General features: G+C 64.8%; 53 protein-coding genes, 1 tRNA gene and 1 pseudogene (1 of these 55 running past the window's edge). 21 read left to right on the top strand and 34 right to left on the bottom strand.

The window, feature by feature from the left end; translation table 11 throughout:
• From K359_RS0116425 to K359_RS0116410, 4 genes are all read right to left on the bottom strand, one after another.
• Positions 1-213, bottom strand: partial view of a cytochrome c gene (locus K359_RS0116425; RefSeq protein ID WP_029080321.1) — the 5' portion only. Its footprint begins 99 nt before the window's first position; the window shows 213 of its 312 coding nt (coding positions 1-213); it begins with the start codon at positions 211-213; the stop codon falls past the left edge of the window.
• Between the two features lie 11 nt (positions 214-224).
• Positions 225-1,424, bottom strand: coding sequence for a molybdopterin-dependent oxidoreductase (locus tag K359_RS0116420; protein WP_029080320.1), 1,200 nt, complete (start codon positions 1,422-1,424; stop codon positions 225-227).
• 221 nt (positions 1,425-1,645) lie between these two features.
• On the bottom strand, positions 1,646-1,873 hold the full coding sequence (locus K359_RS0116415; RefSeq protein ID WP_029080319.1) for a hypothetical protein: 228 nt from the start codon (positions 1,871-1,873) through the stop codon (positions 1,646-1,648).
• A gap of 164 nt (positions 1,874-2,037) precedes the next feature.
• Complete coding sequence (locus K359_RS0116410) at positions 2,038-3,774, bottom strand: adenylate/guanylate cyclase domain-containing protein (RefSeq protein WP_029080318.1); 1,737 nt, start codon at positions 3,772-3,774, stop codon at positions 2,038-2,040.
• A gap of 229 nt (positions 3,775-4,003) precedes the next feature.
• Between K359_RS0116410 and K359_RS52165 the strand changes: the two genes are divergently transcribed.
• A complete protein-coding gene (locus K359_RS52165; RefSeq protein ID WP_051346163.1) occupies positions 4,004-5,539 on the top strand; it encodes a glycosyltransferase family 39 protein in 1,536 nt (511 codons plus the stop codon).
• A 140-nt stretch (positions 5,540-5,679) separates the two neighbouring features.
• Here the strand turns inward: K359_RS52165 and K359_RS0116400 are convergent, their stop codons facing one another.
• Both K359_RS0116400 and K359_RS0116395 read right to left on the bottom strand, forming a co-directional pair.
• Positions 5,680-6,711, bottom strand: a complete 1,032-nt coding sequence (locus tag K359_RS0116400) for a YcjF family protein (protein WP_029080317.1) — start codon at positions 6,709-6,711, stop codon at positions 5,680-5,682.
• Positions 6,708-8,171: a YcjX family protein gene (locus tag K359_RS0116395; RefSeq protein ID WP_029080316.1), complete on the bottom strand. Its 1,464-nt coding sequence runs from the start codon at positions 8,169-8,171 to the stop codon at positions 6,708-6,710. Before K359_RS0116395 ends, K359_RS0116400 begins: the two co-directional genes overlap by 4 nt.
• Positions 8,172-8,348: 177 nt before the next feature.
• On the opposite strand from K359_RS0116395, the gene K359_RS0116390 reads away from it, so the two are divergent.
• On the top strand, positions 8,349-9,044 hold the full coding sequence (locus K359_RS0116390; protein ID WP_029080315.1) for a hemolysin III family protein: 696 nt from the start codon (positions 8,349-8,351) through the stop codon (positions 9,042-9,044).
• A 139-nt stretch (positions 9,045-9,183) separates the two neighbouring features.
• On the top strand, positions 9,184-9,978 hold the full coding sequence (locus tag K359_RS0116385; protein WP_029080314.1) for an SDR family oxidoreductase: 795 nt from the start codon (positions 9,184-9,186) through the stop codon (positions 9,976-9,978).
• Between the two features lie 333 nt (positions 9,979-10,311).
• Here the strand turns inward: K359_RS0116385 and K359_RS0116380 are convergent, their stop codons facing one another.
• Positions 10,312-10,932 carry a TetR/AcrR family transcriptional regulator gene (locus K359_RS0116380; RefSeq protein WP_029080313.1) on the bottom strand — a complete coding sequence of 207 codons (621 nt, stop codon included), beginning with the start codon at positions 10,930-10,932 and terminating at the stop codon, positions 10,312-10,314.
• An 83-nt stretch (positions 10,933-11,015) separates the two neighbouring features.
• On the opposite strand from K359_RS0116380, the gene K359_RS0116375 reads away from it, so the two are divergent.
• Positions 11,016-12,557: a 4-hydroxyphenylacetate 3-hydroxylase family protein gene (locus K359_RS0116375; RefSeq protein ID WP_029080312.1), complete on the top strand. Its 1,542-nt coding sequence runs from the start codon at positions 11,016-11,018 to the stop codon at positions 12,555-12,557.
• A gap of 88 nt (positions 12,558-12,645) precedes the next feature.
• Here K359_RS0116375 and mdlC read toward each other — a convergent pair whose 3' ends face one another.
• The 4 genes from mdlC to K359_RS0116355 form a co-directional block, all read right to left on the bottom strand.
• Complete coding sequence (gene mdlC, locus K359_RS0116370) at positions 12,646-14,274, bottom strand: benzoylformate decarboxylase (protein ID WP_029080311.1); 1,629 nt, start codon at positions 14,272-14,274, stop codon at positions 12,646-12,648.
• Between the two features lie 144 nt (positions 14,275-14,418).
• Positions 14,419-15,306 carry a BJP family subclass B3 metallo-beta-lactamase gene (gene blaBJP / locus K359_RS0116365; RefSeq protein WP_029080310.1) on the bottom strand — a complete coding sequence of 296 codons (888 nt, stop codon included), beginning with the start codon at positions 15,304-15,306 and terminating at the stop codon, positions 14,419-14,421.
• Between the two features lie 140 nt (positions 15,307-15,446).
• On the bottom strand, positions 15,447-15,830 hold the full coding sequence (locus K359_RS0116360) for a tautomerase family protein (RefSeq protein WP_029080309.1): 384 nt from the start codon (positions 15,828-15,830) through the stop codon (positions 15,447-15,449).
• A gap of 113 nt (positions 15,831-15,943) precedes the next feature.
• Entirely contained in the window at positions 15,944-16,450 is a 507-nt protein-coding gene (locus K359_RS0116355; protein ID WP_029080308.1) for a helix-turn-helix domain-containing protein, read from the bottom strand.
• A gap of 114 nt (positions 16,451-16,564) precedes the next feature.
• Here K359_RS0116355 and K359_RS52160 point away from each other — a divergent pair, with 114 nt between their 5' ends.
• On the top strand, positions 16,565-17,170 hold the full coding sequence (locus tag K359_RS52160) for a VOC family protein (RefSeq protein ID WP_035976677.1): 606 nt from the start codon (positions 16,565-16,567) through the stop codon (positions 17,168-17,170).
• Positions 17,171-17,192: 22 nt separating this feature from the next.
• Entirely contained in the window at positions 17,193-17,486 is a 294-nt protein-coding gene (locus K359_RS0116340; protein ID WP_029080429.1) for a putative quinol monooxygenase, read from the top strand.
• 5 nt (positions 17,487-17,491) lie between these two features.
• Here the strand turns inward: K359_RS0116340 and K359_RS52155 are convergent, their stop codons facing one another.
• The 5 genes from K359_RS52155 to K359_RS0116315 form a co-directional block, all read right to left on the bottom strand.
• Positions 17,492-18,448, bottom strand: a complete 957-nt coding sequence (locus tag K359_RS52155; RefSeq protein WP_245284630.1) for an MBL fold metallo-hydrolase — start codon at positions 18,446-18,448, stop codon at positions 17,492-17,494.
• Between the two features lie 138 nt (positions 18,449-18,586).
• Complete coding sequence (hisC, locus tag K359_RS0116330) at positions 18,587-19,639, bottom strand: histidinol-phosphate transaminase (RefSeq protein WP_029080306.1); 1,053 nt, start codon at positions 19,637-19,639, stop codon at positions 18,587-18,589.
• 105 nt (positions 19,640-19,744) lie between these two features.
• Complete coding sequence (locus K359_RS0116325; protein ID WP_029080305.1) at positions 19,745-20,593, bottom strand: MaoC family dehydratase N-terminal domain-containing protein; 849 nt, start codon at positions 20,591-20,593, stop codon at positions 19,745-19,747.
• Positions 20,594-20,619: 26 nt separating this feature from the next.
• Positions 20,620-21,720 carry a CaiB/BaiF CoA-transferase family protein gene (locus tag K359_RS0116320; protein ID WP_029080304.1) on the bottom strand — a complete coding sequence of 367 codons (1,101 nt, stop codon included), beginning with the start codon at positions 21,718-21,720 and terminating at the stop codon, positions 20,620-20,622.
• Between the two features lie 10 nt (positions 21,721-21,730).
• Positions 21,731-22,900 (bottom strand): acyl-CoA dehydrogenase family protein, encoded by a 1,170-nt coding sequence (locus tag K359_RS0116315; protein ID WP_029080303.1) that lies wholly within the window; start codon positions 22,898-22,900, stop codon positions 21,731-21,733.
• A 122-nt stretch (positions 22,901-23,022) separates the two neighbouring features.
• On the opposite strand from K359_RS0116315, the gene K359_RS0116310 reads away from it, so the two are divergent.
• Entirely contained in the window at positions 23,023-23,946 is a 924-nt protein-coding gene (locus tag K359_RS0116310; RefSeq protein WP_029080302.1) for a LysR substrate-binding domain-containing protein, read from the top strand.
• Positions 23,947-23,960: 14 nt separating this feature from the next.
• Here the strand turns inward: K359_RS0116310 and K359_RS0116305 are convergent, their stop codons facing one another.
• Positions 23,961-24,554, bottom strand: a complete 594-nt coding sequence (locus tag K359_RS0116305) for a thiamine pyrophosphate-dependent enzyme (RefSeq protein ID WP_029080301.1) — start codon at positions 24,552-24,554, stop codon at positions 23,961-23,963.
• Positions 24,554-25,114, bottom strand: a complete 561-nt coding sequence (locus K359_RS0116300; protein WP_156928524.1) for a thiamine pyrophosphate-binding protein — start codon at positions 25,112-25,114, stop codon at positions 24,554-24,556. Before K359_RS0116300 ends, K359_RS0116305 begins: the two co-directional genes overlap by 1 nt.
• Positions 25,115-25,466: 352 nt before the next feature.
• Between K359_RS0116300 and K359_RS0116295 the strand changes: the two genes are divergently transcribed.
• Complete coding sequence (locus K359_RS0116295; RefSeq protein WP_029080299.1) at positions 25,467-27,194, top strand: adenylate/guanylate cyclase domain-containing protein; 1,728 nt, start codon at positions 25,467-25,469, stop codon at positions 27,192-27,194.
• Between the two features lie 166 nt (positions 27,195-27,360).
• Positions 27,361-28,314, top strand: a complete 954-nt coding sequence (locus K359_RS0116290) for an ABC transporter substrate-binding protein (RefSeq protein WP_029080298.1) — start codon at positions 27,361-27,363, stop codon at positions 28,312-28,314.
• Between the two features lie 73 nt (positions 28,315-28,387).
• On the opposite strand, the gene K359_RS0116285 is transcribed toward K359_RS0116290, so the two are convergent.
• The 4 genes from K359_RS0116285 to K359_RS0116270 all read right to left on the bottom strand — a co-directional run bounded on the left by K359_RS0116285 (position 28,388) and on the right by K359_RS0116270 (position 33,621).
• Positions 28,388-30,217: a bifunctional 2-polyprenyl-6-hydroxyphenol methylase/3-demethylubiquinol 3-O-methyltransferase UbiG gene (locus K359_RS0116285; protein WP_245284629.1), complete on the bottom strand. Its 1,830-nt coding sequence runs from the start codon at positions 30,215-30,217 to the stop codon at positions 28,388-28,390.
• A 224-nt stretch (positions 30,218-30,441) separates the two neighbouring features.
• Positions 30,442-31,716, bottom strand: coding sequence for a cytochrome P450 (locus K359_RS0116280; RefSeq protein WP_029080296.1), 1,275 nt, complete (start codon positions 31,714-31,716; stop codon positions 30,442-30,444).
• Between the two features lie 30 nt (positions 31,717-31,746).
• A complete protein-coding gene (locus K359_RS0116275) occupies positions 31,747-33,018 on the bottom strand; it encodes a cytochrome P450 (protein ID WP_029080295.1) in 1,272 nt (423 codons plus the stop codon).
• A gap of 243 nt (positions 33,019-33,261) precedes the next feature.
• Positions 33,262-33,621 (bottom strand): hypothetical protein, encoded by a 360-nt coding sequence (locus tag K359_RS0116270; protein ID WP_029080294.1) that lies wholly within the window; start codon positions 33,619-33,621, stop codon positions 33,262-33,264.
• Between the two features lie 326 nt (positions 33,622-33,947).
• Here K359_RS0116270 and K359_RS0116265 point away from each other — a divergent pair, with 326 nt between their 5' ends.
• Genes K359_RS0116265 through K359_RS0116255 form a run of 3 tightly spaced genes read left to right on the top strand, consistent with a single transcriptional unit; the run spans position 33,948 to position 36,493 of the window.
• The gene (locus tag K359_RS0116265) at positions 33,948-35,093 is read left to right on the top strand and encodes a DUF898 family protein (protein WP_156928527.1); all 1,146 of its coding nucleotides are present in this window, start codon (positions 33,948-33,950) and stop codon (positions 35,091-35,093) included.
• A gap of 4 nt (positions 35,094-35,097) precedes the next feature.
• Complete coding sequence (locus K359_RS0116260) at positions 35,098-36,216, top strand: M48 family metallopeptidase (protein WP_029080292.1); 1,119 nt, start codon at positions 35,098-35,100, stop codon at positions 36,214-36,216.
• 31 nt (positions 36,217-36,247) lie between these two features.
• Complete coding sequence (locus K359_RS0116255) at positions 36,248-36,493, top strand: hypothetical protein (RefSeq protein ID WP_029080291.1); 246 nt, start codon at positions 36,248-36,250, stop codon at positions 36,491-36,493.
• A gap of 14 nt (positions 36,494-36,507) precedes the next feature.
• On the opposite strand, the gene K359_RS0116250 is transcribed toward K359_RS0116255, so the two are convergent.
• Positions 36,508-37,656: an ABC transporter substrate-binding protein gene (locus tag K359_RS0116250; protein WP_029080290.1), complete on the bottom strand. Its 1,149-nt coding sequence runs from the start codon at positions 37,654-37,656 to the stop codon at positions 36,508-36,510.
• A 409-nt stretch (positions 37,657-38,065) separates the two neighbouring features.
• Between K359_RS0116250 and K359_RS0116245 the strand changes: the two genes are divergently transcribed.
• On the top strand, positions 38,066-38,278 hold the full coding sequence (locus K359_RS0116245; RefSeq protein WP_029080289.1) for a hypothetical protein: 213 nt from the start codon (positions 38,066-38,068) through the stop codon (positions 38,276-38,278).
• A gap of 86 nt (positions 38,279-38,364) precedes the next feature.
• Here the strand turns inward: K359_RS0116245 and K359_RS0116240 are convergent, their stop codons facing one another.
• Positions 38,365-39,489 carry a calcium-binding protein gene (locus tag K359_RS0116240; protein WP_029080288.1) on the bottom strand — a complete coding sequence of 375 codons (1,125 nt, stop codon included), beginning with the start codon at positions 39,487-39,489 and terminating at the stop codon, positions 38,365-38,367.
• Between the two features lie 401 nt (positions 39,490-39,890).
• Here K359_RS0116240 and K359_RS64415 point away from each other — a divergent pair, with 401 nt between their 5' ends.
• Positions 39,891-40,349, top strand: coding sequence for a hypothetical protein (locus K359_RS64415; protein ID WP_245284628.1), 459 nt, complete (start codon positions 39,891-39,893; stop codon positions 40,347-40,349).
• A 570-nt stretch (positions 40,350-40,919) separates the two neighbouring features.
• On the opposite strand, the gene K359_RS52150 is transcribed toward K359_RS64415, so the two are convergent.
• The 4 genes from K359_RS52150 to K359_RS0116210 all read right to left on the bottom strand — a co-directional run bounded on the left by K359_RS52150 (position 40,920) and on the right by K359_RS0116210 (position 45,494).
• Positions 40,920-41,915 (bottom strand): LysR family transcriptional regulator, encoded by a 996-nt coding sequence (locus K359_RS52150; protein WP_035976675.1) that lies wholly within the window; start codon positions 41,913-41,915, stop codon positions 40,920-40,922.
• Positions 41,916-42,001: 86 nt separating this feature from the next.
• Complete coding sequence (locus tag K359_RS0116225) at positions 42,002-43,030, bottom strand: MerR family transcriptional regulator (RefSeq protein WP_029080286.1); 1,029 nt, start codon at positions 43,028-43,030, stop codon at positions 42,002-42,004.
• A 986-nt stretch (positions 43,031-44,016) separates the two neighbouring features.
• A complete protein-coding gene (locus K359_RS0116215) occupies positions 44,017-44,817 on the bottom strand; it encodes a DUF2927 domain-containing protein (RefSeq protein ID WP_029080285.1) in 801 nt (266 codons plus the stop codon).
• A gap of 107 nt (positions 44,818-44,924) precedes the next feature.
• Positions 44,925-45,494: a L,D-transpeptidase gene (locus tag K359_RS0116210; RefSeq protein ID WP_029080284.1), complete on the bottom strand. Its 570-nt coding sequence runs from the start codon at positions 45,492-45,494 to the stop codon at positions 44,925-44,927.
• Between the two features lie 225 nt (positions 45,495-45,719).
• On the opposite strand from K359_RS0116210, the pseudogene K359_RS52145 reads away from it, so the two are divergent.
• Positions 45,720-47,268 (top strand): annotated as a pseudogene (locus K359_RS52145) (acetolactate synthase large subunit).
• A 73-nt stretch (positions 47,269-47,341) separates the two neighbouring features.
• On the top strand, positions 47,342-47,878 hold the full coding sequence (locus K359_RS0116200) for a hypothetical protein (protein WP_029080283.1): 537 nt from the start codon (positions 47,342-47,344) through the stop codon (positions 47,876-47,878).
• A 372-nt stretch (positions 47,879-48,250) separates the two neighbouring features.
• Here K359_RS0116200 and K359_RS0116195 read toward each other — a convergent pair whose 3' ends face one another.
• The gene (locus K359_RS0116195; protein ID WP_029080282.1) at positions 48,251-48,472 is read right to left on the bottom strand and encodes a hypothetical protein; all 222 of its coding nucleotides are present in this window, start codon (positions 48,470-48,472) and stop codon (positions 48,251-48,253) included.
• A gap of 185 nt (positions 48,473-48,657) precedes the next feature.
• On the opposite strand from K359_RS0116195, the gene K359_RS65790 reads away from it, so the two are divergent.
• Positions 48,658-48,783 carry a hypothetical protein gene (locus tag K359_RS65790; RefSeq protein ID WP_256375157.1) on the top strand — a complete coding sequence of 42 codons (126 nt, stop codon included), beginning with the start codon at positions 48,658-48,660 and terminating at the stop codon, positions 48,781-48,783.
• 80 nt (positions 48,784-48,863) lie between these two features.
• Here K359_RS65790 and K359_RS52135 read toward each other — a convergent pair whose 3' ends face one another.
• Positions 48,864-49,280, bottom strand: a complete 417-nt coding sequence (locus K359_RS52135; protein WP_245284627.1) for a DUF4118 domain-containing protein — start codon at positions 49,278-49,280, stop codon at positions 48,864-48,866.
• Positions 49,281-49,398: 118 nt separating this feature from the next.
• On the opposite strand from K359_RS52135, the gene K359_RS0116180 reads away from it, so the two are divergent.
• Positions 49,399-49,695, top strand: a complete 297-nt coding sequence (locus K359_RS0116180; protein WP_156928523.1) for a hypothetical protein — start codon at positions 49,399-49,401, stop codon at positions 49,693-49,695.
• 68 nt (positions 49,696-49,763) lie between these two features.
• Here K359_RS0116180 and K359_RS0116175 read toward each other — a convergent pair.
• The 3 genes from K359_RS0116175 to K359_RS0116165 all read right to left on the bottom strand — a co-directional run bounded on the left by K359_RS0116175 (position 49,764) and on the right by K359_RS0116165 (position 52,037).
• Positions 49,764-49,838: transfer RNA gene (locus tag K359_RS0116175), tRNA-Val, on the bottom strand.
• Positions 49,839-49,995: 157 nt separating this feature from the next.
• Complete coding sequence (locus tag K359_RS0116170) at positions 49,996-51,291, bottom strand: hypothetical protein (protein ID WP_029080280.1); 1,296 nt, start codon at positions 51,289-51,291, stop codon at positions 49,996-49,998.
• A gap of 140 nt (positions 51,292-51,431) precedes the next feature.
• Positions 51,432-52,037, bottom strand: a complete 606-nt coding sequence (locus K359_RS0116165; protein WP_029080279.1) for a DUF1134 domain-containing protein — start codon at positions 52,035-52,037, stop codon at positions 51,432-51,434.
• Between the two features lie 153 nt (positions 52,038-52,190).
• Here K359_RS0116165 and K359_RS0116160 point away from each other — a divergent pair, with 153 nt between their 5' ends.
• Positions 52,191-52,655 (top strand): YHS domain-containing (seleno)protein, encoded by a 465-nt coding sequence (locus tag K359_RS0116160; protein ID WP_029080278.1) that lies wholly within the window; start codon positions 52,191-52,193, stop codon positions 52,653-52,655.
• On the opposite strand, the gene cysQ is transcribed toward K359_RS0116160, so the two are convergent.
• Positions 52,656-53,483, bottom strand: a complete 828-nt coding sequence (gene cysQ, locus K359_RS0116155; RefSeq protein WP_029080277.1) for a 3'(2'),5'-bisphosphate nucleotidase CysQ — start codon at positions 53,481-53,483, stop codon at positions 52,656-52,658.
• 263 nt (positions 53,484-53,746) lie between these two features.
• On the opposite strand from cysQ, the gene chpT reads away from it, so the two are divergent.
• Together chpT and K359_RS52130 are read left to right on the top strand one after the other, a co-directional pair.
• Positions 53,747-54,394: a histidine phosphotransferase ChpT gene (gene chpT, locus K359_RS0116145; protein ID WP_029080276.1), complete on the top strand. Its 648-nt coding sequence runs from the start codon at positions 53,747-53,749 to the stop codon at positions 54,392-54,394.
• Positions 54,395-54,585: 191 nt separating this feature from the next.
• A partial coding sequence (locus K359_RS52130) for an Hpt domain-containing protein (protein ID WP_029084326.1) occupies positions 54,586-55,013 on the top strand: 428 nt, incomplete at its 3' end.

Raw genomic sequence — 55,013 nt, 5'->3', positions numbered from 1 at the left:
GAAGTCCTTCTTGAACTTCTCGCCCTGCGGCTGGGTCTTGATGTAGTCGGCCGAGTGGCAGGCGGTGCAGTTGTTCTGCGCCACGTCGAGGTTGGGACCCGGCTTGAACGCCGCGGTCTCCTCGGGAACCTTGTAGTTCACGGGCGCGGCGATCGCGGCGCCGATCGACAGCGCGGCGATCGCGGCGAGTGAGGCAAGCAGCTTGCTGGTCATGATGCTTCTCCTCACGCCGCCGTGACACGCACGGTTTCGACGACGTTGCGCAGATAGCCGGCCGGATTCCACAACGGATCCATCGGTTGGGTGTCGCCCGCATTGTTGGTGGCACGCACCTTCAGGTCTGAGGGGCCGGCCGCGAGTTTTACCGGCAGCTTCCATTCACGGAATGCGTATTTGCCGAGATCTTTGCCGAGCTTGGCCGGCATCCAGCTCTTGCCGCCGTCGGTCGAGACCGCGACCTCCTTGATGCCCTTGCCACCGTCGAAGGCGATGCCGCGCAGCATGGTGCGGCCTGCCTTGAGCTTGGCGCCGTCGGCGACGCTGGTGATGAACGAGCGCACCGTGAAGCGGTTGATCGGGATCGTCGCCTTCGGTGCGGTGCCGGGCTCGACCGCGTTGTTCGGCGTGTCCGGAATCCGGTAGGCGGACTTCATCCAGAAGCCCTCGAACACGCTGTCGATGACGTTGATCTCGTTGAGGTGCTTTACCCAATAGGTGCCGTAATAGCCAGGCACCACGAGGCGGAGCGGGAAGCCATTGAGGAACGGCAGGTCCTCGCCGTTCATGCCCCAGGCCAGCATCACCTCGCCGTCGCGCGCGTGGTCGATATCGAGCGCCTTGACGAAATCCGGGGTCTTGTCGCTAACCGGACCGTCCATGCCGTTGAAGGTGACCTGTTTGGCGCCGGCCTGCACGCCGGCCATGTCGAGCACGGTCTTCAGCGGCACGCCGTGCCAGCGCGCGCAGCCCATCGCGCCATTGCCGAGCTGGCCGCCGGCGACCCGCGGATTGAAGAAGCCGCGGCTGTTGCCGGAGCACTGGTTGACGGCGACGAGCTCGGTCGCCTTCAGCTTCCTGATATCCTTCAGCGACAGCTTGAGCGGTTTGTCGACCTTGCCCTTGATCTCCAGCGTGAACTTGTCCGGATCGAGATTGTAGGGGAGGTCGGCGAGGTGATAGCGGACGAAGAATGCGTTGTTCGGCGTGAGCGGGCCGTCGTTGAAGATCGCAAATGGCGTTTCCAGCTGCGGCGGCCGGCTGGTCAGGCCGATCATCGGGCGCTTCTGCGGGTAGCGCACCAGCGGCCGCTCGCCATTGCCGAACGGCAGCGTCACCGTGTCGAGGGCGAATGCGCCCCTTGATCCCAGCCCCGTCACCAACGCGGCCAACCCGGCGCGCTTCATCAAGTCTCGTCGATCGAGCATTCCGCTTCCTCCGAAGCTGTTCTGTCGTGAGCTGGTCATCACCAGGCTCACCCTTGCCTTTGCGCGCCTTCGCATCATGGAATGCGCGCAGCCGCAAATGTCGCACCTGACAAGGGCAAGTCAATTGAGCTTTCGCAGCGTCCACCAGCGTTGCGACGCAACAACGAAAAGCCCCGGTCGCATTGGCGACCGGGGCATTTCGATCCAACCGGAGGGTTCGATCAGTAGCAGACGTTCACGGTGCGATAGCGATAGCCGTAAGGCGTCAGCACCAGGCGGGTGGCGTAGCAGCCGGAATCGACGAAGCCGACGGCGATGCCCGGGCCACCCCAGAAGTGATGGTGATGCGGATGCCAGAAGAACGGCTTGGCGGAGGCCGAGGTCGGCGCCAGCGCGGCGGCACCGAGGGTTGCGGCAGTAGCGAGAGCAAGCGTGACTTTGCGAAGCATGGTCGTCTCCTTCAGATGCGCGTTGAACTCTGTCGCGGCGCGGTTGCAGCGTTACCCATCGCCAGTCAGTTGCATCCGGCACGGGGCACGTTCGAGCATCTCTGCTGAACGCGCGCTTGGATGTGCGGCAGGTCACACTCGGAGTGGGGTGGAGATGAACCCGGTCAGGCCGCGACGGCGCGACGGTCGTCGACGAGCGCGGACAGGATGCGGGTCGCTTCGACGGTGCGCACGGTCATTGGCTCGTTGCGGCCGCGGATCGCGACCTCCTGGGCCGGCAGCGCATCGTCGGCGAGGCCTGCGGTGACGCGCACCTCGTCCGAGATCACCGCCTCGCAGGCCAGCGCCTTGGTCATGTCCTGCAGCCTTGCCGCGACGTTGACGGCATCGCCGAGCGCGGTGAACACCATGTGGTCGCGATAGCCGATATCGCCGACGATCACCTCGCCGCCATGGATGCCGATGCCGAAGCGGATCGGCTCGCGCAGATCGTGGCTGAGGAACTGGTTCAGCTCGTCGATATTGGCCGCGATCAGCGCTGCCGCACGCAAGGCCTGGCGGCAGGCCAGCTGCCGGTCGGTGGTGAGCCCGAACAGCGCCAGCATGCCGTCGCCGATGAACTGGTTCGGTCGCCCGCCGGCTTCCAGCACCGCCTGCGACACCGCGCCGAGGAAGCGGTTGACGATGAACACGGTGTCGAACGGCAGCCGTTTCTCGGCAAGCTGCGTCGAGCCGCGCATGTCGACGAACATGCTGACGAGATAACGCTCCTGGCCGACCCGCGTCGGATGGGTGGCGTGCGCATTCGCCGACATCGTGTGCGGCAGGAACAGCTGGAAGAAGGTCAGGTCGGCGGTCGGCCGCAACTGGCAGGCCAGCCGGATCGACGGATCGTCAGTGCCGACCCGGTGCAGCACGAAGGCTTCGCGCGGCGAGGGCTCGGGCAGGGCGGCATGATCGCCGATGATGCGGATGCGGCAGGTCGAGCAGCGCGCACGGCCGCCGCAGACGCTGGCATGCGGCACGTTGTAGCGCAGGCTCGCTTCCAGCACGCTCAATCCCTTCGGCACCCGCAGCGTACGGCCGTTGCCGTAGGACAGCGCGATCATGCCGCCGCGGCGCTCCAGCAGGGCACGCGCGCCGCGCGCCAGCAGCACGAGGCCGAGCAGTCCGAGATAGCCGATCGTCAGGCGGTCCGTGATCTTCTCGAGCGTGGTCGCCTGCGCCGCCGTGCCGAGCTTCTGCACCGACAGCTCCTCGCGTCGCCAGTCGGGATCCTGATAGTCTTCCATCGTGGCGCGGCCGCCCTGATAGATGCCGAGCATCGCCAGGGTCGGGATCAGCACCGCGGCAGCTAGCAGGTATGGTGCGGCGCGCGTAAAGAACGGACGCAGCCGGAGCCAGAAATACAGGCCGATGCAGCCATGCACCCAGGCGATCACCAGCACCGCCAGCATCAGCCACAGCCGGTTCGGTGCCGAGATGAAGAACGTGTACAGCTCCTGCGGGTAGAGCTTCTCCTGTCCGTACAGGGTCTGGCCGAGCCGCACGCCCACAACGTGCGCAACGATCAGCATCGGGACGCTGAGGCCGAGCGTGAGCTGCAGCGGCTCGATCGTCTTCCAATGGAACTCGCGGCGCTGATACAGCGCCCAGATGCCGAGCGCGGTGTGCACCAGGCAGGAGCTGTAGAAGGTGATCGCGACCGGCAGGAACTGCCAGAATTCGGTGTGGTAGTACACCCCGATCGCCAGCGCCTCCGTCGAGATATTGCCGAGCGCGTGGTTGAGGAAATGGCTGATCAGGTAGGCGAACATGATCGCCCCCGTGACCAGGCGGATCTGCCGCAGGCCGACGCCGCGGGCCATATCCTGCAGGTGCTCGCGCGAGGGGGAGGCCATGTGATTCATGATCGGCAAGTCTAGTGCTTAATTCCCGCGCTGAACACCACCACGGGTCCGGACGGGCCGTGACAACGGGCACTGCAGCACGTTGACACTCCGTTAAGAGTCGAACAAAAAGCCCGCCGTGACGATAGCCCAAGCCCAACCTGGAGCCGATAACAACAGCGTTAAGCCGGCCCGGTCGCGCGCGCCGGATTGGCGCGGCGTCATTGCCGTGATCGTTGCCATGACCGTGATGCGGCTGGTCTATGCCCATGCGCTCGATCTGCGCACCGACGAGGCCTATTACTGGACCTGGTCGAAGGAAAACGTGCTGTCCTTCCTCGACCATCCGCCGATGGTGGCCTGGTTCATCCGCTTCGGCACCGCGATCCTCGGCGACACCAATCTCGGCGTCCGCCTCGGTGGCATCGTGGCGATGCTGGCGACCCAGCTGTTGCTCGCCGACATCGTCCGCCGCGTGACATCCAACAATGTCCGCGCCGTGATGCTGGCGCTGCTGCTGCCGGAGGCGGCGCTCTATTACGGGCTCTTGATGGCCAAGGTGGCGCCCGATACCGCGCTGATCCCGTTTTCGGTGGCGATGCTGTGGTCGCTGGTGCGGCTCGCGCAGGGCAATGACGGGCGCTGGTGGCTCGCCGCGGGGCTGTTTGCCGGGCTGGCGCTGTTGTCGAAATTCACCGCGATCATGTTCGCGCCGGCGGTGCTCGCCTTCGCGCTGGTGCCGGATTGGCGTTGGCGCTGGCTGCGCAGCCCGTATCCTTATCTCGCCGCGCTGATCGCGATCGTCGTGTTCTCACCAGTCTTGATCTGGAATGCCGAGCACGATTGGGCCTCGTTCCGCTTCCAGGCGGTGCGCGCCACCGCCGAGCGCGATCTGACGCTCCGGACTTTCGGCGAGTTCATCGGCATGCAGTTCGGGCTGGTCGGCTTTGTGCTGCTGCCGGTGACGCTGTTCGGAACAGTACTGACAGCGTGGCGCGGCTATATCAGGCGCGAGCCGGTCGCGATCCTGCTGGCGACCGCGGTGCTGGTGCCGTTTGGCTACTTTCTCTGGAAGTCCTTGACCTTGCGGGTCGGCGACACCTGGCCGATGTTCCTGTGGCCGGCCGGCTTCGCGGCGGTTGCCATCAATGTCACGCGGATGCCGTTCGAGGGCTGGTCGGTTGGCTTAGTCAAATCGACGGTCTATTGGGCCCGGACCGCCATTTCCACCGGCATCGTGTTCGTCGTCTGCGTCTTCCTCTATTACATGTTCGCGCCGTGGAATCTGATCGGCCGCACCGATCCGATCGGCACCGAGGCCGGCTACGATCTGGTGGCAGCGCGCACCTTGGCGCAGGTGCAGGCGACCGGCGCGACCTGGGTCGCGACCACGGATTACCGCACCTACGCGATGCTGCGCTGGTTGCTGCGCGGGCAGGTGCCGGTCATCGAGGTCAACGAGCGCGGCCGCTTCCAGGGCTTTGCCGATCCCGGCATGAGCACGATCAGGGATCATGTCGGCATCTATGTCGGGCGCGAGCCCGAGAACAATCTGCCGCTGTGGAGCGAGACATCAGCAGTGCGTCAGCCGCTGGAGCGTGTGACGCGGAGCTGGCGCGGCATGGTGATGGACACCTATGCGCTGGAGAAGATCAGCGGCTGGACGCCCGATCTGTCGCCGCCGCCGGACACCACGTTCTTCCGCTGGCGCGTGCTGGCGATGCGTCTTCCTTCTCCCCTTGTGGGAGAAGGTGGCGCGCCTTTGCGCGCCGGATGAGGGGTTCTCGCCGCGGGAGCGGTGCGCGCGGATGGATACCCCTCACCCAAGCGAGTTCGTGACGAGCATCTGAGCTGCCCTCTCCCACAAGGGGAGAGGGCGCAGCAACTGGCGTTGTCCTGCTCGGAAAGAGCTGGTGGCTATTCCTCTTCGTCACGCTTGCGGATCAGGTCCTTTGCCAGATCGGTCAGCGCCGGGCGCGGCAAGGCGTTGAAGGGGAGCGGGCGGGTGACGTCGATCGCGGCGAGGCCGAGCCGTGCGGTCAACAGGCCGTTGAGCATGCCTTCGCCGAGCCGCTGCGAGAGCTTTGCCGCGATGCCGTGGCCGAGCATCTGCTGGATCAGGCTGTCGCTTGCCGCCATGCCGCCGGTGATCGCCAGATGCGCGATGACGTGGCGCAGCAGGCGGATCATGCCGAGCGCGCCGGGCCGGCCGCCATAGAGCCGCGCCAGCTGGCGGATCATCCGCAATGACGCCACGAACACGAACAGCACGTCGATCATCGCGCGCGGACTGACCGCGGTGACCACCGAGACGCGCTGCGCGGCGGTCGAGACCAGCCACCGCGCCTCCTCGTCGAGCGGCGCCATCAGCTCGCGTTCGGCGAGGCGGATCATGTCGGCGCCGTCGATGATGTCGTCGGTGTGGCTCTGCAGCGCGCTGCGGGCGCGGGCGAGCTGCGGGGTCTGGTGCGCGAGCTTGAGCAGATCGGCGACAACAGCCCGGCTCGCAGCGCGGTCGTCGCTGACCAGCACCTCGGCGGCGCGCAGATGCAGCTTCTCGATGGTGGCAAGCCGCGCCAGGCCTATGAGCTCGCGCATGGTGACGACCGCCAGCGCCACCGCGGCGATGACGGCAAGCCCCAGCCCGAGGAAGCCGAGGCCCTCATTGCGTGCGAACAGATCCTCGACCAGATTGATGACGCCAAGCCCGGTGCCGAGCACCACGAGGCCCGCGACCGCGCTCCAGAACAGCGTGCCCCAGCGGAAGCCGCGGCGCGCCGGCAACAGCGGCGCATCTGTTGGCACCGGGAGCTGCACGGGCTCGGCCTCGGGCACGATCTGGATCGTGCCGCGGCTGAGGCGGCCACCGTCGTTCGGATCCATCACGACCACGCCGGGATCGTCGAGCTTGAACGTCGCCGGCCGCCGCGGGGGCGTCTTCTCGTTCATTGCAGTTTGTCTCCGATCAGGAACTGGAGAGCGCGGTCAAGGCGGATGTGAGGCAGCGCCGGCTCCGCATCGCCGTTTCGTTCCAGCTTCGGCGGGCGGAAGCGCAGGAAGCGGTAGTCGGCCGCCTCGGCGCCGGCGCTGGAGAGGCCGCGGAATCCGCCGTTGAACAGCTCCTCCGGATTGTCGGGCAGGTCGCCCGGAAAGGTCGCGACCTCGGTCTCGCCGTCAAGCCGCTCGCCGTTGGCGACCTCGCCCGGCGCCGGCGTGCCTAGGATCGACGGTAGCCGGTCGCGGCCGCGGGTGACCTGCGCCTCGCGGGTGGCGCGCACCGCGGCAAGCGCCACCACGTCGATCGCAGCACCGGCATATTCGGCGCGCTCAGCGGCCCTGGCCACGATCCGCCGCAGCACGGCCTCCAGCCGGTCGTGGCTCTGGTGATGCAGATGATCGGCCTTGGTCGCCGCGAACAGGATGCGGTCGATGCGCGGCCGGAACAGCGCGCTCAGGATCGTGCTGCGGCCGATCCGGAAGCAGTCGAGGATGCCAGCGAGCGCGGCCTCGAGGTCGTGCAGTGCCTCGGGCCCGGCATTGAATGCGGCCAGCGCATCGGCGAGCACGATCTGGCGATCGAGCCGCGCAAAATGATCGCGGAAGAACGGCCGCACCACGACCTCCTTGTAGGCCTCGAAGCGCCGCCGCATCATCGCCCACAGCGAACCGTCCGGCGCACTGCCGTCGACGGGCACGTCGAGCGGCGCAAAGGTCAGCGCCGGCGTATTGGCGAGGTTGCCCGGCATCAGGAAGCGGCCGGGAGGCAACAGGCTCATCGCAAAGCGTTCGTCGCGGCAGGCGCGCAGATAGTCGGTGAACAATCTTGCCTCGGCGAGCGCCGTCTGCTCGTCCGCTTTGCCCTCCGGCTTCAGCGTTGCCAGATGCGCGTGCCAGGGCGCCGCAAGTTTGGCGCGCAGCGGCTCGCGCGACAGCGCAAGGCTTTCCGCCGACCATTGCTCGTAGCTCTTGGCCAGCAGCGGCAGGTCGAGCAGCCACTCGCCGGGATAGTCGACGATGTCGAGGGTCAGCGTGCGGTCCGCGCCATTTTGCCGCTGATACTCGATCACGAGGCGAAGCTCGGAGATGTCCGTGGTCGAGCTCGGCCATTGCAGCTCCTCGACCAAAGTGCGGACATGGCTCTCATAGGCGAAGCGCGGCACCGCATCGTCGGGTTGCGGCGCGAGATAGGCGCGCGCGATCCGCCCCGAGGCATAGGGCTCGAACACCGGGAAGCGGCCGCCGCGGGTCAGGCCGTGCACCAGCGCCGTGATGAACACGGTCTTGCCGGCGCGCGACAGGCCGGTGACGCCGAGCCGCACCGTCGGGTTGAAGAAGCCCTCGCCATAGTCGAGCAGCGCCCGCGCCGAGAGACGCGCTTCCTCGACGATATCTCGAAACCTGGGGGGCATGGAGGGTTAACGAAAGGACCCGGCAGGAGGAGCCAAAAGGGGCGGGCGATCACCCGCAAGGTGGCGATTATCGGGGCAAAATCAAGCTTCACATTTCCGGCGCCTTTGCAGGCGAGGGGTTGAACGTGCCGCAATATCAGCGATACCCATAATCTGTCGGTACACAGGAAAGCCTGCATGACGGTCTTCCGCCTGAAGCAATTCGCCTCGACCTCGATCCACGCGGCCGGCGCCGCGCTGTGGAACTACGACCGCGCCGAGCTGATCGCCGACGGCGTGGTCCACATCATCGGCGTCTGTTTCGGGCTGGTCGCCGCCACCGCGCTGATCGTCTTGACCGCAGTCTATGCCGGCCCGTTCGACGTCGCCGTGGTGTCGGTCTATGTCGCGGGGCTGCTCGCGATGCTGGTGCTGTCGGCGACCTATAATCTCTGGCCAGTGTCGCGCGCCAAATGGGTGCTGCGGCGCTTCGATCACTCTGCGATCTATCTGTTGATCGCCGCGACCTATACGCCGTTCATCGTGGAACTGAAGGACAGCACTTTCGCGATCGCGCTACTCGTCGGCGTGTGGTGCGTGGCGATCGTCGGGATCTGGCTGAAGCTGCGCTATCCCGGCCGCTTCGACCGGCTCGCAGTCGGGCTCTACCTTGCGATCGGCTGGAGCGGCATCATGCTCTACGACCGCGTCGTCAAGGCGCTGCCGGCGATGGCGCTCGGCTTTGTGCTGGCCGGCGGCATTCTCTACAGCCTGGGGGTGATCTTCCACTCCTGGCGGCGGCTGCGCTTCCAGAACGCGATCTGGCACGGCTTCGTGCTGCTCGGGGCCGCCTGCCACTATACGGCGGTGTTCGACGTCGTGCTGGCGAGCTGAGCGTTCCCCTCATCGAAAAGATCATGCACCGGCCAAAGATGCGATATCATGGTCGCCGCTAGTTGAGCATCATCTTTCGGAAAACCGGCTTCCACTTTTCCGTATGATGCTCTCGGATCAAGATATCGGGAGGATGGCCATGCAGGTGGCGGGTAAGGTTGTGGTGGTCACCGGCGGTGGCAATGGCATCGGCAAGGCGCTGTGCGAGGCGTTCCACGCCGCGGGCGCATCCAAGGTCGTGGTCGTCGACCTCGATCACGCGGCGGCCGAGAAGGTCGCGGCCTCGGTCGGCGGCGCGGCCTTCAAATGCGATGTCGGGCAGGAGAAGAATATCCTGCACGTGATCGACGAGACCGAGCGCATGTTCGGCCCGATCGCGCTGTTCTGTTCAAATGCCGGCATCGGCGGCGGCTTCGATCCGCTGTCGAAAAATGCCGGCGGCACCTCCGACGAGCCGTGGTCGCGCAGCTGGGCGATCCATGTGATGGCGCATGTCTATGCTGCGCGGCATCTGGTGCCGCGCATGAAGGCGCGCGGTGGCGGCTACTTCCTCAACACGATCTCCGCGGCGGGCCTGCTGTCGCAGGTCGGCAGCCCGGCGTACTCGACCACCAAGCACGCCGCGGTCGGCTTTGCCGAAAACCTCGCGATCTCGCACCGCGCCGACAACATCAAGGTCTCGATCCTCTGCCCGCAGGGCGTCGAGACCAACATGCTGCGCTCAATCCCGAGGGGCCCGCAATCCGGCGACGGCGATCTCTCCGCGGAGCAGGTCGCGCAGGACGCGATCAAGGGCATCGAGCAGGAGACCTTCCTGATCCTGCCGCACCCGCAGGTGCTCGGCTACATGCGCAAGAAGACCGAGAACTACGACCGCTGGATCGGCGGCATGGCCAAGATCCAGGCCAAGATGCGCGAGACGCACGGGAAGTGAAGTCTGTAGCCCGGATGGAGCGAAGCGTAATCCGGGTCAAACGTCGTTACGTGAATCCCGGATTTCGCTGCGCACCATCCGGGCTACGAAACTCATTACGTGTAGCCACTCACGTGAGGTGAGCACGCTAGTCAGGCTCCCTCCCCCCTTGCGGGGGAGGGCCGGGGAGAGGGGTAAGCCCCGGGCGAGATGATTGAAGTCCGTCGCGCTTTGGCAACTTCGATCGCGTATCGTTGAGACTCATATTGAGAGAGTGTGCCGTGTGACACCCTCTCCCTAACCTCCCCCGCAAGGGGGGAGGGAACCCGTCCGCCGGTGCCATCCTCACGGGCCTCACGCCTTGCCGAGTTGCGCGATCCGGTCGCGCAGATAGGTGTCCATCAGATCGGGCGCCGAGGCGCCGAACATCCTGATGCGGCCGGTGTGCAGCAACAGCAGCAGGCCGGTCGCGTGCGCGAAGCAATCCACCATCACGGTGTTGGCTTTCTGACGCGACGCGCCGAGCGCCTCGGCCGCTTCCGCGATCGGATGCAGCGCAGCCTCCAGCGCGGCGTTCAGCTCGCGGTCGCGGTCGTGGCCGAGCCCGGCCGGCTTCATGCCGCCGCGAAACAGATAGAAGCCGAGATCGAGGTCGCGTGGATGGTCCGCATAATAGCGGAAGAAAGCCATGCCTGCGGAATGCAGCTTCTGTTTGGCGCCGCGCGTCGTCGTGACCGCGGCGCTGACGGCCTGGCCGAGCGAAGCCAGCGATTGCCGCAGCACCTCGGCATAGATCGCTTCCTTGGAATCGAAGTGGAAATACAGCGCCGCCGGCGTGTAGCCGGCCCGGGTCGCGATCGCCCGCAGGCTGGCGCCCTCGAGGCCTTCCTCGGCGAACACGCTACGCGCCGCATCGAGGATCAGCTCCCGCTTGTGGCGGCTGACCGCTTCCTTCCTGCTCTCGCGCAACTGCATGTTCAGGCGAATCCGTCTTGACTCAATTCAAACACCGTTAGATAATTTAACAGTGTTAGAAAAAATGAGCAAGGGAGAACGCCATGCTGATGACGGCTGCGGACTACCGGGAATCCCTGCGCCGCTACAAGCCGCGGGTGTTCGTCAACGGCGAGGCGGTCGCGAGCGTCGCGGACGAGCCGTTGCTGGCGCCGGGCGTGGCGGGTGTCGGCGTGACCTACGATTTCGCGCATCGCGCCGAGCACGCGCCGATCATGACGGCGCGGCAGGGCACCTCGGGCAAGACTGTCAACCGCATGCTCCACATCAATGAGAGCTCGCAGGACCTGCTCACCAAGCTCGAGGCGGTGCGGCTGGTGTGCCGGACATCGGGCTGCGCGCAACGCTATCTGACCCATGATGCGCTCAACAGCCTGTATCAGGTGACGAAGCTGACCGACGATCGCCACGGCACCGACTACAGCCAGCGCTTCCTCAACTATCTGCACGAGGTGCAGGACCATGACCTGACGCTCGGCATCGCCATGACCGATGCCAAGGGGGATCGCTCCAAACGGCCGGGGCTACAGGCCAACCCGGACGTCTATGTCCACATCAAGGAGCGCCGCGCCGACGGCATCGTGATCCGCGGCACCAAGGCGATCGTTACCGGCGCGCCCTACATGCACGAATTCCTGGTCATGCCGTGCCGCACCCACGTGCCCGACGACAAGGATTTTGCGGTGTGCTGCGCGGTGCCGGTCGATGCGCCCGGCGTCACCATCGTCGCGCGCCCGGCCGGCCGGCCCGGCGATGCAGCTGCGAAATTCTCGGCGAAGTACGGCCAGTCGGTCGGTGTCGTGATCTTCGACGACGTGTTCGTGCCGCATGATCGTGTCTTCCTCGCCGGCGAGACCGAGGAGGGCGGCTTCCTCACCACGTCCTACGCCACCCATCACCGCCACTCCTGCATTGGCGCGCGCGCCGGCTTCGGCGATCTGTTGATCGGCGCCGGCGCGCTGATGATCGAGGCCAACGGGCTCGATGCCGAGAAGCACGCGCATATCCGTGAGGCGATGGTCGAGCTGATCACCATCACCGAGAGCTTCTACGCCTGCGGCGTCGCGTCCTCGGTCTACTGCACCAAGGACCCCGCCGGCTCGGTAATGCCGGATGCGGTGTTCTCGAACATCGGCAAGCTCTTGCTGGCGACCAAGATCTACGACATGCACCGCGTGGCGCATTATGTGTCGGGCGGGCTGATCGTCGCGCTGCCGGGTCCCGACGAGGACCACAATCCGGAGACGCGCGCCTCGCTCGCCGCTGTCATGGGCGGACGTCCCGACATCCCGGCCGAGCAGCGCGCCGAGGTGGCGCGGCTGATCGAGGACCTCACGGTCTCGCACCAAGCTGGCTGGTACTCGGTGATCTCGCTGCATGGCGGCGGTTCGCCGGAGGCGATGAAGCGCGAGATCTGGCGCAACTATCCGGTGATGGAAAAGGCCGAGCTGGTCGAGAACCTGCTCGGCCGCGGCCTCGTCGACGAGGGGCAGCGGGTGTCGAAGCAGCCCGGACGCTGCTGCGCCACCGGTTGCGAGGTGCCGGCGCCATCAGCCGCGCTGGAGCAGCAACACGCACTCTCGTAAGATGGGTGGAGCAGCGATACCCATCAATTCGTATCCGCGGCCAGAACGATGGGTTTCGCTTCGCTCTACGCATCCTACGGATCGCCGCTCAGCTCTTCTGCGTGTAGAGCAGCGGCACCGCGGAATCCACCATCACCTCGATCAGGCTGGTGCCCTGATGCGACAGGCCACGCTTGTAGGCGCTCGCGAGCTCGGCCGATTTCGTCACCCGCATTGCATCGCAGCCCATGCCTTCGGCGAGCTTGACGAAATCGATGCCGGGCAAATCGAGGCCTGGCACGTTGCGCACCTGCATCACCTGGCTGAATGAGCGCATCGCGCCGTAGCCGGAATTGTTCAGCACCACGACCGTCAGCGGCAGCGTGCGCTGCGCGGCGGTCCACAGCGCCTGGATCGAATACATCGCCGAGCCGTCGCCGATCAGGCAGACCGTGCGGCCCTCGTGGCGCCCGAGCGCCATGCCGACCGCGGCGGGCAGGCTGTAGCCGAGGCCGCCGCTCGCCATGGTGTAAAAGCTGTCCTGGCCGCGCATCGGCATCGCCTTCTGCATCAGCGGGCGGTGCGACGGCACTTCCTCGACCAGCGCATCGTGCGGCCCCATCGCGGCCGCGAGCACGTGCAGCGCGTATTCGGCGGGAATCGGATCGCCGGCCGCGGGCGCCGGCGGCAGGACGCGTCCCGCGGCTGCGGTGCGCCTGGTCTCGGGCAATAGCTCGAGCAGCGCCGACAGCGCCGGCTTCATGGTCGCGACGATGCTACGGCCGGTGGGTGTCATCGCCGCAGCGTCCGGATCGTCGGTGATCTGGAAGATCGTGGTCGCGCCGTCGAAGATCGCGGCATGGCCTTCGACATGGAAGGTGAACACCGGCGCGCCGACCACGACGACGAGATCGTGATCGCGCAGCGCGTCGGACAGCTGGTCGGGTGCGGCATGCAGGAAGCCGGCAAATTGCGGATGCCGCTCGGGGAACGAGCAGCGCGCCGAGAACGGGCTGGCCCAGACCGCGGCCTTGGTCTTCTCGGCGACCTTCACCATGAGGTCGACGGCTTGCGCGCGATCGACGGCGGGGCCGACAACGAGGGCAGGGCGCTTGGCCTCGCCGAGCGCGGTCACCAGCGCTTGCATCGCTGACAGTTCAGGGCCGACCTCGCGGCTGACCTGGCGCGCATCGATAGGCTGCGTCGCATGCGCCCAATCGTCGATCGGCACCGAGACGAAGGTCGGCCCGCAGGGTGGCTGCATCGCGACATAATAGGCGCGCGCGATCGCGGCGGGCACGTCCTCGGCGCGCGCCGGCTCGACGGCGAATTTCACATAGGGACGCGGAAATTCGGACGCGCGCTCGGCATAGAGGAAGGCCTGCAGCGGCATGATCGAGCGCGCCTGCTGGCCCGCGGTGATGACGAGCGGGGTCTGGTTGCGATAGGCGTTGTAGATGTTGCCGAGCGCGTTGCCGACGCCGGCCGCCGAGTGCAGATTGACGAAACCGGCATTGCGCGTCGCCAGCGCATAGCCGTCGGCCATACCGACGACCGAAGCCTCCTGCAAACCGAGCACGTAATCGATGTCATCGGGCCAGTCGCTCAGGAACGGCAATTCGGTCGAGCCGGGATTGCCGAACACCTTTTTGATGCCCCACGCGCGCAGCAGGCCGAAGGTGGCGTCCTTGACGGTGACGGTCTTGCCCTTGCCGGCGGCGGGCTTGCGGGACGACATCGGGCGGCTCCCATTGCTGTCTTGTTGTGTTCCGTCATTGCGTGCTGCGAAAGCGGAAAGGCAATCCACCTGTCGATGGATTGCCTGGCGATGTCAAGCCGCTGCAACCTTAGTTGCCGCGGCAACGGCCGAAAAACAGCGTGATCAATTGGCCTTCTGCAACGCGGCGGTCTGCTTGGCGATCTGCTTGTCGAAATCCTGCTCGAGGCCCGCCACATAGCTGGCGTTTTCGCCGGGCTTGACGAACGGGTTGGGTGCGCCGTCCTTCATCTGCGCGCGCTTGGCCTGCATGTCATAAACCTCCGGATGCGGCCCGAGCAGCACGTCGACCTTCATTCCCTTGACCTTGGCGAAGGTCGAGCGGTAGTCGTCGACGATGCCGGTATAGGTCGGGCGGCCGACCAGCCGGTTCAGCGCCACCGTCCCGCTGCAGAAGAACAGCACGGTGCGTTCCTGGTTGCCGTCCTTCACCGTCATCTCCCAGCTGGTGCAGCCGGGCGAATGGCCGGGCGTGGTGTGCGCGGTCAGCGTCACGTCGCCGAGCGTCACCTTGTCGCCTTCCTTGACGGTGCGATCGACCTTGACCGGCGGAAAGCCGAGATCGGTGTTCTTCTCGTCGCCCGGATAGTAGCCGCCTTCAAGCAGCGGCTTGTCGCGTTCGCCGGCGATCAGCTGCGCGCCGGTCTCCTGCTTGATCTCGGCAAAGCCGCCGGTGTGATCGAGATGGGCGTGGGTGTTGAGGATTTCCTTGATGTCGGCGACCTTGAAGCCGAGCTTGGCGATGTTGTCCTTGATCATGCCGGTCGACTGCTGCATCGCCGTATCCATCAGGATCAGCCCTTGCGGCGTCTTGATGATGTAGACCGCGATGCCGTCAGTGCCGACATAATAGATGTTGCCGATCAGCTGAAACGGTTCGAACGGCGCGGTCCATTTCTTCATGACTGTCGCCATGAAATCCTTGAGCGTCTGTGCCTGCGCACCGGTTGCGATCAGCGTAAGCGCACACAGCGCGGCTGCGATCGTCCTCATGGTTGCCTCCCTGTTTGTTGTTGTTCGTGCAGGCGCACTATGCGGGCTGGCAATGCCGATCGCAAGCGGCGGACGGCCGGCATTTTGCCGAGCCGCCATGCAGACAGCGAACCGTCCGCCGCGTCCCTGTTCCCCGGGGGTCAGCTTGCGTATTGGGCGATGCCGTTGCCGAACGACCAGTTTTCCTTGGCGACCTCGACCAGGCTGATGAAGATATCGTCCGGGCGGCCCTGCAACTGGCTCTGGAAATCGTCCACGATCCGCTTGTAGAACGCCTTCTTCATTTCGACCGTACGCCCGGCATTCAACGTGATCTGGATGAAGATAAGATCGTCGCTGTAGGTGTTGCCGAGATAGCTTTCGGTGTAGTTCAGGTCGCCGCGATCATGCTCGGTGATGATCTGAAACTTGTCATTCTGCGGCACGTTGATCACATCGAGCATCGCCTTGTAGACGATCTCGCCCAGGGTCTTGCGGTATTCGGCGGACTTGCCGCGCTTCAGGTCGATGCGAACGAATGGCATGGTGGTCTCCGTTTGTTGTGCAGGGCTCGGCCGGGTCGGCCCCGTGTGATCGAGACGCTGCGACGGTGCGAAGACTTTCGCGTCGTCCGCTTGCGCCGGCGGCGTCGGGGAATTCAGCGGGTCGCCTTGAAGGCCTCCCAGCGCGCGTCACGCTCTCTCTGGTATTTTGGCATTCGCTCGGCGGCCATGTCGGCCCAATGCAGCGGCTCGCCACAGGCCTGGCAGACCGGACCGAGTCCGGCCGGCTTGCCGCAGGTGAGGTGGGTGTAGTTCATGGAAAGACCGTCCCTGGGCGACTTGCACCAGGTCTCGCCCCAGGCACGCAGCGCGAACATCACGGGGAAGAACGCCGCGCCCTTCTCCGTCAAATGATACTCGTGGCGCAGCGGATGCTTGTTGTAGATGCGGCGCGTCACCAGTCCGTTGGCCTCCAGCTTCTTCAGCCGTGCCGCGATCATCTGGGGTGTCGCGCCGGTGTAGGCCTGAACCTCCTCGAAGCGGTGGTTGCGCGCGAACAGCTCGCGCAGCACCAGCACGGTCCAGCGATCGCCCACGACGGTCTCCGCGCGTGCCACCGGACAGAGCGTTCGGTCAGCAGGGTTGCCCTTTGGCTTTGCCATCACGTTTTCTTCATTCAGCATTGTTACTATGATTTTCATAGTGATATGCGCTATCGTGGATCCGGGTGCAACGGGCATCTTCCGCCCGGTCCCTCACATTTCAAGGAGCGGGCCATGGGTACCGAAAGCATGGGTTCGAAGCCGGGCGTCGACATGAAGCTCGAAGTCGTCGTGATCCCGGTGTCCGATGTCGATCGCGCCAAGCGCTTCTATGAGAACCTGGGCTGGCGGCTCGACGCCGATTTCGTCAGGGCGGACGGCTCCCGCGCGCTTCAATTGACGCCGCCGGGCTCGCCGACCTCTGTTCATCTCGACAAGGGATCCGCGCTGCCGCGCTTCCTGATCGTGAACGACATCGCGGCGGCGCGCGCCGAGTTGATCGCGCGCGGCGTCGATGTCAGCGAGGTGTTCCACCGCGGGCCGCAAGGCCGCATCAAGGGACCGGATCCGGAGCGGCCGAGCTACGGCTCGCTTGCCACGTTCAGCGATCCCGACGGCAATGTCTGGCTGCTGCAGCAGGTCACGCAGCGCCTGCCCGGACGTGTCGATGGAAACAGCACGACCTTCACTTCGACGACCGATCTCGCCGCCGCACTGCGCCGCGCAGCCACCGCCCATGGCGAGCACGAAAAGCGGACCGGTGGACACGATGCGAACTGGCCGGACTGGTACGCCGACTACATCGTCCGCGAGCAGGCCGGCAAGCCGCTGCCGGAATGATCAACCAAACAGGAGAATCGTCATGACCAAGCTTGCACTCATTGCCACCGTCGAGGTCGCGCCAGAGAAGCGGGATCAGGTGCTGTCGCTGCTATCGGCGCACGGCGCCCGGTCGCTGAAGGACGAGCCGGGTACGCTGCATTTCGAGATCCTGGTGCCGCGCGAGGATGCCTCGAAACTGCTGATCTATGAGGTCTATCAGGATGACGCCGCTTTCGAGGCGCATCGCAGCGCGCAATCGATCAAGCAGTTTCGCGAAGAGACCGCAGGGTTCGGCATCAAGATTACCGCGACGCGGTGCACGCCCGCCGGGTAGTCGCCTCACGGCTCACTGAGTCTGGTCTCGCGTTTCCATGGCGGTAAGCCGCGGCTCCGCGCATCGCGGTCTCCCCCATGCCCGATGTCGAACACCGGCGCGTAGCGGTTGCCGTCTCGACGGATATGGGCGCAGCGCGAGCCACGGAAGTGGGCGGGTATGACGAGCCGGTCGCTGTCTGCGGCCTCTGCCAGGATTTTCGTGCGCGTCTCGCCCGCCAGCTGCGGGTCGGCACAGGATGACGTCGAGAGATCGGGCTGGAAGACCTGCACCGGATTGTGCACGGCATCCCCGCAGAAGATCGCACGATGTTGTGGGTAGTCGACGAGCAGACCCATCTGCCCGCTGGTGTGGCCCGGCAGGGGCACGAGCCGCAGACCGGGACCGAGCTCATGGCCGTCGTCGACCAGATCGACACGGCCTGCCTCGACGATCGGAATGACGCTCTGTTCCAGGGCGCGGGCGTGGATCGGCGCGGCCCGGCCGGTATCGTGTTGCGTCATCCAGTCGGCAAGCTCGCGGCGGCCGAACAGATAGCGCGCGTTGGGAAAGGTCGGCTGCCAGCGGCCATTGTCCTGGCGCGTATTCCAGCCGACGTGATCGACATGCAGATGGGTGCAGAACACCAGATCGATGTCGGCCGGATCGATACCGCTCCCGCGCAACCGATCAAGGAAGCCGCTGCCGCTCCGCCGGTGCCAGGCTGGGATCTCGGGGATGTCCTTGTGTTCGCCGATGCAGGAGTCGATCAGCAGGGTGCGTCCGCCCGTTCGCACCACGAAGCTCTGGATCGCGTGTTTCGCCTGGTCCCGGGCGAGATCGATAAACACCGGCTCCAGGATATCGCGATGCGCTTCGATCAGGCTTCGATCATACCCGGGCAGAAACTCGGACAGCGGAAGCGCAAAATCATCGTCATCGACGATGACGTCGACGGTCGCGTCGCCGATCGCAAAACGCATGACAGCTCCTTCCCGGAGAACCGTGCCATCTCGCCACGGGGCGCATCGTCGTTCAGTTGCTTTGCCGCGCCGCCGGCTCGAAGCTCACTATGCGGGTTGCCGCTATCGATCGCAAGTTGCGTGGCTCGCGGAAGGTGATCAGACCATGCCGCGCAGCAGGTCGATCAGGCGGCCGCACTCATCGTCCGTTCCGACCGTGATGCGCAAAAAGTCCTCGATCCGCGGCTTCTGGAAATGCCGGACCAGGACGCCGCGCTCGCGCAGCCGGGCGGCGAGATCCGCGCCACGGTGGCCGGGGTGGCGGGCGAACACGAAATTCGCCAGCGAGGGCAGCACCTCGAAGCCAAGCTCAGTGAGGCCGCGGACCAGCGCCTCGCGGCTCCGGATGATGCGTTGCCGCGTCTCCTCGAACCAGGCCTCGTCCTCGATCGAGGCGACGGCACCCGCGATCGCAAAGCAATCCAGCGGATAGGAGTTGAAGCTGTCCTTTACCCGCTCCAGCGCCTCGATCAGCGGGCGTTGGCCGATCGCGAAGCCGACCCGAAGGCCCGCCAGCGCGCGCGACTTCGACAGCGTCTGCACCACCAGCAGATTGTCGTGCCGCGCGACCAGCGGCACGGCGCTCTCGGCGCCGAAGTCGACATAGGCCTCGTCGACCACCACCAGCCGGTCGGGATGCTCGGTGACAAGCGCCTCGATTGCCGCACGTGGCAGCGCGATGCCGGTCGGCGCGTTCGGATTGCACAGCAGGATGGCGCTGCCTGGCCGCCGATAGTCGGACAAATTCACCCGCATCGCGGCATCGAGCGGCACCACCTCGTAGCTGACGCCATAGAGGCGGCAATAGACCGGGTAGAAGCTGTAGGTGATGTCGGGGAACAGCAGCGGCGCGTCGTGCTTCAGCAGCGCCGGAAAGGCGTGGGCCAGCACCTCGTCCGAGCCGTTGCCGACGAACACTTCATCTGGCGTGACGCCATAGCGCGCCGCGATCGCCTCCCGCAGGGCGGTTGCACGGGGATCCGGGTAGAGCCGCAGGCGATCGGTCGTCGCTGTGATCGCCGCCAGCGCGCGCGGCGACGGCGGGTAGGGATTCTCGTTGGTATTGAGCTTGACGAGGCCATCGATCTTCGGCTGCTCGCCGGGCACGTATGGCGACAGATTGTGGACGACCGAACTCCAGAAGCGACTCATGATCCCGTGATCCATGGCTGAATGCGATCACAGTAAAGGATGCGAGAGGCCAGCGAAAGACGGCCCTTCACTTCTCGTGGTCTTGATATGCGTCCGGCTCAGGCTCTACCAGGTCCCCGTGCCCTTCATGGTCGGCTGGCCCTCGGCATTCGCGGTCCACAGCTCCATGCCGCCGTCCTTGTCGTTGGCATTGATCGAGAACTCGCTGCCCTCGAACAGCGGCTGCACGCCGCGATAGGACAGCTTCTTTGGCGGCTTGCCGCCGCGCAGCTTGGCCGCGAGCTCGACGATGAATGAGGCCTGCAGCGGCCCGTGGAAGATCAGGCCAGGATAGCCCTCGACCTTGGTGACGTAGTCGCGGTCGTAATGGATACGGTGGCCGTTGAAGGTCAGCGCCGAATAACGAAACAGCAGCACCGGGTCGGAGACGTGGCTCTCGCGATGCTGCGCGACCGGAGGCGGCGGCGCCTTGGCGGGCGCTGCGGCCTGCGTCGTCATCTCGCGATAGACGATGTCCTGCCGCTCGCGGACCGCAAGCCCGCGCGACGTCGTCACCTCGTGATTGACCGAGACGAAGCACAGCGTGCCGGTCGAGCCCGATTTCACCGTGACGTCTGCAATGCGCGAGGTCCGCTTGGCGTCGTCGCCGATGCGCAAGCTATCGAAGAATTCGAGCTCGCCGCCGGCCCACATCCGGCGCGGCAGCGGCACCGGCGGCAGGAAACCGCCGCGGGTCGGATGGCCGTCCTGGCTCAATTGCGACATCGCAAACACCGGCTGCGCCAGGCACCAATGCGTGGTCCACGGCGCGGCATCGCCCGCCTTCGGCTCGCCGATCTCCTGGAACAGCGTCGCGCGCAGGCCCATCACGAGATATTTGGTGACGACGTCGGAGGCCTCCTGGGAGCGGCCGATCCACTGGCGGAGATGATCGAGGTCGAGTTTGTCGGTCATGAGATTTTGCCCGGGCAGGAGGGATTTCAGGATCGCTTGGTGCGCTCGCCGATCGCGGGCACCTTGCCGTAGTGCCTGTCCTCGCCAACGACGATCGCGGCCGGCGCCGGATAGCTGACCTTGCCGTTCGGCGTGTCGACCTCGATGCGGCGCAGATGCGGATGTTTTGCGAGATCGTCCATACTGTTGACCTCGGCAAAGGCGATGTCGGCCTCGGCGAGCTTGGCCAGCAATTCCTCGCGCGTGAGCTTGCCAAAGCTGTCGCTGACGATCTGGTCGGTCAGCGCGCGGTTGCGCACCCGCTCGACCATGTTGGCAAAGCGCGGATCGTCAGGCAGGGCAGGCTGTCCCAGCACCTTGGCGCACAGCGTCTTCCACTCGCGCTCGCTCTGGATCGAGATCAGGATTTCCTTGCCGTCCTTCGAGCGGAACACGCCATAGGGCGCGATCGAGGGATGGGCGAGGCCGATCCGCTTCGGCGACTTGCCGTCTTCGGCATTGAGTAGCGGCACGGTGAGCCAGTCGGCCATCACGTCGAACATCGAGATCCGTATGTCGGCTCCCTCTCCGGTGCGGCCGCGCCCGATCAGCGCCTCGAGGATCGAGGCATGCGCGGTAGCGCCGGTCGCGACATCGACGATCGACATGCCGACGCGCGAGGCGCCCTCGGGGCCGCCGGTGATCGAGGCGAGGCCGCTCTCGGCCTGGATCAACAGGTCATAGGCCTTGCGGTCGGCGTAGGGGCCGGTGTCGCCATAGCCCGTGATCGTGCACATGATCAGCTTCGGATAGTCCTTGCGCAGCCGCTCGCGCGAAAAGCCGAGCTTGTCCATTGAGCCCGGCTTCAGGTTTTGCAGCAGCACGTCGGCGCCTGCGATCAGCTCCTCCAGCGTGGCGCGGCCCTCCTTGGTGGCGAGATCAACGACGGCGGAATCCTTGCCGCGGTTGAGCCACACGAAATAGCTGCTCTGGCCCTTCGCCGCGGCATCATAGCCGCGGGCGAAATCGCCCTCGGGCCGCTCGATCTTGATTACATGGGCGCCGGCGTCCGCCAGGCGTGACGAGCAGAACGGCGCGGCAACCGCCTGTTCGACGGCGATGACGGTCAATCCCTCAAGCGGCAGCATGATCGAGAACTCAGTAGGAGCGGGGCATGCCGAGCACATGCTCGGCGACGAAGGACAGGATCAGGTTGGTCGAGATCGGCGCCACCTGGTAGAGCCGGGTCTCGCGGAATTTACGCTCGACGTCGTATTCCTCGGCGAAGCCGAAGCCGCCATGGGTCTGCACGCAGGCATTGGCCGCTTCCCAGGAGGCATCCGCGGCCAGCATCTTGGCCATGTTGGCCTCGGCGCCGCAATCGAGCCCGGCCTCATATTTGCGGGTGGCTTCCTTCACCATCAGCTCGGCCGCGCGCATCGAGGCGTAGGCTTTTGCAATTGGAAACTGGATCCCTTGATTCTGGCCGATCGGCCGGCCGAATACGCTGCGCTCCTTGGCGTAGTTGGTCGCCTTCTGGATGAACCATTTGGCGTCGCCGACGCATTCGGCCGCGATCAGGATGCGCTCGGCATTCATGCCGGAGAGGATGTACCGAAAGCCCTTGCCTTCCTCGCCGATCAGATTCTCCGCCGGCACCTTCATGTCGGTGAAGAACACTTCGGTGGTGGCGTGGTTCATCATGGTGCGGATGGGGCGGATTTCGAGGCCCTTGCCCTTGACCTCGCGCATGTCGACGATGAACACCGAAAGCCCGTCGGTGCGCTTCCTCGACTGCTCCTTCGGCGTGGTGCGCGCCAGTAGCACCATCAGGTCGGAATATTCGGCGCGGCTGGTCCAGATCTTCTGGCCGTTGACGACGTAATGGTCGCCCTCGCGGCGCGCGAAGGTTTTCAGCGACGAGGTATCGGTGCCGCTGGTCGGCTCGGTGACGCCGAACGCCTGCAGCCGCAACGCGCCGGTCGCGACCTTCGGCAGATACTTGGCCTTCTGCGCGTCGTTGCCGTGCCGCAGCACGGTGCCCATCGTGTACATCTGGGCGTGGCAGCCGCCGCCATTGCAGCCGGCGCGCTGGATCTCTTCCAGGATCGCGGCTGCCGCCGACAATTTCAGGCCCGCGCCGCCATATTCCTCGGGGATCAAGACCGAGAGATAGCCGGCCTCCGTCAGCGCATCGACGAATTCCTTCGGATAGGCCATCTGGCGATCGAGCTTGCGCCAGTATTCGCCGGGAAACTGCGCGCAGAGTTTTGCCACCGCGTCGCGGATGTCTGTGTGGTCGTCGCTGTGCTGATCGTGTGTGGTCATTGTTTCATCTTGCCGAGAGGTTGTGCCTGAAGCAGGCCAATTGCCCGCTGTTGTGGGGCCCCGGTAAACTCCCTATGCTGTTTTGTTATAGCGTATGAACCTGCCTTCCAGGATTGGCAAGTATGGATTTCCGCCAGCTTAGGACCTTTGCGTGTGTCGCGGAACTCGGGAGTCTGAGCAAGGCGTCCGATACGCTGCGGGTCGCGCAGCCGGCGCTGAGCCGGCAGATCAAGCTCCTGGAGCACGAGCTGCGCACCGAATTGTTCACGCGCAACGGTCGCGGCATGGTGCTGACCGATGCCGGCCGGCTGCTGCTGGCGCGCACCGGCGGTATCGTGCGGCAGATCGACCAGATCCGGGACGACATCCAGTCCGCCGGCGGCGCGCCGTCCGGCCGCGTCGTGCTCGGGCTGGTGCCGACGGTGAGCTGCGTGTTGTCGGCGCGGCTGGCGCGGCGCACGGTGGAACGCTATCCCGGCATCTCGCTCTGCATCGTCGAAAGCTACAGCGGCCATCTGATCGAGTGGCTGCATCGCGGCGAGATGGACCTCGCGGTGATCTACGGGCCGTCGGTCGATCTGCATCTGGCGGTGCAAAGCCTCGGCCGCGATAGCATCGTCGCGGTCGGCCCGCGCGGCAGCGGGCTGAAGCAGAAGAAGCAGGTCGAGTTCGGCTGGCTGATGCGCCAGCGCCTGGTGCTGCCCAGTCACTCGCACGGGCTCCGCGCGCTGCTCGAACATGCCGCGGCCAAAAAGAAGATCGATCTCGACGTCAAGCTCGAGGCGGATTCGTTCCGCGTGCTGACCAGCCTGGTCGAGGAGGGCCTCGGATATACCTTGCTGCCGCCGTCCTCGGTGCGCGCCGAGGTGGCGGAGGGCCGGCTCGAGACCGCCTCCATCGCGCGGCCGGCGCCGCGGCGCGAGCTGACGCTGGCCTCGCCGGTCGAGCATCCCGGCTCCAATGCGATGACGCTGATCGCAAAGCTGTTGCGCGACGAGGTCGCCGCGCTGCGCGCCGAGGGGCTCTGGGATATCCAGCTCGCCTGAGCGCGGCTTGCGCATCACTTCACCGCGAAGCCGAGATGGCTGCGGAAGCGGTTCTTGAGATACGCGCCGTCGCGCGGCGGCAGCGCGCGCTCGACCTCGCCGGCGGCGATGCGGATGCGCGCCAGCCGTGGGCCGCCGCCGAGATCGCGCAGGCTCTTGCCGAAGCTTTCGACGCCGGCCATGTCGGCGATATCGGAAATGCTGGCAATGCCCGCGCCGCTCGCGATCACCTCGAGCCTGGCGCCGAGGCCGGAGTGGCTAAGCTGCATCCCGGTCTCGCCGAAATGGCCGTTGTCGAGCACCGCGATCGAGAGATTGCCGGGCTGCTTGGTGGCGATGGTCAAGAGGCTGCCGATCCCCATCAGCTGCTCACCATCGCCGGTGACGACAAGCACCGGGCGCTTCGGCTGCGCCAGCGCGAGGCCGAGCCCGACCATCGCGGCGCCGCCCATCGCGCCCCAGAGATAGAAATTGCCGGGATGCTCGCCGGCATCGAACACATCGTAGGACGAGGAGCCGAGCCCGGAGATCACGAGCAGGTCGTCGCGCTCAGTGAGCAGCGCCTTCACGGCGGCGCGGCGATCGAGAGTGCCTGTTGCGGCTGACATCAGTGCGTCTCCTTGGTCCACTTCTTGCGGCCGATCATCCGCTGCGAGATCAGCACCGCGACCTGCTGGTCGCCGTCATAGGCGAGCGAGGCGGCGGCCGAGACCACTTCCCCGGCATCGTCAGGGTTGTCCAGCCGCAGCACGGTGGTGCCCATGATCTCGAACGCCTTCGGCGTCGCCCGGCCCATCGGGATCTGCCAGGGATTGAACTCGGCCCATTCGCCGCGCATCGTCACCAGGGTCAGCAGCGGGAAGCGGCAGCTTGTCATCAGTGACAGCATGTTGACGCAATTGCCGACGCCGCTCGATTGCATCAGAAGTACCGCGCGATCGCCGCCGAGCCAGGCGCCGGCGGACAGCGCCACGCCCTCTTCCTCGGTTGTCAGCACGGTGGTCTTGATGTCGGCATCCGCATGCGACAGCTTGATCAGCTTGGAATGCCCCGCATCGGGGACATAGAACACCTGTGCCACGCCAAAATCCTTCAGCGTGCGGTAGATCGCAACCGGCCAGTCGGTGCTGGTCGCGTTGTCCTGGTGAACGGCAATCTGGTCCATCATGGCCTCGGCGGTAGCGTTTTCGAGCGAACCGGGTACCGGTTCGCGAAGAAAAACGCGTCAGTACAAGGGGCGCGCATGGGCGCGGCCTCCCGTCACAGGCTTTAGGCCAGATAGGGGCTATATTCTCTTCGCATCTGCTTTGCGCAGCTATGCCAGAATTGTATAGCCGCCAAGCGAGCGGGGAGGGCGGACGGAGCGTCTTTTGGCCGGATCGGCAGACAGCCTCATTGCAGCCAAAAAAGCGGCTCCCTATCTTCAGAATGCAAAATGGCGGCCGCCGCCGGGCATACTTTATTTCAAGGCTTCATTTTCGGCATATTGATAGACCCGTCGCATTTTCAGGTATCGGGGCATGATTGTCCGAGATCGCTTTCGCGGCCTCTTCCCAAAGTACTTTCTCGTGCTCTTCTTGGCCGTCGCGTTTCCGATTGCGATCAACGGCAGCATTGAAGCCTGGTTCGGTTACCGCGATCAGCGCGCAAGGCTGGACCAACTGCTTGGGGTTCAGGCGACGTCCGCTGCCGCCGAAATTCATAACTTCATTTCCGATATTTCAGTCCAGCTTGGCTGGCTGGTCCAGCTGCCATGGACCGACGAGGCGGATGAAGAGCGGCGGACCGATGCCTTGCGTCTGTTTCGTCAAGCGCCTGCCATTGTCAGCGTGACTCTCATCGACAACAAGGGGTTGGAGCGTCTCTATGTCTCGCGGGTCGGCCTCAATCGGATTGAAAGTCGTCTAGACCGGTCGACGGATCCTGCGGTGATCGGCGCCCACGCGAGGCAGGTTTGGTTCAGCGATGTCAGCTATCACAGGGGCTCGGAACCCTATTTGACGGTTGCTTTGGTGGGTAACCGAACCGCGGTCGGTGCAGCCATCGCCGAAGTCAATCTCAAGCTGATCTGGGACGTCGTTTCGGCGATCAAGGTGGGAGAGACCGGCCTCGCCTTTGTCCTGGACCGTCAGGGTCGCCTGATTGCCCATCCCGACATCAGCCTCGTCCTCCGTGGGATGGAAGAGAGAACCTCACAGCCATTTCGCACCATACGCGACGCGATCGGCCCGGGAGCAGGCTTTGCAACGAACCGGGACGCACAGGGACGTCAGGTTGCTGCCAGCGCGGCTCCTGTGGCGGGGCCCGACTGGACCGTTGTGGTGGCACAGCCGCTCTCTGAAGCCTACGCGCCGATCTATGCCGCCCTGCGGCGGACCGCAGTGCTTCTCGCAGGCAGCACCCTGTTTGCAGGGCTGCTGGCCTATGCATTTGCGCACCGGATGACGGAGCCGATCAAGTTGCTCGAGGAGGGGACGGAACGGATCGGCGCCGGATCGTTCGATCACCGCATTTCCATCCAGACCGGGGACGAGTTTCAGCGTCTTGCAAACAGCTTCAACAGGATGGCCGCCGAACTGGCACTCGCGCAGCAGCATCAGGAGCGTATCGCGAAGCTCAAGCGGTTTCTCGCGCCTCAGGTCGCGGATCTCGTCGATCGGGCCGGCGACGACAGCGTGCTGGATGGCCGCCGTACCGACGTCGTCGTTGTGTTTTGCGATTTGCGGGGGTTCACCGCGTTTTCCGCCGGCGTCACCCCCGAGGCAGTCATGAGCGTGCTGTCCGAATATTATGAGGTGCTGGGCCGGGTCATCGCGCAGTTCGAAGCAACGCTCATCAGCTTCTCCGGAGACGGATTGATGGTGCTGGTGAACGCACCCGTTGCGGTCGAGCAGCCGGCGTTAAGAGCCGTCGACCTTGCGATCGAAATGCAGAAGCGCGTGCAAGGGCTGATCGCCGGCTGGCGATCGCGAGGCTACCATGTTGGTTTCGGCGTTGGGCTCGCCGGCGGACCGGCCACCGTCGGCAGCATCGGGTACGAGGACCGGCTCGACTACACGGCGATCGGCAGCGTGGTCAATCTGGCGGCCCGCCTGTGCGCTTCTGCCGCAGACCGGGAAATCCTGGTCGACGCCGAGATCGCCGCAAGCGTGCGGGGCAAGCGGGCTGTGCAGGAGATCGGGAATCGACAAATCAAGGGCTTCGATGAGGCCGTTCCGGTCTCTGAAATTTCCTTTGATGTGCCCTAGCTGGTGCCGGCTCGCGGGTGCTCGGCGCAATCCGTTGGCGACTGGCTGAGCCCCCTGAGATATGCTTCGGTCGACGGCGAGCAGCGAGTTCGTGAGCATGAGATGCGTTGACGCTGGAGCAGCAACGTTGCGCGGACGTGCCAGCCGGCGCGATGTCCTCTCGTTGATGGCCGCCGCCGCGACCTGGGCGACATCCGCGCATGCGCAGAAATCGTCCATGCCGGTCATCGGCTATCTTTGCCCGGAATCGCCTGATCTGTTTGGCAGTCGGCTGAAAGCATTTCACCAGGGACTTGCCGAAGTCGGCTTCGTGGAGGGCCGCAACGTTGCGATCGAATATCGATGGGCCAACGGGCAATATGCTCGCTTGCCCGCTCTGGCCGCCGAACTGGTCGCGCACAATGTGGATGTGCTGGTCGCACCCGGCGGCGCTCCGGTCGCGCTTGCCGCCAAAGCAACCGGCACCACCACGACCATCGTCTTCGAGATGGGCGGCGATCCGGTTCAGCTGGGCGTGGTGGACAGCCTGTCGCGGCCGGGAGGCAATATCACGGGAGTCTCGAGCCTGAGCGTCGACGTGTCGCCGAAGCGGCTTGAGTTGATGCGCGAGCTGCTGCCGGCGGCCACCACATTGGGGGTCGTCACCAACCCGACAAGTCCAACTGCCGGTTCACAAGTGCAGAGGCTGCGCTCCGCCGCCGAAACCCTGGGGGTTCAGCTGCAGATCTTGAGTGCAAGCAAGGAAGATGAATTTGAATCCCTGTTCTCTGCCGTGGCGAAGGAGCAGGCAAACGGACTCGTATTCACCTCCGATCCCTATTTCGCATTTCGAAGCCAGCGACTGGCCGATCTCGCGACGAAGTATGGCGTGCCCGCCATCACGCAGACCCGCGACTTCCCCATGGCTGGAGGGTTGATGAGCTATGGAGGTGATTTTGTGCAGTCGCATCGGCGCGCGGGCATCTATGCCGGCCGGGTTCTGAAGGGCGAAAAGCCTGCCGATCTTCCGGTGCAACTGGTGACCAAGGTCGAGTTCGTGATCAACCTGAAGACCGCCAAGCTGCTTGGCCGCGAGTTCTCTGCTTCAGTTGTCAGCGGCGCGGATGAGGTGATCGAGTAAGCCGCTGGCGCACGAACTGAGCGTGCGGCCGATCGGAGGTTTTGCCTACGCTTCATGCTGGCGCCCTGAAGCCTCAGTGCGCGTTCTTGCCCGCCGTGAACACATACATGTCCCAGAACGTCTCCGGATGCTCGATCTCGAAGCGGTGCCACTGATCGAGGCTCGCCTCATCGGCCGTGCCCGGAAACTGCTTGCGAAACTTTTCCATCACCGTCGGATCGTCAAACGGTTCGAAGCCCGTGAACGACAGGCCATGATCGTTCAGGAATGCCGCGATCCCGGGGATCGTCAGGCGATGCTCCATGACGTTGAACAGCAAATCGCGGCAGCCGCTCATGCTGTAGAAATCCTTCGCGCCGATCAGTGGCTTCCACAGTTCGGCTTCGCGGAAGATGTCCTGGCGGCACCTTCTGATGTCCTCGGCGGTGGCGCGATAGCCGCGCGCGGCGATGCGGGCGCGGGCCTCCACGATCACGCGGCGCGCCAGATCGCTGTAGAGCCCGATGCGCATCGTGCCGCCCGGCCGCAGCAGCGGGACCAGCACGCGCCAGCCGGCCATCGGCTCGGCAAGATGGTGCAGCACCCCGACCGACTCGATGCTGTCGAACGTGCGACCGATCGAGCCCAATTCCAGAATATCCGCCTGCGCATATTCGATGTTGCGCAGGCCAAGCTCCCGCGTCTTGCGGCGCGCATAGGCGAGGCTGGTCATGCTGATGTCGACCGCGAGCAGACGGGCGTTCGGATAGACCTGCGCGGTCTGGATCGCGTGCGAGCCGGTACCGCAGCCTGCGATCAGGATATCGAGCTTGGCTTGCCGTTCCGCCGCCAGGGCGATCTTTCCCCGCGCCTGATCGGCGACGAGGGCCGTCAGCGGGTTGACGGTCCAGCGCGGATAGGGATTTTCCTCGTACTGGCGCATCACCTCGACGGAGACGCTGTTCTCGATGGGAGTGAGCGCCGTGATGGCGTTACGCTCGGCCATTTCCTCAAGCGGTTCGCGCAACTGTACCTTCAGCAATCCGGTGACAGCCGCAGGCCAATCCCGGTGCAGCAGCGCGTCCGCCGTTGGCAGCGCATGCAGGGGGAAATAGGCCGCAACCACCGCCAGCGTGAGCGGCGTGATGGCGGCCCCGGACGCCAGGTCCTGCAGCAGCCGGTCGCGCAGGGCGCTCGCACCTTCGGCGTCCGCCTCAGTCCGTCCATAGACATATCCGTTGATAAAGCATTGCCCGGCGAGCGCGCACGCAAAGGCAACGATATCCTCGTCCTCCGAGCCTTGATTGCCGGCGAGCCGCAGCAACTCGGCGCGCGCATATCCCAGCAGCACCTCGATCGGCATGCTTGCCAGCGTCGTCGTCTCCATCGCACAGCGCAGGAAGAGGTCGCTCGCAAGTGGCGCGACGCCTTCGGTGCCGAACAATTCGAGGTTCGTTACCGGCAGCGGCCAGTTGACGTCAATCCGCCCGAGATGGCTGGTAATGACAGGGCTCTGGAGGATGAGGCCGGCGGCCTTCGCGTCCATGCCGAGTGCAAGCGCTTTGCTGAAATGCGTCGCCGCTTTGGCGCGATTGCCCAGTGACTGGTACGAATAGCCGGCGTTGTAATGGCAGGCGGCGTTCACCTCGTCCGCAGCGATCGCTTTCACGAACATCTTCACCGCGGCGCGGTGGTCGCCGGAGGCCTGCGCCATCAGGCCGAGAAGATTCAGGCTCTGCACATGGGCAGGCTCGCGGGCAAGGATTTGCCGGCAAATCTCCTGCGCCTCGTTGAGGCGGCCCATCCCGTAGAAGCGGCTTGCTTCGGCAGCGAGGTCAGCCGCGGAGCCGAAGCCAGGGGCGTTAGGCCGCTTTGCGGACTCGTCGCGTCGCTTGTTGGCCGCACGCCGTTCTTTTCGGTTCATCTTCCGTCAACTGGCCCAGACTGCAAACGCCGCCGATCGGCACCCGAAAGGGCCGCCTGGGGCGGCGCATCCATGCGCGGCAGACATAGGGCCGATCAGGCTTGCAGCCAAGGATGATTTGGAGTGTTTTTGAGCGAAGCGGGGACCGCATCGCGTTGAAGAGATCATGTCAAGACGAAAGTCTTAAGCTCCGTTCCGGTTCGATCGGATCTGAGCTCCAGGGCTCAGCCCGGAATGCGCACCGGCAGGTTCTCGATGCCGCGCACGAAGCTGGAATAGACCCGCTTCGGCTCGCCGACCACCTCGATGCGGTCGAAGCGCTTCAGCATCTCCTGCCAGACGATCTTGAGCTGCAGCTCGGCGAGCCGCATACCGACGCAGCGGTGGATGCCGAAGCCGAATGACAGGTGGATGCGCGGCCGCGCCCGATCGATGATGAACTCGTCGGGACGGTCGATCACCTCGTCGTCGCGGTTGCCGGAGACGTACCACATCACGACGCGGTCGCCCTTCTTGATCGTCTTGCCGCCGATCTCGGTGTCGACCAGCGCGGTGCGCCGCATATGCGCGAGCGGCGTCTGCCAGCGGATCACTTCCGGCACCATGGTGTCGATCAGACCGGGGTTCTCCTTGAGCTTTTGGAACTGGTCGGGATGCTCGTGCAGCGCCAGCACCGAGCCGCTCATGGTGTTGCGCGTGGTATCGTTGCCGCCGACGATCAGCAGGATGATGTTGCCCATCAGATTGTCGGGGTCCATGTGCCGGGTGGCGTCGCTATGCGCCATCATCGACAGCAGGTCGTTCTTCGGCGGCGCGTTGACGCGCTCGTTCCAGAGCTTTGAGAAATAGGCGTAGCACTCGTCCATCTCCTGCCGGCGTTGTTCCGGCGAATTGACGACGCCGCTCTTCGGCAGCGCGGTGGAGACGTCGGACCAGCGCGTCAGCTTGCGCCGTTCCTCCCAGGGGAAGTCGAACAGCGTCGCCAGCATCTGGGTGGTCAATTCGATCGAGACGCGCTCGACGAAATTGAAGGTCTCGTTGCGCGGCAGATTGTCGAGCACGCTGGCCGAGCGCTGGCGGATCAGCTTTGCCAGCTCGTCGAGATGATCAGGCGTAAACATCGGCGACACGGTCTTGCGCTGATGGGCGTGCTTGGGCTGGTCCATCGCGATGAAGCTCGGATAGTCATAGCCGGGCGGCACGTCGCGGATCGAGATGCCGCCGAGCGTGGAATCCGAGGAGAAGATGCCGTGGCTGGTGTCGACATGCATGATGTCGTTGTACTTCACCACCGACCAGTACGGCTCGATCGGCGAATTGGTGCAGTAGTGCACCGGCTCTTCCTTGCGCAGCCGCTCGAACCACGGCCACAGCGTGTCGTTCTGGAACAGTTTTGGCGCGCCGGGGTGAAAATCCCTGAGCGGCGTCGCATAGGCCTCCTCGCGCGCCTGGCGCTCTAGCTCGACCCGATCGGCACGGATGGCGGTCTGGACGTTCATGGTTCTTGATCCCGGTTGGCTCGCGAGGCGTCAGGCGGCAATCCGCACCGGCAGCGTCTCGTAGCCCTTGATGAAACTGGAATACACCCGCAGCGGCTCCTCCACCACCTCGATCGTGTCGAAGCGCTTCAGGATTTCCTCCCAGATGATCTTGAGCTGCAGCTCGGCGAGCCGCAGGCCGACGCAGCGATGGATGCCGAAGCCGAAGGAGATGTGGGTGCGCGGGCGGGCGCGGTCGATCAGGAACTCGTAGGGCTTCTCGATCGCCTCCTCGTCGCGGTTGCCCGAGACGTACCACATCACGACCTTGTCGCCCTTCTTGATCTGGCGTCCGCGGAATTCGTAATCGGCGAGCGCGGTGCGCCGCATATGGGCAAGCGGCGTCTGCCAGCGGATCACCTCCGGAACGAAACTGTCGATCAGTGCCGGGTTCTCGCGCAGCTTGCGGTACTGCTCCGGATGCTTGCTCAGCGCATAGATGCTGCCGGACAGCGTGTTGCGCGTGGTGTCGTTGCCGCCGACGATCAAGAGGATCAGGTTGCCGAGGAAATTCTTCGGGTCCATGTTCCGCGTGGCGTCGCTGTGCGCCATCATCGAAAGCAGGTCGCTCTTCGGCGGCTGGCCGGAGCGCTCCTTCCAGAGCCTTGCGAAATAGCTCGCGCATTCCATCAGTTCGGCCTGCCGCTCGTCTTCGGTGGCGACGAGGCCGCCGGCGCCGGGCAGGGTGGTCGCGACGTCGGACCAGCGCGTCAGCTTGCGGCGGTCCTCCCAGGGGAAGTCGAACAGCACCGCGAGCATCTGCGTGGTCAATTCGATCGAGACCTTGTCAACCCAGTCGAACACGTCGCCGCGCGGCAGATTGTCGAGGCATTCGGTCGAGCGCTTGCGGATGTTGAGCGCAAGCTCGTCAAGATGCGTCGGCGTGAACATCGGCGCCACGGTCTTGCGCTGCGCGGAATGGCGCGGCTGGTCCATCGCGATGAAGCTTTCGCGGCGCAGGTCCGGCGGCACGTCGCGGATGGTGATGCCGCCGAGCGAGGCGGCCGAAGAGAACATCGCGTGGTTGGTCTCGATGTCCATGATGTCGTTGTAGCGGGTGATCGACCAGTACGGACCGAACATCGAGTCCTTGCAGTAATGCACCGGGTCCTCGCGGCGCAGCCGGTCGAAATACGGCCAGAACGTATCGGTCTTGAACAGCTCGGGATCGCCGGGATCATAGTCGGCAAGGAGAAGCGCGTTGGCGCGTTCGCGTGCGGCGTCCAAATTCACGTCTTTGACGAGATCGGCGGTCCCGTGCATGAGCGGCTCCTCAACCGTTTCGCAGCCGGGGCGTCGCCGGCGCATCATGTTTTACCGAATTACATTCTCATTCCTGCATTTGCGCAAGGGCTCTCAACGCGCATTTGGCCGCATTGTTGTCAGGCCAAAGCGGCCGAATCCGGGCCTTTCTCGCAGGCCGGGGGCAGGGGCGGCGAGCGGGTCTGTTTGAAACGGCGTTTGATTCGGCTGGGCGCATGCGAACAATGCGGGTGGAGAGGCCGCTTATTGGCTGGCGGGTTTTTCACAGGGGAAGGTATCCTGCAGGCCCCACAGCAGCAGGGAAGCGACCGCCATGTCGCCTTTCGCGGCCCGCTTGTCGGCTGACTTGAGCATGATCTCTTCCGTCTGCTCAGTGCTCAGCGCGAGGTGGTCGGGCATGCAGAACAACATTTGGCCGCCATGCCGTTTCAGCCAGGCATTGGAAGCCATCATGCCGCCGCGCGCGCCGTCCAGGTACATATGATTGAAGATGCGAAAATTCTCATTCGCTGGATTGCGATAGGACTCCAGGCGCACGTCGGCGGCAGCGGCGGGAGCTGCCGTCAGCACCAGAAGGCATGCCGACAATATCCACTTGTTCATCGCCAGGTTTCCTCGCTTCTGCGGCGGTGTTTCTACTAGCCGTTCTGTCGGTTTATCTCTGGCGGAGGTTCGAGGCGAGCGAAGCTCGCTCGCAAGGGTTGGAACAAGGGTTGGAAGGAGGGGCCGGTTGGCTCCGCCTGCGGCCGATGTCCGCAGCAGAGGCTGCACTGTTTCCGGCGATCCCGTTAAGGTAAAGCCAACCGCCCGCCGTCAAAAACACCCCCGCACTCTCGACCTTGTGTGAAACCTGGATCACACTCGCAGCGACAAACCTGTGGTTTTGATACGCATAGATTGTCCCGTCCTGGAGCTATCCCGTGAACGACATGAGCTGGACCCCGCTGGGGCCGCCGAAGCCGCCGCCGGTCCCGCCGCCGATGCCGGTGGGGTTTTCAGGGAAGCGGCGGGAGTTCTTCCGCCTGGTCGCGCGCGGCGCCGGGCTCGAGTTCGTCACGGTCGGCTTCTACCGGTTCTGGCTCACCACCGACATCCGCCGCCACCTCTGGTCGAACACTCAGATCGACGGCGACGCGCCGGAATATACCGGCCGCGGCAAGGAGCTGCTGATCGGTTTCCTGATCGCGCTCGCGATCCTGGTGCCGATCTATCTCGGCTACTTCCTGATCGGCATCGAGGCGGAGCATCTGAAGGCCTTCGCCTCGCTGCCGCTGGTCGCGTTCTTCTACCTGTTCGGCCAGTTCGCGATTTATCGCGCGCGGCGTTACCGGTTGACCCGCACGGTGTGGCGCGGCGTCCGCTTCTGGATGAGCGGCTCGGGCTGGATCTATGCGCTGAAAGCCTCGCTATGGGGCCTGCTGGTCGTGATCACGCTCGGCCTCGCGCTGCCATGGCGCGAGGCGGCGCTCGAACGCTACAAGATGCGGCATTCTTTTTACGGCGATCTGCAGGGCTCCTTCGAAGGTCGCGGTTGGGATTTCTTCAAGCAGGGCTGGTGGCTCTGGCTGCTGACGCCGTTCGCGTTGTACATGACGATCTTCGCGCCGTTCATCTATGCCGCGTTCAAGGCGATCGAGTGGCGCTGGTGGCTGTCGGGCATCCGCTTCGGCGGGGTCAGGCTGGAATCCACCATGCGCCGCAGCGCGCTGATCGGCCTGTACTGGAAGGTGATCGGCTGGGCAATGCTGCTCGGCACGCTGTTCTTTGCCTATCTCGTGCTGTGTACCTTGCTGGTCGCCAGCATGGACGGCTCCTCGATCGAGACCTTCTTCAAGACCGAGGCGTTCGCCAAGAGCATTCCGCTGATCACTCTCGCCGGCGTCGGCTATCTTGCCTTCGTGCTGGCGATGAATGTGGTGATGCGCGTCTATCTGATGCGCGATCTCTGGGTCCGGGTGCTGTCGTCGACCATCGTGCACAACATCGAGGCTGCGGCCAACGTCACCGCGCGCGGCGAGCTCGCCAATGCGCTCGGCGAAGGCTTTGCCGACGGCCTCGACGTCGCGGGCTTCTAGCGACATGGAGACCGGTTCCGGCCAAACCAACCCCGCGGCGACGCCTGCACAAGGCGGCGTCTTCTTCGACGGCGCATCGAGCCGGAGGCGTCTGGTCGCGCTCAAACTGTCCGATGCGCTGGAGATCAGGGAGGACGGCGAGCTGCTCGCGCGCTGGGGCTATGCCGACATCCGCCGCGCCGACAGCCCGTCCGGCCTGTTGCGGCTGAGCTGCCTCACCGCACCACAGCTGGCGCGGCTCGAAATCCGCGACGCGCAGCTGATCGCGGCGGTCGTCGCGCGCTGCGACACGCTCGAGGAGGGGCTGCCGAACCGCAAGGGCGTCGCCGCGATCGTCGGCTGGTCGCTCGCGGCCGCGGTGTCGATCGTGCTGGTGGTGCTGTTCGGCGTGCCGCTCGCCGCCGACCGGCTGACGCCCCTGGTGCCTGACTCTTTCGAACGCCGCCTCGGCGATGTCGCGGAGGCGCAGGTCAAGGTACTGTTCGACGGCAAGCCGTGCAGCGACGCGGCCGGACAAGCGGCATTCGAGAAGCTCGTCGGCAAATTGCGGGAGACCGCAGGCCTCGACAATTCGGTGCAGTCGGGCGTGCTGGCGACCTCGGTGCCGAACGCCTTCGCGCTGCCGGGCGGCAAGGTTTTTCTGTTCAAGGGGCTGCTGGAGAAGGCCGAGAACCCGGACGAGATCGCCGGCGTTTTGGCGCATGAGCTCGGCCATCTCCGCCATCGCGACAGCATGCGCGAGCTGATCCACAATGGCGGCACCTCGTTCCTGATCGGGCTGCTGTTCGGCGACGTCACCGGCTCCGGCGCGCTGATCTTCGCCTCGCGCTCGCTGGTGACGTCATCCTATTCGCGCGACGCCGAAACCAATGCCGACACCTTTGCGATCGAGACCATGCACCGGCTCGGCCGTGCCGCGAAGCCGATGGGCGAATTGATGTTCCGCGTCACCGGCAAGGAAGGCGGCAAGGGAATTTCGATCGTCTCCAGCCATCCGCTGACCGAGGACCGCCTCGCGCGCATGAGCAAGGCGGACGCCGCCAGTCCGGCGACCGGCCGGCCGCTGCTGTCGGGCGCCGAATGGCAGGCGCTCAAGGGCATCTGCGGACCGGGCAAGGTGTGAAGGGTTTCTTGTCGTTTGCTGGAGCACTCTCATGCAGCATGACAGCGACTACTGGTTTCCCGCCAAGCGGTATGGCTGGGGCTGGGGACCGCCGGTCTCCTGGCAAGGCTGGGCGGTCGTCGCAGGCTTCGTGATTCTGATCGCTGTCGGGGCGGCGATGATCCTTCCGCACACCCGCCCCGGCTTCGTCGGCTATGTTGCGGTGCTGAGCGTCCTGCTCACCGGCGTGTGCTGGTGGAAGGGCGAGCCGCCGCGATGGCGATGGGGCGGCGACTAGCCAATTTCGCGCGCCTACTTCACCAGCCGGAACTTGCCGCCCTCGACCTTGATCAGGAACGCCGACCGCTCGTCATAGCCATTGTGGTTGGTCGGGCTCATGGTCGAGAGGCCGTTGTTCAGATAGACGTCCTTGCCGCGCTCCAGCTCGTCGCGCAGCGCGGCGCGGAATTCCGGCGTGCCCGGTTTCGCCGATTTCAGCGCGTTGGCCGCCGCCCGCTTGAACAGTGTGACGGCGTCCCACAGATGCGCGCCAAAGATGTTCGGCTTCTGCCCGTTGACCTTCTCGTAGGACGACACGAACTCGTCGCGCACCTGGCGGAACGGATCGTTCGCCGGCAGGTCGTCGGCGATCGTGAAGGCCTCGCCGGTGAAGACCGCGCCGTCGACATTGGCGCCGCCGAGCTTGATGAATTCCTCCGACGCGACGCCGTGGGTCTGGAAGATCTTGCCGGCATAGCCGCGGCTGCGCAGCGCCTCCTGCGGCAGCACGGCGGGCGTGCCGGCGGAAGCGATGAACACCGCCTCCGGATTGGTCGCGATCACCTTCAGCGCCTGGCCCATCGCGCTGGTGTCGGCGCGCGCGTAGACCTCATGGGTCGTGACGGTGAGGCCGAGCGTCGGCGCAAGCTTCGACACCTCCTTGTAGTAACCTTCGCCATAGCCGTCCGACACGCCGATATAGCCGAGCGTCTTGATGCCGGACTTCGCGATGTATTTCAGGATCGCCGCCGCCATCAGATCGTCATTGGGCACCACCTTGAACGCCCAGCGGCGGCGGTCGTCCATCGGCTGCACGATCGCGGTCGCCGCCGCGAGCGAGATGATCGGCGTCTTGGATTCCACGGCGACGTCGAGCATCGGCATGGTCACCGGCGTCAGCGAGGAGCCGATCAGGATGTCGACGCCGTCCTGGATGACGAGACGCCGCGCATTCTGCGTGCCCTTGGTCGGATCGGACTCGTCGTCGAGCGCGATATAGGTTACCTTCTCGCCGCCGATCTCCTTCGGCAGCGCGGCGATGGTGCGCATCTGCGGCTGGCCGAGCGCCGAGCCCGGTCCTGATGCGGACACCACGACGCCGACCTTGATGTCCGCATGTGCGTCCGGCGCCATCAGGATCGCGCCCGCGAGTACCCAGAGTCCGGCCATGGCCAGCTTCATTGCAAATCCTCCCAGCAAGTTCTTCTTATGCGCGGCCGATGATAGCCGACCGGCATCCGGTTCCGCATCATATTGATTCCGCCCGATACGTCTGTCCCCCTGATTGGGGACATCCGGGCACGGCATCAGCGGGGCCGGTGGCAAGCGTCGGGGTCACCGATCGCTCGTGAACTTCACGTTTACCATTTCCTTAAAGGCCGCGCGAACCAGTTTCCCTAATCGGGCGGCAACGACCTGCTGCTATTGAAAGAGGGGAAAAGGGAGTACGAGCGATGTCCAGCATTGTTCGGATCCTCGTCTTGATCGCATCTGCGTATGCGGGATCCGTGTTGACGGAAATTCAGTTTGACGGCGCGGTCGCCGCAAACGGTCCAAGTCTTGGCAGTTCAAGTCCTGGCAGCTTACGTCCATGATCGCGCACCATCCGCTCGCATCCGAGCACGCGCGCGCCATCTGCGAAGAGATCGGCTGGAGACTGCGCCATGCGCTGCGCGGCGATTACGCCGATTTGCCGCCAAGGCTGCGCAAGCTCGTGGACCAGCTCGCCCAGCAGGAGTGCGACGCACCGTCGCTGGTGCCTGCGATGGACGACATGACGAGACCGCTGGTCGTTGCCGCCTAAGCTTATGACCTGCGGACGGTGCTTGCGACGTCGGCACAAGGCGCGCGGATAAGGTACCGCTTGGCGCGCCTCGCGGCGAATCCGCATCAGCTCACGATGGAGAAATTTGCCGCCGTGACCGTGCCTGCCGAAGCGCCATTCAGCCACACCGCGGTGTCGGCATCGACCTGAACCACGAAATAAGCCCCGTTCTGATATGAATGCGACAGAACGTCGGCGAAGGATGTGAAACCGGACCCGTTCAATTGCACGACGTCCAGGCTCGGCGTCCAGTCCTGCACGACCTGCACTCCGGGCACGTCGTTGACAACGAAGGTGTCGTTGCCCAATCCGGTGCCCGGCCCGCCGCCATCGCCTCCAAAATAGTAGTTCACGCCGGTGCCGCCATCGAAATAGTCGTTGCCGGCGCCGCCGATTAGGACATCGACACCATCGCTGCCAAACATCACGTCGTTGCCGGCGCCGCCGTACAGATAGTCGTTGCCGCCATAGCCGTACTCGACATCATCTCCGGCGTCGCCGATCATGATGTCCTTGACGAATGATCCGACGAACACATCGTTGCCGTCACCGCCATATGCCGTTCCGCCACCGGACGACATGTACAGGTAATCGTTGCCGCCACCGCCCTCCAGCAGATCCACTCCTGCGTCACCGACAAGGGTGTCCGCGGCTGCGCCGCCGAGAATGGTGTCGTTACCGGCCCCTCCGTACATGTAGTCGCCATACAGCCCATATGGCCCGCTGACGAACAGAAGATCCGCGCCCTCTCCCCCGTAGAAGACGTCCTGGCCGCCGGCATAATTCACGGTTGTGACCAGCTCGAGTGTGTCGTTGCCGTCGCCCCCATAAAGGTACGAGCCCGCAGTCGTGTTTAGTCCGTCAATGGCCTGGACGTAATCGTTGCCTGCGCCACCATCTGCATAGGCAGACCCGTGCTCCGAGGGCGACGCCCCGATGTTTAGCAAGGTATCATTGCCGTCACCCCCGTAGGCCCTGGCGGTCGACGAGATTTGGTCATTGCCGTTCCCGCCATAGGCGGTGGCTGTTAACCCGGAAAGCGTGTCATTTCCCTCGCCGCCATAGATAACCGGATGGGAAATCGGTCCGTAGACCGCCGTCAGGCTGTCGTTGCCATCAAGCCCATAATAGACGTCGTCGGAAGATGACGAATATGTATCGTCACTGTTGGTCCCAACGTAAGTGGTCATAAGTATCCTCCAAAGCAATTCAAAATACGCTTGCGGCGAGCTATCGCAGGTTGACCGCTTCGAGCATCACTCCAAGTATTCCACCCGCCAAAGCCCGAATGGGCTACGACTTTCGGGATCTCGTCAAGGTTGGTGACGGTCCCACGGCAAAATGTCAGTGGTGCTGCGCCCACATTCCGAAGCCAAATCGGCCCATATAAACATTTGGAAACAGGATGGATGTTTCAATTCTGTGGCCAGGAGTGCGTTCGGTCAATCACGCGAGTGCAGCAGGGTATCGTTGATCGATCGGACCTTCACGTAGAGAACGTGCACGGCAAATCAAACACGATGGTAGTTGAATGTGTGCTACCCTGCATCCCGGGATGGAATTGCCGTCCCGTTTTTTGGAGAACACGGCTATGAAACGCTCGTCGCTCTTCGTCACCAATTTCGCTGTCGCTCTGTTGTCGATCGCGCCGCTAATGTGCGTATCAAGCGGCCCGGCGTGGTCGCAACCCACGCCGGCCCCGGACAGCGCCATCGACCCGCTTCCCAACATTTCGGTCGAGGCGCCGAGGCATGTCGGCACGCAACACAGGCCGACGCAACGCGCGGCGGCCCGCAGCACCTCATCTCCGCATACAGCTTCGACCTCGGTGTTTTGCATCGGCGGTTGCATGACGAGCATGAAGTCAGGTGACCGCCCCTGGGTCGGATGCTCCTGGTCTGCCGGCGCGTCTGCCTACACCGGGTGCCGGAACATCGGGCCCGGCGGCATCCCCTTCAAGAGCTATACTCAGTGCACGGAAACCGGATTGAATAACGGTTGGAGAAGCGGTGAAGTCTCTGCGTATTGCACCAGCCTGGCTTTGAAATAGCGAGCACGACGACACATCAGACGTGTCCGAATGTCCGAGGCCGGGCAGGGCCTATGCGGAAATCGCGGCGCCGCAGACTTGCGACGCTTTCCGGTCCCCTGGCAGACGGGCTGCAACTGCAAAGGAGATGCTTCGTTGAGACGCGCTTTGATCATCCTCGGCATATTGTTCGGCGGTTCGATCGTTGTGATCGGTGCCGGGAAAGTTCTCTTCGCTACCAACTGACGCGGGTGGACGCCTATCCAGCCTTCATGAAGAAGGATCTTGCAATGGGCCGTAGCTCTTACGACGAGACGAAGCGCGCCTTCTCTCAATTCGTGAAGAATGCATTTCCGGTTGGCTCCGACGCGAGAGCCGCAATTGCCCAGATCACCGGAGGTGGCTTTCGGGTTGAAAAGTCGGATAGACCGAACTCGGTCGCACTTCTATGGAATCGCCATGCGGGCCCGTGCAGCGAGCGATACGCCATTACGATCGAGCAGTCGGCAGATGGAAAGGTCGCAGACGTGGCAGGACAGCTCTATCCGGTTTGTCTCTAGTCGTCCGGCCTCGATCGTGGCCCGCGCGCCGCTACACGTTCTTCGCGACCTTCCGCGTTCGCGTCGGTCCGGCGCCGGCGATCGCCGGTTTGATATTCCACACCGCGCGCACGCTGGCGAAGGCGTGGGCGATCACCGGCTCCTGGCGGCGCGCGGCGAGGCAGGCGAAAGAGAGATCGCAGGTGAGCTTCACTTTGTCGACGACCACGAACTGATGCGGGCGCGCCATCCGCGGCGCCAGCACGCTGTCGCGCGCGAGGCTGAGGCAGAGGCCGGATTCGACGAAGTCGATCATCGCCTCTTCCTGATCGGTGTAGCCGATGCGCTTCGGCAACGGGCCGAGCGGGCGGAAGATGTCGTCGAGCAGACGGCGGTGGCCGGAATGCGGCGGTGTCGCGAGCCAGGGCAGCTCGGCGAGTTCGGCCCAGCCCTTGCCCATCACCCGCTCCCGCCAGGCGATCGGCGCGATCACCCGGTAGTCGTAGCTGAGCAGCGGCGCCAGCTGGTAGCGGCCGTCGGTGATGGTCCGTTCAGTGAAGCTGTGATGGGCGAGCTGCTCCGGCGGCGTGGCGTCGACATAGTAGCCGACGTCGAGCTCGCCCCGGCCGACTTGTGCCAGCACGTCGTCGCTGACGCCATGGCGCAGGAATACTTCGGTGCGTTGCGAGGACATCGCAAGGCTGCGCACGAACGGTCCAAGCCGGGTGAATTCGGGATCGAGGATGGTGCCGACGCGCAAGGTGCCGCGCTGCGCCTCGTTCAGCGAGTCCGCCGTCGCCTTGAAGTCGGATGCCGCCGCCACCGCCCGGTGCGCCAGCGGCAGCAGCGCGGCGCCGGCCTCGGTCAGCGTAAAACCGCCCGGCGTGCGGTTGAACAGCTGCAGCCCGGTGCTTTCCTCCAGCGCCTTCAGTTGCAGGCTGACCGCGGGCTGGGTCAGTTTCAGCATCGATGCCGCGCGCGACACGGTGCCCTCACGGGCAACCGTGATGAAGCAACGCAAGGCCTGGGTACGGGGGAGGTCGGTCATTGAGTGGGCTTATAGCACACTTTTTCGCCGCGCATCGACCGGCATCGTGCACTATTATATTATCAGAATACAACCAAGACGAGAAATCAGGCCGGCCGCCACGCGATCATGCCTTCAGTCCGCGCGCGCACCTGCGGCGAGGCGAGGCAGGTCGCGACCGCTTCATAGCCCACCGCGCCGGGCACCGGCGTGACGCAGACCGGCACGCTGTGATTGGCGGGGCACAGGATGATCGCTTCGTCGTCGCCGACCGCGTCGAGATCCAGGATCGCGCTGGAGCGCGTCAGGAAGAACAGCGGCTGCGCCTGCGGTCCGCGACGGCGCAGCTGCGCGATCACCGCTTCCTGGCTTGCCGCATCGAGCCCGTGCTCGAGCATGTCGATCACGGGGATCGCGTCGCCGTCGGCCTCGAGCTCTGCGAGCAGCGTGGTCAATGCCGGTGTCTCCACGGCGCCGTCAGCGAGATGAGCGGCAAGGCTTGCATCGACCCTGGCCTTGTGGGCGGGATCGGCATCGAGACGCGCGCGAACGGCCGCGCCGCCATCGGCTGCGCGGTCCAGGCCGACGAAGCTGGCGTTGGGCAGTGCTTCCGCAAGCCGCTGAGCGAGGCGCGTCTTGCCGCTGCCGAGCGGGCCGACGATGTAGTTCAGCGGCTTGACGTCGCGCAGCTCGAAGCGTTCACCGCCCCAGGGCCACGGCAGATCGAACGCGACGGCGATCGCCGGTCGCGCCCTGACTGCGCCGATGATTTCGCGCGCCGCAGGCATCTTGCCGCCGCCGAGGTCGGCGCGCAGCGCCCGCACCCTGGCGATGCTGTCGCCGCATTGTCGGACCCGCGCTTCGAGCGTGGCTTCGTGCGCAGCCAGCACGCGGTCGAGCACGGCGGCATCGCCGCTCAGGACCCGCGCCAGTTCGCCGATGCCGAGGCCGAGCGCACGCAGCGCGACGATCTCGGCACCGCGCGCCATCTCGGCCGGACCATAGGCGCGCCATCCCGCTGGCGTGCGGGAAGGCGCGATCAGGCCGCGCTCCTCGTACAGCCGCAGTGCCTTGGCCGAGATGCCGAGCTGCCTCGCAGCTTCGGACGGACTGAGAAAACGGGCGGCAGCATTCATCGAATCACGCATCGTCTGACCGCGTCTCTTATGGAGGCGGCTGCAGGGGCAAGGTCAAGCGGGGAGGGTGGTGATCCTCATGCGGGTGACCAGTGAGGAGAGCACATAGCTCAGGCTCCCTCTCCCTTGCGGGAGAGGGTGGGGAGGGGGGCCCCGGGCGAGATGATCGATGAGCGCATCGCTCTCGCAACTTGTTCGCTTGTCGCCGTCGCAGAAACGAAAGAGTACGTCGTGTGGCACCCCTCTCCCTAAGGGGAGAGGGAACCCTTCCGCCGGTGTGTCCCTCACACGCCAATCACTGAGTTGCCCGACGGCGCAAGCCCCCATGGCAAAAATATTTCTATTTATCAGAATGCCCAACTCAGTGTATGGTTCGCCCGTCTCACCCGATCGAGGGGCGCTTCGCGATCGTCACGAACGAGGTGTGGGATGCGGTGGACGCTGACGTCACGACGGACGAAGCGTGATTGAGGCGGACAGCGAAGTCGTGTGGTCCTGACGCCCTGACGCCCTAGCGGCCGGTGTCCCCTTGTAAGACGCAATTGCGTCTTGCGAAGGCGGTGACAAACAAGCCCAGTCTCGCCGGGGAGAGCACGAAGTAAGCCGTAACCCATCGCGCAGGGAAAGCCGGATTGCTCCGGTTACACCTGTGGTCCTACCCCCGAGCTTTCTACCCTTGCTCGGGGCCCATGGGTGCGATCGGCACCTGGCTTTCCCTGCGCCCTCTGCGAGAGAGGGCGGAACGAAGAGCAAACCTCGGACAAATCATGTCGCGAGAACGCAGAAGTTTGACTCGCAAGCGGCACCACACACTCAGTGTCGTCCCGGCGCAGGCCGGGACCCATAACCACAAATGCCGATTGTCATGCACTGCTGGAACGACGAGTCCCGTCAGCCACATCTGCTGCGGCGTATGGGTCCCGGCCTGCGCCGGGACGACAGCGGCGTGCGTGACGGCATCGCTTGCCTGATCTCGCCGCCACCCCTCACTCCAGATGGTTCACCTTCGCCACCCAGGCGCGGATGTCGGTGAGCACGTCGGGCAGCACGGCCTTGACCTCCTGCACGGTCATGCCGGGCTTGATGCGGGGGTCGTAGAGCAAATTGAGCAGATATTGGTCGTAGACGTCGAAATAGCCCATCGAGACGCTGTCGTTGAACATGGTCCACGGCACGGTCGCGGTATCGTTGATCGGGCCGAGCGACTGCAGCAGCTCCTCATAGGCGCAGTCGAGGAAGACGAAATCGCCGTTGTCGACGGTCAGGATCACGTCGGAATGCTCGATCTCGTAGTTCTCGTTCTTGCGGAAGCCGGACAGGCACTGCGGATCGAGCGAGGAGCGGATTTCCTTGGCGCGGTCCTGGCCGTAGAAGGTCGCGATGGTGCGGTAGAGCTCGCGGTCGCGCACCAGCTTGACCACGACATTGGCGGCGTCGCTGCTCTCGGTCATCGCGATGTCGAGATGTTGCACCTTGGCTCGGATGTCGGCGACGACCTTGGCGAGCTGGGCCTTGCGATCGGCGCGGCTGCCGTCGGCGAACACGCGCACCGGGCTGTCGTATTTGCGGATGCGATCGACCCGTCCGGCGAGATGATATTCGGCACCGAATGCGGTCTTCAGAAAACCCTCGACGATCTCGGCGTCGGTGAAGAGCTTCTTCTCGCTACGCTGGCGCACGACAACGGCCGGCACCTCGGCGCCGGCCGCGGGCACGGTGGCGTCAGTGAGGCAAGCGGCGAGCGCTGCGGCGAGAACGAGCAGGATCGAAGGGCGGTGCTGGGGCATTCTGACGACGCTGCCGCAATGCTTGCGGCAGCGCAAGGCGGGATCAAGGCGGCGGGATCAGCGATCCTGCCGGACGGTGGCGCCTAGTTCCGGTGAAATCGACGCGATCAGTTCTTCACCACGACGGTGGTGCCGACCGAGACCCGATCATAGAGGTCCTTGACGTCGTCATTTGTCATGCGGAAGCAGCCCGACGAGACCGCCTGGCCGATCGTCTCCGGCTCGTTCGAGCCGTGGATCCGGTACAGCGTCGAGCCGAGATACATCGCGCGCGCGCCGAGCGGATTCTCGATCCCGCCGTTCATGTGACGCGGCAGATCGGGGCGGCGGCGCAGCATATCCCTGGGCGGCGTCCAGGACGGCCATTCCTTCTTCGCGGAGATGCGGTGGACGCCGCCCCAGCGGAAGCCGTCGCGGCCGACGCCGATGCCGTAGCGCAGCGCCTGGCCGTTGCCCTGCACCAGATAGAGCCGGCGCTCGGCGGTGTTCACCACGATGGTGCCGGGGGCATAGTTGGTCGGGTAGTTGACGGTGGTGCGCGGGATCGGGCTCGCGCCGTTGCCGAAGAAGCTCGGGGGCTCGGACTGGTAGCCGCGGGAATCGAACAACTGGGCCTGGGCCTGGCCGGCACCTGCCAGGATCGTGAGCGCGGCAAACATCAAGGCAATCGGGCGCATCGTCATCGTCCTCGCGAACAATCAAATATGCAGCCAGAAAGGCCACAACCGCCGGCGTTTCGCAAGCGACGAAGCCGTGACACCAGCCATTTTCCGACGACACGGTTTAAAAAGGCAACAGATCGGAAGCGATACCTGCATTGTCCGGCCAAGCCTTTGACGAAGCGGATGAAGAATGGTTGATCTGGATCAACCTCAAGAAACATCTCTGGCGGGAGCGGGATCATGAACGGTGCGGAAAGTCTGGTGCGGACATTGGTTGCGGGCGGCGTGGACGTCTGCTTCACCAATCCGGGCACCTCGGAGATGCATTTCGTCGCGGCGCTGGACAAGGTCCCGGGCATGCGCTGCGTGCTCGGTCTGTTTGAAGGCGTGGTGACCGGTGCGGCCGACGGTTATTTCCGCATGAAGGGAACGCCGGCCTCGACGCTGCTGCATCTCGGGCCCGGCCTCGCCAACGGCCTTGCCAATCTGCACAACGCCAAGAAGGCCCATTCCGGCATCGTCAATATCGTCGGCCAGCACGCAACCTACCACATCGGCTACAACGCGCCGCTGACCTCTGACATCGAGGGCCTGGCGCGGCCGACGTCGTCCTGGGTGCGCACGTCGCCGGATGCCAAGTCGGTTGCAGGCGATGGTGCGGCTGCGATCGCCGCGGCCAGGAGCGCGCCGCCGCAGATCGCAACCCTGATCCTGCCGGCCGACACCGCCTGGAACGAGGCCGACGGCATCGCCGAAGTGCCTGTCGACACCCAGCGTCCGAGCTACTCGCCGCAGGCGGTCGAGCGTGCCGCGAAGATCCTGCACGGCGATGCCGCGCACACGCTGCTGCTGGTCACCGGCAGCGCGCTGACCGAACAGGGGCTGGCGCTCGCCGAGCGCATCGCCGGCAAGACCGGCTGCACCGTGATGGGCCAGACCTATCATCCGCGCATGGCGCGCGGCCGCGGCCGCTTCTCGATCAACCGCATCCCCTATGTGATCGAGCTGGCGCTGCCGATCCTGAAGAATTTCCGTCACATCGTGCTGGTCGAGGCCAACGATCCCGTCGCGTTCTTCGCCTATCCGAACAAGCCGAGCATGCTGAAGGCGGAAGGCTGCGAGGTGCATCGCATGACCGCCTGGGGCGAGAATTCGGTCGCAGCCCTCGAGGCGCTCGCGGGCGCGCTGCATGCCACGGTGCACGACGTCAGGCCGCAGCAATTGGAGGAACTGGACCAAGCCGACCGGCGCGCTCAACCACGCCTCGATCGCGCAGGCGATTGCGTGTGCGATCCCCGAGAACGCCATCATGGTCGATGAATCGGTCACCACCGGCCGCGGCTTCTTCCCGCCGACGGCGGCCTCAGCGCCGCATGACTGGCTGCAGAACATGGGCGGCTCGATCGGCTTCTCGACGCCGGTCGCAACCGGCGCCGCGGTCGCCTGTCCGGACCGCAAGGTGATCTGCATGGTCGGCGACGGTTCGGCGATGTACACGATCCAGTCGCTGTGGACGCAGGCGCGCGAAGGGCTCAACGTCGTGACCATCGTGTTCGCCAACCGCATCTACCAGATCCTCCGTGGCGAGTTCGACGGCGTCGGCGCCGGCGAGCCGGGCAAGCGGGCGCAGGATATGCTCAAGATCGATCGCCCGACGCTCGACTTCGTCGCGCTCGCCAGGGGCATGGGCGTGCCGGGCAGGGCGGTGACGACTGCCGACGAGTTCAACAAGGCGCTGGCGGAAGCCGTCGCCGAGCCGGGGCCGCGGCTGATCGAAGTGCAGATGTAGACACACGCTTTAGAAGGCCGCGGCGGCGGCCCGCGATGAAGCTCATCGCGCATTAGTCCAGTCGGAGGCGCCAATGCAGACCGAGCTGAACAAGGTGATCGCCGCCGTTGAGGAGTTTTATGCGCAGGAGACGTTCCTGCTGGAGCGCGATCTCGGCGAGCGAACGCTTACTCACCGGCTGGCCGTCTATGTCGAGCGGCAGTTTTCCGGCTGGCAGGTCGATTGCAACTACGACCGGCTCGGCGAGCGCACGCTGCGGCTGCCGCGCGGCTCGACGATCTCGACCGATGACCATCTCGGCAAGTCGATCTACCCCGATATCGTCGTGCATCAGCGCGATATCCCGAACAATCTGCTGGCCATCGAGCTGCGCAAGGACGGCAATCACCAGCCCGTCGAGCACGATCAGCGCAAGCTGCAGGCGCTGACCGATCCGAATGTCTGGTTCGCCTACGCGATCGGCGTACTGCTGATCGTGGGAAAGGACGGGGTGAGCCTGTCCGAGGTCTATGCCGGCGGCGTCATCGACAGCACCGTATCGCGCTGGTTTGCCGAGCGGCTGGATGCGGGCGGGCTTGCGGGCAAGCATGACAATGGCGTTCAGCACTAAGTTGATGGATGAATCTTCTCTCCGCATTGTCCGTGATAGCCCGTTTGGATCATGCGTGGCCGGTGCATGCGGGGCAGAACAGAAGGCGCGGGAGGTGGAGCAATTACTGGGGCTGGTGGTCAATTTCAGAACGATCCGATGGCGGTGCGGATTACCGGCTTCGCAACTCTTTCGCTCCCCCTCCCGCACTTGACTTCACGGGCTCAGCTCTCGCTCCCCAAACCGGCGGCGCAGCCGATTGCGACGTGACGGGTCGAGACAGCCCGCGAACCGAGACAGAAAAGGCCGCCCCCTCGGGCGGCCTTTTCCGTGATCGCTGAGATCGCCAAGAGATCGCAAAGCGCGATTGTTTCTGTGGGCGATTGCTTCTGTCTATTGCTTGGCCGCGTCGTCGCCGGTCTTTTCCCCAGTCTTGGCGCTCGACTTCTTTGCGGCTTTCTTCGCCTTCTTCTTCGGCGCCATCTTGGACGCCTCGCCCTTGGCCGCGGTGTCGCCGCTTGCGGCGGGGGCCGGGCTCGTGCCCGCCTTGTCCTGCGCGAGTGCGGCGGACGAGACGAAGGCAAGCGCCGTGGCGGCGAGGATCAGTGTTCGCATCGGATGGTTCTCCCAAGTTGGTTTCCAGCGCCCCTCAACGGGACAGAATGTCGCGGGTTCCGCGACGCGGATCAGCAGTCCGTGAGCAGCGCGTGAACGGCGCAACCCTCGTGCAGGCCACGGAACCGGGAACCTCGAGCTGCGTTATGTCGTTAGGCAGGAGTTCCGAGGAGACGCGCCATGCGTTGGCGATCGATGACGGAAACCACCGGCACCATGCTCGATACTGCCCCTTCTACGCGGTGGGCTGGACGGTCAGCGGCGTGGCGACCCTGGCGACCATCGTTGCGGTCTGGATGTTCGGGATCTAAAGGCGACGGTCCTTGCCGACCAGCGCTTGCCGGCACCGGCAAGCGGCATTGGCATGCGTCGGCGACTTACTTCCGCAGGATCACCAGCGCTTCCCGGTAGATTGCGAGAAGCAAACCAGCAGCGCGCTCGACAGCAGGAACATCGCGAGACTGTCATAGTCTTCAGGGGTGGGCCAGCCGAAGTCGAAATAGGGCGGCATGAACGCCCACCAGACGATCGGAACCGTGATGATCGTCGCAAAGGCGCCGGCCGGTGCGCCGCCCATCAGGCCCGCGATCAGGATCGCCGGCACGAAGCCTGCGAAATAGAACTGCATGCCGAAGCTCGCGAACATCTCCTGGGTCGCAGTGGCCAGCACTACGGCCAGCAGGGCGACCACGAACGTCGACAACGACCACGGCCGCAGCTTCAGAAGGTAGTCATTGCCCTTGCGCATCGAGACGCCGGCCTCCGCGAGTTCCGGGAAGGTAGCCGAGGAGGCTCGCGAATAAAACACCGTAGGACTCCGTGGGGGCGGCGTTCTGTTCGATACCGTGAAAAGGAACCGGCCCGGTCAAGCCCCTGCCGCATTGTCGCGCTTATTGCATTGCGGCAAGGTGATTGGGGACAGCACGATGCTGGAGCTTCTGATTGTCGTTCTCGTCGCCGGGATCGGGTTCGCATCGGGATATGGCGTCCGCGAGTTGATCTCGCGCCGCCGGCGCCGGTCACCGCCGCGCGTTCACGCGCCAAAGGCGCGGGCCGCCAATGACGACATTTCCGCCCGCGGCCGGTATCGGCCGACCGGCACACAACAAGCCGATCACGCCACCTCGCCCGACGAACTCGACGGCGCCGTTCGCGACCTGCTCGGCGAACTCAGCCGGCGCACCGTCAAGCCGTCATCGGCCCCGCACCGCCGCCGGCAATGAGGGGGGATGCCGGGCGAACGGCGGTCAGACCACCGCTGCGCTGATCGATCTGCTGAAGGAAGAGGAAATGGTGGACGCACAAGGGATCGAACCTTGGACCTCTCCCGTGTGAAGGGAACGCTCTCCCGCTGAGCTATGCGTCCGGGATGTGACGTGCCAAAGGCCGCTGGTCGGCGGCCGGTCGATAGAGGCGCTTCGTCAGAGCGTGCGATTTACGAAGTGCCGGGTAGGGGTGTCAAGCCAAGACCTTCAGGAGACCTCAAGGAATCAAGGCCTGCAGGACATCAAACCCTGCGGGGATCAGGCGCCCTGCTGGCGGGCGCGGGAGGCGTGTGACTGCAGCGCCCGAATGCGTTCGGCGAGCGTCCCGCCGCCTTCGGGCATCGCGCTGCCAGGCGAGACGCCATTGGCGGCACCGTTGGCGGGCTTGGCGGTCGCCTTGGCCGGCACGGTCGGCTCGGCCGCCAGCATGGCCTCGATCGCCGAGTTCGGTCCTTCGAGCTGGATCGCGAGCTTGGCTACTTCGGCGGCGATGTCGTTGATGCGCTCGCGCAGCAGCGCGTTCTCCATCCGCTCGGTCGCCCAGGAGCTTTCGGCCTGCTGCTGGATCGCGTTGATGTCGCGCTGCAGCTTGCTGCGTTCGTCGCGGGCGATGCGCAGCTGCTCCTCGGCCGCCGCCTTCTCCTGCCGCAGCTTCTCGAGCGCGGATGATTTGCCGCCGCCTGCCGCCGCGATCGCCTCGCGCAGCTCCTGCACCGTCCGCTCGGCGGCGGCGTTGGCCTGCTTGAGCTGGCCGTTCTCGAATTCACGCTCGGCAAGCAGCTTGCCCTGGGTCGCGAGCCGCGACTCGAGGTCGGTGACGCGGTTGCCGAGCATCTCGGCTTCCTTGACCTGGACGATCAGCTGGCGATCGAGATCGGTGACGCGCTGGCTCAGATTCTCGACCCGGCCGCGCGCATCGGTGAGATCGCGCGTCGCGGTTTCGGACTGGCTGCGCTCCTGGGCGAGGCGTGCCTCGGTCGCCGCGAACTCCCTGGCGGCATCGCCGACCCGGTTCTTCAACTCCTCGACCTGGGTCCGCACCGCGACCAGTTCGATCTGGCGGCTGTCGGCGGTCATGGAGCGGTCGTTGAGCGCGGCGTTGATCTTGCCGAGCTCGCTCTGCTTGTCGGTCAGCGCCTGCTCGGCATTGCGCAGCAGCTCGGTCTTGGCGGTGAACTCTTCCTCGGTGGCGCGAAGCTGCTCCTTCATCGCCTTCTCGCGTGCCTCCAGCGCGAAGATCGCGGCATTCTTCTCGCCCAGCTCGATCTTCATGCGATTGATCGCGTCGGTCTTCTTGCCGATCTCGGCGAGCTGGCTCGTGGTCTTGCTCTTGAGCTGATCGACGCTCATCTCGAGCCGGCGGGCCGACATCGCGAACTCGGCGCGGAGCTGGTCCTTGTCGGCCTGGATCTCGGCCATCGACAGCGGGGTGGCCGCCTCCATGCGGCGCGTGGTCAGCCGCACCGCCCGGTTATGCACCAGGGGCACGATCATCAGGCCGCACAGCATCGAGATCAGGAAACCGATCGCCGCGTACATGATCGGCTCGATCATGAAGGGTCACTCCAAGAAAGAAGGAAATTGTTAATCACAATGCCACGGCAGGCCGGCCGAAGGCCAGCCCGTTTGCCGCGTTAACCTGAATCGCTAACCGTGCCGGAGCGCCGGCGTCATCACCCGATCAGGGCTGCGACCTAGAACGGGTTCCAGGTCGCGCGCGGGGTGTATTTGAGATAGCCGACGCTGGCGCCGAGCCGTAGGCCGATGCCCGAGCGAATCGGGACCAGCACGATGTTGTTGGCGGTCAGCGCCGTCATGCCGAAGCCGCCGACGATATAGGCCGAGCCGTCGATGCCGACGAAGCGCTGATAGATAGCCTGCGTCGAGGGCAGGTTGTAGACCAGCGTCATGGTCCGCGCGCCGTCGCCGCCCCAGTCGAAGCCGACCGAGGGACCTTGCCAGTAGACCCGGAGGTCGCCGGCGTTCTTGGTGTAGAGCGTGCCTTCGCCATAGCGCAGCCCGGCCACGAAAGCGCCGGAGCCTTCCTCGCCGAGCACATAGCCGTTGGGCAGACCCCATTGGCTGACCGCGCGCTCGATGACCGAGGCCAGCCCGCGCGAGACATTGCCGAAGAACTTGTGTCCGGCGCCGACCAGCTCGTCGGGCCCGTAAGTATACGGGGTCGGCTCACGCTGCGGCGGCGGATATTGCGGCGGCGGCCCCTGCTGTGCCGATGCCCCCGCGCTCCAGCACATCAGCGCGGCGAACGCGACCGCGGCAAGGCGTGATGCGAAACTCATAAAGAACCCCTGCTATCGAATTCCGGGCGTTGCCCTTTAACCTGATGCCAACAGGCACGGCTCTAGGTTGCGTCCAGTGTCCCCTCGACTCGGATGTTATCGGTATCAACTATGACGGTACAACGGCAGGAAAGATATGGATCGTGCCGGGGGATGGCGTTTTTCGGCCTGTTGGCGGGCATTTTGGCGGCTATCTGGCCGCCACTGCCTGTTGGGGCCACCACGACCGAGCGCGTGGTGACGAACCGCTACTCGGGATTGGCGATCGAGGGATTCGATCCCGTCGCCTATTTCACCGACTCCGCTGCGACCCAGGGGCGGCCCGAATTCGAGGCCGCCACAAGCGGCGTCGTCTGGCGCTTCCGCAACGAGGGCAACCGCGCCTCGTTCGTGGCGCATCCCGAAATCTATGGACCGCAGTTCGGCGGCTATGATCCGACCGACCTGGTGCGGGGCGTGACCTGTGCGGGCAATCCGCGATTCTGGGCGGTGGTCGGGAATCGGCTCTATCTGTTCAACCGGGAACGCAGCCGCGATGCCTTCGCCGCCGATCCCGCGCACTTCCTGAACGAAGCCGCGGCGCGCTGGCCGGAGCTGGCAGAAAATCTCGCGCAGTGATCACGACGCTGCGGTCGGGTCGCCCCAGGCAATGAATTCCGGCACCAGAAAGTCCTCGCGGCCCAGCCCGAAATGCAGTGGGCCTCCGTTCGCATCGGTCACCTTGCCGCCGGCGGCAACGACGACCGCGTGACCGGCCGCCACGTCCCATTCGGATGTGGGCGAGAGGCGGGGATAGATGTCGACCTGACCTTCGGCGACACGGCCGAACTTGACGGCCGAGCCCAGCACGGCGCGGACCGCCTCGCCGCGTTCGTCGATGAAGGCTTCGGTGCGCGCATCGCCATGTGAGCGGCTGACCGCAACCGTCCAGGGCGCGCCGCGCGGCGGGCAGAGACGGGTCTTGATCGGCACGGCTTGCGCAACCGCGCCGTTCTGCAGCGTCAACCGCTCGGCGCCCTTGCCGACGATGCCGCGCCAGATCAGGCCGAGCGCGGGCGCGCCGACGATGCCAAGCAGCGGCACGCCGTGCGTGACCAGCGCCACATTGACGGTGAATTCATTGCGGCCGGCGACGAACTCCTTGGTGCCGTCGAGCGGATCGATCAGGAAGAAACTGTCCTTGTAGGGCGGCGTCGCCAGATGGACGCGCTCCTCCGACAGCAGCGACACGTGCGGCGCCAGCCGCGTCAGCCCCTCGACGATGATATGATCGGCGGCGAGATCGGCCTCGGTCACCGGCGAGCCGTCACTCTTGCCGGTGACATTCATCGCGGAACGGTTGACCGCAAGGATAGCCTCGCCGGCCCGGATCGCCAGCTCGGTCAGCGATTCGAGCAGCTTGGCGGCGGCCTCGCAGCCGATCACGGGCGGCTGTGCCTTATTCATGGGCGGATCTCATATCCTGCTTGTCTTCCCCAGAGATCGTGATGCGATGACACGGCCTCGCATCATGATCTCATCTCCTTGTTTGAGCATGGTCTTTTCGGAAAACCGGTTTCCACTTTGCGTGAACGCGGCGGTTCCGGTCCGGATCATGCTTTATCAGTCCCGCCGCAAGCTGGCAGCATCCGTCTGCGCGGTGTATCAAGCCGACAGGCATGCGTGATTCGCACTCCTCCCGCGGCGTGCGGCTTTCCAGGAAACAATCGATGTCTGGCACTTCGTCTCCCGGTCCCGCTCCCGATGCGCTCGAACTCGCGGCGCTGCTGTGCTCGCGGGTCTGTCACGATCTCATCAGTCCGGTCGGCGCGATCGTCAATGGGCTTGAGGTCCTTGACGACAATCCCAAGCCCGAAGACCGCGATTTCGCGCTCGATCTCATTCGCAAGAGCGCCAAGACCGCGTCGGCCCGGTTGCAGTTCTGCCGGCTGGCGTTCGGCGCGGCCGGTTCCGCCGGCGCGCAGATTGATCTTGGCGATGCCCAGAATATGGCGAAGGGGCACATCGAGGACGGCAAGGTGACGCTGACCTGGAATTTGCCGCGGCTGCTGTTGCCGAAGAATCGGGTCAAGCTGCTGCTGAACATGCTGGTCATCGCGCAGCAGACGATCCCGCGCGGCGGCACGCTGATCATCGATCCGGTCGGCGACGGCGAGGCGATGAGCTTCCGCATCACGGCCGCGGGCCTCAATGCGCGCGTGCCGCAAAACATCGTCGATCTCCTGAATGCGACGTCGTCGAACACGGTCGATGCGCATGCGGTGCAGCCGCATTACACGCGCCTGCTCGCGGACGCCTGCGGGCTGAAAGTGACGCTCGCGCTGGACGGCGACAAGGTCATTATCGCAGCGTCCTGAACGCGGCCACGGGAACATCATTAATCAAAGGTTACGACGGGCCGCGCGATTCGATCGCGCGGCCTTATCTCTTTGTTGATCCCGTTCTTTTCCATTTGCTCAACCAAACTTAAACGCTTTGCGGAGAAGCTGGCCCGGTTCCGTCAGGCGCGTCGATGTCGCGCGCCGCTGCGTTTTCGAAGGTTGGTTTCATGGACGATCTGTTGCGCGAGTTCCTGACGGAGAGCAGCGAGAGCCTGGATACGGTCGACAACCAGCTGGTGCAGTTCGAGCAGGACCCGAACAACGCGAAGATCCTGGATAACATTTTCCGCCTGGTGCACACGATCAAGGGCACCTGCGGCTTCCTCGGGCTGCCGCGGCTGGAGGCGTTGGCGCATGCCGGCGAGACCTTGATGGGCAAATTCCGCGACGGCATGCCGGTGAAGGCGGAAGCCGTGACGCTGATCCTGTCCTCGATCGACCGCATCAAGGAGATTTTGGCTGGGCTGGAGGCCACCGAGGCCGAGCCTGAAGGCAACGACCGCGATTTGATCGATCAATTGGAAGCGATGGTCGAGCGCGGCATGGCCGCGATGGTGGCTGCTGAAGAAGACGTGCCGGTTGTTGAGGCCCCGTC

This window comes from Bradyrhizobium sp. th-b2 (genome assembly GCF_000426785.1).
GTDB lineage: Bacteria > Pseudomonadota > Alphaproteobacteria > Rhizobiales > Xanthobacteraceae > Bradyrhizobium > Bradyrhizobium septentrionale.
The sequence above is the reverse complement of the archived record's forward strand: the minus strand, read 5'-3'. Positions and strand labels throughout refer to the sequence as shown.

What these genes read in the sequence shown, in the direction of transcription:
- K359_RS0116325 (WP_029080305.1), bottom strand. Translation starts at nt 20,593, where the DNA reads ATGACCGACAAACTCGACCTCGATCATCTCCGCCAGTGGATCGGCCGC.
- K359_RS0116245 (WP_029080289.1), top strand. Translation starts at nt 38,066, where the DNA reads ATGATCGCGCACCATCCGCTCGCATCCGAGCACGCGCGCGCCATCTGC.
- K359_RS0116385 (WP_029080314.1), top strand. Translation starts at nt 9,184, where the DNA reads ATGCAGGTGGCGGGTAAGGTTGTGGTGGTCACCGGCGGTGGCAATGGC.
- K359_RS52160 (WP_035976677.1), top strand. Translation starts at nt 16,565, where the DNA reads ATGGGTACCGAAAGCATGGGTTCGAAGCCGGGCGTCGACATGAAGCTC.
- K359_RS0116290 (WP_029080298.1), top strand. Translation starts at nt 27,361, where the DNA reads ATGGCCGCCGCCGCGACCTGGGCGACATCCGCGCATGCGCAGAAATCG.
- K359_RS0116395 (WP_029080316.1), bottom strand. Translation starts at nt 8,171, where the DNA reads ATGCCCCCCAGGTTTCGAGATATCGTCGAGGAAGCGCGTCTCTCGGCG.
- K359_RS0116270 (WP_029080294.1), bottom strand. Translation starts at nt 33,621, where the DNA reads ATGAACAAGTGGATATTGTCGGCATGCCTTCTGGTGCTGACGGCAGCT.
- K359_RS0116375 (WP_029080312.1), top strand. Translation starts at nt 11,016, where the DNA reads ATGCTGATGACGGCTGCGGACTACCGGGAATCCCTGCGCCGCTACAAG.
- K359_RS0116195 (WP_029080282.1), bottom strand. Translation starts at nt 48,472, where the DNA reads ATGCGAACACTGATCCTCGCCGCCACGGCGCTTGCCTTCGTCTCGTCC.
- K359_RS0116390 (WP_029080315.1), top strand. Translation starts at nt 8,349, where the DNA reads ATGACGGTCTTCCGCCTGAAGCAATTCGCCTCGACCTCGATCCACGCG.
- K359_RS0116380 (WP_029080313.1), bottom strand. Translation starts at nt 10,932, where the DNA reads ATGCAGTTGCGCGAGAGCAGGAAGGAAGCGGTCAGCCGCCACAAGCGG.
- K359_RS0116200 (WP_029080283.1), top strand. Translation starts at nt 47,342, where the DNA reads ATGCAGACCGAGCTGAACAAGGTGATCGCCGCCGTTGAGGAGTTTTAT.
- K359_RS0116255 (WP_029080291.1), top strand. Translation starts at nt 36,248, where the DNA reads ATGCAGCATGACAGCGACTACTGGTTTCCCGCCAAGCGGTATGGCTGG.
- K359_RS0116300 (WP_156928524.1), bottom strand. Translation starts at nt 25,114, where the DNA reads ATGATGGACCAGATTGCCGTTCACCAGGACAACGCGACCAGCACCGAC.
- K359_RS0116280 (WP_029080296.1), bottom strand. Translation starts at nt 31,716, where the DNA reads ATGAACGTCCAGACCGCCATCCGTGCCGATCGGGTCGAGCTAGAGCGC.
- K359_RS0116315 (WP_029080303.1), bottom strand. Translation starts at nt 22,900, where the DNA reads ATGACCACACACGATCAGCACAGCGACGACCACACAGACATCCGCGAC.
- cysQ (WP_029080277.1), bottom strand. Translation starts at nt 53,483, where the DNA reads ATGAATAAGGCACAGCCGCCCGTGATCGGCTGCGAGGCCGCCGCCAAG.
- K359_RS0116160 (WP_029080278.1), top strand. Translation starts at nt 52,191, where the DNA reads ATGGCGTTTTTCGGCCTGTTGGCGGGCATTTTGGCGGCTATCTGGCCG.
- K359_RS52155 (WP_245284630.1), bottom strand. Translation starts at nt 18,448, where the DNA reads ATGCGTTTTGCGATCGGCGACGCGACCGTCGACGTCATCGTCGATGAC.
- blaBJP (WP_029080310.1), bottom strand. Translation starts at nt 15,306, where the DNA reads ATGAGGACGATCGCAGCCGCGCTGTGTGCGCTTACGCTGATCGCAACC.
- K359_RS0116250 (WP_029080290.1), bottom strand. Translation starts at nt 37,656, where the DNA reads ATGAAGCTGGCCATGGCCGGACTCTGGGTACTCGCGGGCGCGATCCTG.
- K359_RS64415 (WP_245284628.1), top strand. Translation starts at nt 39,891, where the DNA reads ATGAAACGCTCGTCGCTCTTCGTCACCAATTTCGCTGTCGCTCTGTTG.
- K359_RS52150 (WP_035976675.1), bottom strand. Translation starts at nt 41,915, where the DNA reads ATGACCGACCTCCCCCGTACCCAGGCCTTGCGTTGCTTCATCACGGTT.
- K359_RS52165 (WP_051346163.1), top strand. Translation starts at nt 4,004, where the DNA reads ATGACCGTGATGCGGCTGGTCTATGCCCATGCGCTCGATCTGCGCACC.
- mdlC (WP_029080311.1), bottom strand. Translation starts at nt 14,274, where the DNA reads ATGTCGTCCCGCAAGCCCGCCGCCGGCAAGGGCAAGACCGTCACCGTC.
- K359_RS0116285 (WP_245284629.1), bottom strand. Translation starts at nt 30,217, where the DNA reads ATGAACCGAAAAGAACGGCGTGCGGCCAACAAGCGACGCGACGAGTCC.
- K359_RS0116260 (WP_029080292.1), top strand. Translation starts at nt 35,098, where the DNA reads ATGGAGACCGGTTCCGGCCAAACCAACCCCGCGGCGACGCCTGCACAA.
- K359_RS0116310 (WP_029080302.1), top strand. Translation starts at nt 23,023, where the DNA reads ATGGATTTCCGCCAGCTTAGGACCTTTGCGTGTGTCGCGGAACTCGGG.
- K359_RS0116410 (WP_029080318.1), bottom strand. Translation starts at nt 3,774, where the DNA reads ATGGCCTCCCCCTCGCGCGAGCACCTGCAGGATATGGCCCGCGGCGTC.
- K359_RS0116215 (WP_029080285.1), bottom strand. Translation starts at nt 44,817, where the DNA reads ATGCCCCAGCACCGCCCTTCGATCCTGCTCGTTCTCGCCGCAGCGCTC.
- K359_RS0116400 (WP_029080317.1), bottom strand. Translation starts at nt 6,711, where the DNA reads ATGAACGAGAAGACGCCCCCGCGGCGGCCGGCGACGTTCAAGCTCGAC.
- K359_RS0116275 (WP_029080295.1), bottom strand. Translation starts at nt 33,018, where the DNA reads ATGCACGGGACCGCCGATCTCGTCAAAGACGTGAATTTGGACGCCGCA.
- K359_RS0116355 (WP_029080308.1), bottom strand. Translation starts at nt 16,450, where the DNA reads ATGGCAAAGCCAAAGGGCAACCCTGCTGACCGAACGCTCTGTCCGGTG.
- K359_RS0116420 (WP_029080320.1), bottom strand. Translation starts at nt 1,424, where the DNA reads ATGCTCGATCGACGAGACTTGATGAAGCGCGCCGGGTTGGCCGCGTTG.
- K359_RS0116320 (WP_029080304.1), bottom strand. Translation starts at nt 21,720, where the DNA reads ATGCTGCCGCTTGAGGGATTGACCGTCATCGCCGTCGAACAGGCGGTT.
- K359_RS0116210 (WP_029080284.1), bottom strand. Translation starts at nt 45,494, where the DNA reads ATGCGCCCGATTGCCTTGATGTTTGCCGCGCTCACGATCCTGGCAGGT.
- K359_RS0116225 (WP_029080286.1), bottom strand. Translation starts at nt 43,030, where the DNA reads ATGAATGCTGCCGCCCGTTTTCTCAGTCCGTCCGAAGCTGCGAGGCAG.
- K359_RS0116360 (WP_029080309.1), bottom strand. Translation starts at nt 15,830, where the DNA reads ATGCCATTCGTTCGCATCGACCTGAAGCGCGGCAAGTCCGCCGAATAC.
- K359_RS0116170 (WP_029080280.1), bottom strand. Translation starts at nt 51,291, where the DNA reads ATGATCGAGCCGATCATGTACGCGGCGATCGGTTTCCTGATCTCGATG.
- K359_RS0116240 (WP_029080288.1), bottom strand. Translation starts at nt 39,489, where the DNA reads ATGACCACTTACGTTGGGACCAACAGTGACGATACATATTCGTCATCT.
- K359_RS0116340 (WP_029080429.1), top strand. Translation starts at nt 17,193, where the DNA reads ATGACCAAGCTTGCACTCATTGCCACCGTCGAGGTCGCGCCAGAGAAG.
- hisC (WP_029080306.1), bottom strand. Translation starts at nt 19,639, where the DNA reads ATGAGTCGCTTCTGGAGTTCGGTCGTCCACAATCTGTCGCCATACGTG.
- K359_RS0116295 (WP_029080299.1), top strand. Translation starts at nt 25,467, where the DNA reads ATGATTGTCCGAGATCGCTTTCGCGGCCTCTTCCCAAAGTACTTTCTC.
- K359_RS0116265 (WP_156928527.1), top strand. Translation starts at nt 33,948, where the DNA reads ATGAGCTGGACCCCGCTGGGGCCGCCGAAGCCGCCGCCGGTCCCGCCG.
- K359_RS0116165 (WP_029080279.1), bottom strand. Translation starts at nt 52,037, where the DNA reads ATGAGTTTCGCATCACGCCTTGCCGCGGTCGCGTTCGCCGCGCTGATG.
- K359_RS0116415 (WP_029080319.1), bottom strand. Translation starts at nt 1,873, where the DNA reads ATGCTTCGCAAAGTCACGCTTGCTCTCGCTACTGCCGCAACCCTCGGT.
- chpT (WP_029080276.1), top strand. Translation starts at nt 53,747, where the DNA reads ATGTCTGGCACTTCGTCTCCCGGTCCCGCTCCCGATGCGCTCGAACTC.
- K359_RS0116180 (WP_156928523.1), top strand. Translation starts at nt 49,399, where the DNA reads ATGCTGGAGCTTCTGATTGTCGTTCTCGTCGCCGGGATCGGGTTCGCA.
- K359_RS0116305 (WP_029080301.1), bottom strand. Translation starts at nt 24,554, where the DNA reads ATGTCAGCCGCAACAGGCACTCTCGATCGCCGCGCCGCCGTGAAGGCG.